This window comes from Rathayibacter sp. PhB1, assembly GCF_004362935.1.
Lineage (GTDB): Bacteria > Actinomycetota > Actinomycetes > Actinomycetales > Microbacteriaceae > Rathayibacter > Rathayibacter festucae.
The window spans coordinates 338,355-395,735 of record NZ_SNYD01000004.1 but is presented as its reverse complement, the minus strand read 5'-3'; the positions used below and the strand labels follow the sequence as shown (position 1 = coordinate 395,735).

Genomic DNA, 57,381 nt, shown 5'->3' with positions numbered 1-57,381 from the left:
ACGAGTGCGGGGGCCGGGACCGGGGCCGCGGTGCGTGCCGGGCCGGCGAGGGTCGTCCGGGCGAGCTCGTCGAGGACGACGCGCTCGACGACCTCCTGGGCGACGCCCCAGCCGTGCCGGACGCCGGTGGCGACCTCGCGGCCGGGCCGGGCGGCGACGACCGCCCGGCCGAGCGCCTCCGCGATGCCCGCCGGAGTCGGGCGGGCCCAGCTCGCGCCGGGGTGCGGCAGGTCCGCGCGGGCGTCGACGGCGTCGTTCACCACCGCGACGGCGCCGCAGGCGAGCAGCTCCTCCGCCACCAGCGAGATGTTGGTGAAGGAGAGGGCGATGCCGGCCGAGCAGCGGTTGTAGAGGGCGGCGAGCTCGCTCGGCGCGAGGGTGCCGTGCTCGATCACCGGCACGTCCCACGCTCCGGGCGCCGTGCCGTAGACGTGGATCGGCACCTCGGGGTGCTCGGCGTGGAAGAGCGCGAGCGCCCGCCTGCCGAGCAGGTAGCCGCGCCGGTCGGCGGCGGGCTTGGCGTAGAACACCACGCCGGAGCGCTCGCCGTCGGGGTTGTCCAGCGTGTAGGTGGTGGTGTCGCAGCCGAACGGCGCGAGGTCGCTCCCGACGCCGAGCGCGTCGAGGTGCGAGCGCACCATCTCGCCGAGGGCGATGGTGCGGAAGCCGAACCGGTAGCTGTCCTCCGCCAGGGCCGCGAGGGTCCCGCGCGGGTGGAAGAACGGCTCGTAGTCCTGCACGAAGTACAGCCGGGCCATCGGCGCCGTTCCTCGGGTGGCGAGCACGTGCGCGGTCTCCCAGGAGGTCGCGACGGCCGCGTCGACTCCCGTGACGCCGTCGTCGGCGCTGCGGATGTCCACGTCGAGCCACGGCCAGCCGGCCCGGATGATCGCGGCGCGGGTCTCGAAGTCGGCCCCGTGCCGGTCGTAGAGGAAGAGGGTGCAGCGGTGGCCGCGCTCGACCAGGCCCTGCACCATCCGGAACAGGGTGGTGTGGCCGCCGGAGCCGCGGTCGGGCGGGGTGCAGATCCAGCCGATCGACGCGGGGCCCTCGGCGCGGGCCGGGGCGCCGGGCAGGTGGAGGAGACCGGAGTCGGCGATGTCGCCGGGGAGCAGCGGCATGTCGAGCTCGCGGACGCCGACCCGGTCGCCGAGCGAGCGGACGGCGCGCTGCAGCAGATCGCGGCCGCCGGTGCTCCGCAGGCGCCGGACGAGCTCGCGGGGGACGCGGGAGGCGCGCATCAGAAGCTCCCCTCGCGGTGCCAGCGGCGCCAGGACCGGTCGGTGCGCAGGCGCCGCAGCACCCGCTCCAGCAGGAAGCGCGGGGAGAAGCGGTCGCTCGGCGCGCTCAGCAGCCGCGACTGCAGGCGCTCCCACTCGGGCAGCCGGGCCGCGTCGCCGTAGACCTGGTGCGCGAAGCCGAGGTGCTCCTCGAGGTCCGCCGCGGTGGCGCCGCCGCTGTCGAAGCGCTGCGCGCCCTTGACGAGGGCGTCGCGGGCGAGGGCCCGCCGGGCGAGGTGCTCGAGCTCGTCGCGCCGCCCGAGCGGTCCACCGGGATCGGCGAAGAAGGTCTCGAAGGCGAGCAGCCGCTCGCGCAGGTCGTGCAGCGGCGTCACGGTGTCCGAGCGGCTGCCCGCGTGCTCGCGGTGCCAGGCCTGGTCGACGCCCTGGATGTAGGCGACGTCGGACGCGGCCGAGAGGCGCAGCCAGAGCTCCATGTCGTAGGTGTGCGGCAGCGGCCGGGGCCAGCCGACGCGGTCGAGGACGGACCGGCGCACGAGCACCTCGGGCGAGGTGATCACGTTGAGCCCGGTGCGGCAGCGCTCGTGCAGCCAGTCGCCGCCGGACCAGAGCAGCCACGACGTCGGAGTCGTCCGCGCGGTCGGCAGCACCGACCCGTCCGGGAAGTGCACGGGGTGGCCGTAGACCAGCCCGACCGACGGGTGCGCGCGGGCGACGGCGACCGCGCGGGCCAGGGCGCCCGGGGCGATCACGTCGTCGGCGTCGAGGTACCAGGAGAACTCGCCGGTCGCCACGGCCAGCGCGGCGAGCACACTGCCGACGGGGCCGAGGTTCCGCGGGTTCGCCAGCACCAGGACGCGGTCGTCGCCGGCCGCGATCGAGCGGGCCACTGCGAGCGAGTCGTCGGTGGAGCGGTCGTCGACGATCACCAGCTGCACGCGGACGCCCGTCTGGCCGAGGGCGCTCGCCGCGGCGGCGGGCAGGAACTGCGCGTAGTCGTGCAGCGGGATGAGGACCGAGACGGTGGCGTCGGAGGTGTCGACGTCCTCGACCGGCACCGTGCGACCGCGCCGGGTCCCCGCAGCGACGGCGGTCGTCACGACAGCACCCCCGCCGGGCTCGGGGCCGCGGAGGTCGTGCTCCGCAGCGCGGCGATCAGCGACTCCGCCACGTACTCCTGCTGCGCCGCGGTGATGCCGGGGAACAGCGGCAGCGTCAGCAGCTGCCCGGCGAACGCCTCGGCGCGCGGCAGCGAGCGCGGGCGGCCGGTGGCGGGGAGGAACGGGGCCAGCAGGTGCACCGGGGTCGGGTAGTGCACGCCGGTCGCGACGCCCGCGTCCGCGAGCGCGGCGCGCAGGCGCTCCCGCTCCGGGGTGCGCACGACGTAGAGGTGGTGCACGTGCTCGTTGCCCGGCGCGGTGCGGGGGAGGACCAGCCCGTCGACGCCGTCCAGGAGCTCGGCGTAGCGCGCGGCGGCGTCGCGGCGCTGCTGGTTCCACTCGTCCAGGTGCGCGAGCTTCGCGCTCAGCACGACCGCCTGCAGCGAGTCGAGCCGGGAGTTCGTGCCGACGACGTCGTGCCGGTAGGCGCTGAGGCCGCCGTGGTTGCCGAGCCGGCGGACGGCCGCGGCGAGCTCGTCGTCGTCGGTCATCACTCCGCCCGCGTCGCCGTAGGCGCCCAGGTTCTTGCCCGGGTAGAAGCTGGTGCCGGCGATGGCGCCGAGCGAGCCCGCGCGGGCGCCGAAGCGCCGGGCGCCCTGGGCCTGCGCCGCGTCCTCGACGATCCGCACCTCCTCGCCGAGCGCGGCGGAGAGCCGCTCCACCGGGGCGCACTGCCCGTAGAGGTGCACGGCCATCACCGCGCGGGTGCGGGGAGTGACGGCCTCCGCGGCCGAGTCGACGTCGATCAGGTAGTCGTCGTCGCAGTCGACGAACACCGGCCGGGCGCCGGCGCGGACGACGGCCTCGGCGGTCGCCACGAAGGTGTTCGCGGGGACGAGCACTTCGTCGCCGGGTGCGAGGTCGAGCGCCAGGAGGGCGAGCTCGAGCGCGTCGGTCCCGTTGCCGACCCCGATGGTGTGCCGCACGTCGCAGTACGCGGCGAACTCCTCCTCGAAGCGGGACACGTCCGGACCGCGGACGAACGACGAGTCCGCGAGCACGCGGTCGAAGCCCTCCCGGATCACGTCGGCGACGACGAGGTGCTGGAGGTGCAGATCGGCGAGCGGGACGATCGGCTCGGTGGTCATGACGGGTTCCTTCGGTCGGAGGTGAGCTCGCGGACCCGGCGCAGCAGCCAGGTCCGCAGGAGGAGGAGGTAGAGGACGCCGCCGATCGCGCCGCCCCCGAGGAGGGCGAGCCAGTCGGCGTCGAGCCCGACGGCGGCGAGGCCGATCGGGACGAGCAGCGCGGCACCGGCCGCGGCCGCCGCGGCGAGCGCTGGCGGCAGCAGGGAGCGGCCGACGGCGCGCAGGTCGACGTCGATCGAGCGCAGCAGCCAGGCGAAGACGGGACCGACCACGAGCGCGGCCACCCCGATCTGCGCCCAGGCCGCGCCGACGAAGCCGCCGCCCAGCACCGCCGGGACGAGCGCGAGCGTGAGCGCCGCGAACCAGACGCCCTGCACGATCGCGACGCGACCGGAGCCGCCCTTCGCGAGCGCCGCCGAGCTGAAGAGGTCGGCGACCACCCGCAGCGCGCCGACGACGCCGAGGAGCCCCAGCGCCGCCGCGGCGGGAGCCCAGCGCTCGCCGTAGACGACGTGCACGAGCGGGGCGGCCAGGGCGGCGAGCAGCGCGCCGAGCGGAGCGGCGAGCGCCCAGGTCAGCCCGGTCGCCGCGGCGACGGGCAGGGGGCGGCCGTCCTCGTGCGCCCGGGAGAACGCGGGCAGAGCGACGGAGCGGACCACCTGGCCCACCGCGGTCATCGGCCAGGTCGAGATGTTGAAGGCGAGGACGTAGTAGCCCAGCGCCACCGGATCGATCAGCCCGGCGATCACCACCTTGTCGGTGCCGAGCACGCCCCAGGAGATCAGGTTGGCGATCGCCACCGGCAGGCCGAAGCGCAGCGCGGAGGGGGCGATCGAGCGGTCCCAGCCCAGGCGCGGCCGCTCGCGGGCGGCGACGAAGAGCAGCACCATCGTGCAGGTCTGCGCCACGACGCGGGCGACGGCGAGCGCCAGCACCCCGGTCCCGGCGGCGAGCAGCGCGAGGGTGATCGCGGTGGAGACGACGAAGTCGACGGCTGCGATCAGGAAGAGCGGCCGCTGGGCGAAGCGGCGCTGCAGCGCGGCGTAGGGGACCACTCCGGCCCCGGCCAGCGGCAGGGTGATCGCGAGGACCGCCAGCACGCCGGCCGTCTCGGGCGAGCCCGTCGCCGCGGCGATCATCGGCGCCGAGGCCGCCATCGCCGCGCCGAGAGTCCCGCCGAGGACCAGGCCGAGCACGGCCACGGTCGGTGCGCGCCGCTCGGGCTCGCTCGAGCGGATCAGATCGGTGCTGAGTCCGAAGTCGGACAGCGCCATCAGCACGGACTGCACGGTGAGCGCGAGCGCGTAGACGCCGAAGGCCTCGGGAGCGAGCAGCCGGGCCAGCACGACGCCCAGGGCCAGGCTGCCGAGCCGGAGCGCGATCGTGCTGAGCGCGCTCCAGCCCAGCGCCGACGCGATGCGGTTCCGGCCCGCGGAGACCGGAGCGGACTCGACGGCGGTCACGAGAGCGGCCTCCGAGCGCGCTCGCCGGCGCGGACGAAGCGCCGCCACTCGGCCGTGTCCACGACCGCCGGCCAGCACTCGGCGGCGATCGAGGCGAAGCGGGCGCCCTCGGCCTGATCCTCGGGGCGCGCCGAGGCACGGCTGCGCAGCGCCCGCCCCATCGCCTCGTGGGCGAGGGCGCGGCCGGCGTTCGCGCGGCGGTCCCCGCCCTGCGCCCGGCGGCCGGACGAGTCGTGCCCGGCGCTGGTGAAGAAGTGCTCGATCGTGCCCCGGCGCTCGCGCAGCTCCGCCAGTGGGTCGGTGCTCGGCTGCGGGTGGCAGCGGGTCTGGACGACGCCGCTGATCCGGCCGATCCCGCCGAGCGCCGCGAGTCGCAGCCCGTAGTCGAGGTCGGCGGTGCGGGGGAGGTCCTCGGCGTAGCCGCCGAGAGCGTCGGCGATCGAGCGGCGGACCAGCACGGCGTGGTCGACCAGGAGGTCGGAGCCGTGGCGGCTCGTGCGCTCGATCCAGTCGGCCCCGCTCCACAGCGTCCACTCCACGCGCCCGGTGGCCGCGGTCGCGGGCCGGACCGAGATCTCGGCGTCGCCGTGCACGGCGCCCACCCACGGGTGCGCGGCCAGCAGGGCCGCCGCCCGCTCGAGCGCCCCGGCGGTGAGCGCGTCGGTGCTCGGCAGCACCAGCACGGACTCGCCGCGGACGAGCGCGAGGCCGGCGTTGCGGGCGGCGATCGTGCCGAGGCCGGCGGGCACCTCGAGCACGCGCACGCGCTCGTCGTCGACGACCGGATCCGCGTCCGTCACGACGACGACGTCCAGCCGGACGCCGCGCTGCGCGAGGACGCTCGCCAGCGCGGCGGTCGGCGACGCGCCGTCGACGGCCGCGATCACGACCGAGACGAGCGGCGCCGGGCCGGAGAGGGGGAGCACCGGCGACCGGTGCCCGCGGACGGCGCTCATGCGGACGCTCCTTCGAGAGTGCTGTCCGCACGCCGGACGGCGTCGGGCTCGATCCGCGGAGCCGCGGGCACGCCGAGCCAGGTCTCGCCGGCCGGCTGATCGCGCAGCAGCACCGCGCCCATGCCGAGCGTCGCCCGGCGGCCGATGCGCGAGCGCTCGCGGACGGAGGCGCCCATGCCCAGGTACGCCTCCTCGCCCACCCGCACCCCGCCGCCGAGGGTGACGCCGGCGCAGAGGGTGGCGAACGAGCCGATGCGGTCGCCGTGGGTGAGGGTCACGTTCGGCATGGCCACGACGTGCCGGCCGATCGCCACATCGGCGGTCAGCACGACGCCGGCGAGCAGGATGCTCCCCGCGCCGATCCGGCAGTCGTCGGGCACGTGGATGGCCGGGTGCACGATCCGCGCGTAGCGGTGGTCGTGCACGCCGAGCGCGCGGAGGCGGTCGACGATGCGCGCTCGGCCGCTGCCGTGGCCGACGCAGACGGCGATCTCGGCGCGGGGGTGCTCGGCGATCGCGTCGAGGCCGCCGATCACGGGGACTCCCGAGATCTCGGTGCCCCAGCGCGCGGCGCCGTCGTCGACCACGCCGATGACGCGGTGGCTGCCGCTCACGGAGAGGAGGGCGAGGGTCTCCCGCGCCAGTCCGCTCGCGCCGACCAGGATCAGCTCACGCACGGAGGACCGCCGTCTCGTGCTCGCGGGCCAGGCGCGACGGGGCCAGAACGGCCTCGATCACCCGGTCCTGGTCCTGCTCGGTGAGGGCGTGGAAGAGCGGCAGGATCAGCGTCCGGTCGGTCAGTCGCTCGGTGACGGGCAGCCGGTCCGCGTTCGGGTGCGCGCGGTACGGCGGCTGGCGGTGGGCCGCCATGATGCCGCGGCGGGCGGAGACGTCGCGGGAGGCGAGCTCGGCCATCAGGCCGTCGCGCTCGAGCGGGTAGTCGTCGCCGACCTCGATCCAGAACGACTGGAAGTTGCCCGTGCCGTGCTCCGGGTCGGTCACCGTGCGCAGGCCCGGGACGTCGGCGAAGGCCGCCGCGTAGCGGGCCGCGAGCGCCCGGCGGCGCTCGATCAGCGCCGGCAGCCGGCCGAGCTGCACGAGGCCGAGGGCGGCCTGCAGATCGGTCATCCGGAAGTTGAAGCCGACCTCGTCGTAGTGCTCCGGTGCGGCGAGCACGCTGCCGTGCCGGTCCGCCGCGGAGACGGACATCGAGTGCTCGCGCAGGCGGCGGGCGCGGGCCGCGAGGTCCGCGTCGTCCGTCGTGAGCATCCCGCCCTCACCGGTGGTGAGCAGCTTGCGCGGGTGGAACGACCAGGCGGTCAGGGCCGCGCCGGCGCCGACGGAGCGGCCGCGGTACCGCGAGCCCGCGCCGCAGGCGGCGTCCTCGAGGACGAGGATCCCGAGCGGGTCGCAGAGCGCGCGGATCGGCTCGAGGTCGACGGGCACGCCGCCCTGGTCGACCGCGATCACCGCGCGGGTGGCCGGGGTCAGCGCCGCGGCGATCGTCTCCGCGGTGACGTTGCCCGTGACCGGGTCGACGTCGGCGAAGACCGGCCGGCCGCCGGCGTGCACGACCGCGTTGGCGGTCGCGATGAAGGAGAAGGAGGGGACCACGACGTCGTCCCCGGCGCTCACGCCGCCGACCACCAGCCCGAGGTGCAGGGCCGTGGTGCAGCTGGACAGCGCGACCGCTTGGCCGACGCCCATCGCCTCGGCGAAGGCCGCCTCGAAGCGCGCGACCCGGGGGCCCTGCGCGATCCAGCCGGAGGCGATCACCTCGGCGAGCGCGTCGCTCTCCTCGGTGCCCAGCCAGGGGCGCATCACGTCGATGCGCCCGGTGCTCGCCGCGCCGGTGCTCACCGCGCTCATCGGGTCGCTCCGCTCAGGACGGCGGCGTCGAGCCGCTCGGCGCGCCACCACTCGACCAGCGAGCGCAGACCGCTCTCCAGGTCGTACGCGGTGACGAAGCCGAGCTCGTCGCGCGCCGCCCGGGTGTCGGCCAGGCGGCGGGTGACGCCGTTGACCGAGCGCGCCGGGGCGAAGACGACGTCGAGGTCGGACTCCATGACGTGCAGCAGCGTGCGGGCGAGCTCCAGCAGGCTGGTCTCGACCCCCGTGCCGATGTTGAACGCGCCGTCGCGGCCCGCCGTCGCCGCGACCACGTTGGCCCGCGCGACGTCGTCCACGTGCACGAAGTCCATCGTCTGCGCGCCGTCGCCCATGATCAGCGGCGGGACGCCCGCCTCGATCCGCTCCATCCAGCGCACGAGCACCTCGGTGTAGAGGCCGTGCACGTCCATCCGCGGTCCGTAGACGTTGAAGTAGCGCAGCGCCGTCGAGCGCAGGCCGTTCATCGCGCCGAAGCTGGTGAGCATGCCCTCCGAGAAGGCCTTCGCCGCGCCGTAGATCGTGTCGTTGGCGTAGGGGTTGTTGCTCTCCGGAGTGGGGAACTGCGTCGCGAGTCCGTAGACGGAGGCGCTGGACGCGGCCACGACCCGGCCGACGCCGTGCGCCGCCGCCGCCTCGAAGACGGTGAAGGAGCCCTGGGCGAGGACGTCGAAGGCCAGGCGCGGGTCCTCCGCGCACTGGGTGATCCGGATCGCCGCCTGGTGGAAGACGACGTCCTTGCCGCGGACGACCGAGTCGACCGTCGCGCGGTCGCGGATGTCGCCCTCGATCAGCCGGACCCGGCCGTCCGCGAGCGCGTGCTCGAGGTTCTGCCGGCGTCCGCGGACGAGGTTGTCGAGGACGTCGACCCGGCTGACGCCGGTGTCGAGGAGGCGGTCGACGATCGTCGAGCCGATGGTGCCGGCACCGCCGGTCACCAGGACCTCGGCGCCCTCGAGCGAGACGGGGGAGGGGGTCAGCTCAGCCACGACGCCTCCTCCAGGCGGACCGCCGGAGCGGTGGTGCGGCTGACCTGGCCGGCGTCGAGCAGCCGGTCGCTGACCTGCTCCAGGACACTGAGGACGCGCAGGGCGGCGCGGCCGTCGGTGCGGGGCGCGCGGCGCTCCGAGATCGAGGTCGCGAACTCCGTGACCATGTCGGCGAGCGGCTCGCGCTCGGGCAGGGCGGGCGACCAGGTGTCGCCGAGGCGGTAGGAGATCGCCGCGTCGTGGCGGGAGGTCCCGCCGCGGAGCGAAGTGCCGAGGTCGACGCCGCGGTCGAAGACGCTGAGGCGCTGCTGCGGGTTCACGTCGTCCCAGACCAGCGTGCGCTTCGAGCCGCCGATCACCATCCGGCGGATCTTGGTCGGGCTGAGCCAATTGACGTGCACGTTGGCGATGGCGCCCTGGCCGAGCGGGACGGTCAGGTAGCCGACGCAGGCGCGGCCGGAGCCGAGCGGGTCGGAGCCCTGGGCGGCGACGTTCCCGGGGCGCAGGCCCCCGGGGATGATGAAGTCGAGGATCGACAGGTCGTGCGGGGCGAGGTCCCAGAACACGTCGACGTCGGGCTGGATCAGACCGAGGTTGATCCGCACTGCGTCGACGAAGAGCACGTCGCCGAGCGAGCCGGCGGCGATCAGCTCCTTCATCTTCAGCACGGCGGGCGTGTAGCAGTAGGTGTGGTCGGCCATCAGCACCACGCCGGCGCGCTCGGCGGCGTTCACCATGTCGATCCCGAGCACGCTCGAGTCGGCGAGCGGCTTCTCCACCAGCACGTGCAGCCCCGCGGCGATCGCCGCCATGGCGATCGCGTGGTGGGTGCGCGCCGGCGTGGCGATGGCGATCGCGTCGAGCCCGGGCAGGTCGAGGACGTCCGAGAGCGAGCGCAGCACCGGCACGGAGCCGTTGGCGCGGGAGACGGCCTCCGCACGGACCGGGTCGAGGTCGCAGATCGCGACCAGGTCCCAGTCGGCGCTGGCGGAGAAGTTCCGGGCGAGGTTCGGGCCCCAGTAGCCGGCGCCGACGAGCGCGACGCGGAGCCTCCGGGAGGGGATGGTGGTGGTCATGGTGGGTTCCTTCGGGTGAGGAGGGCGGCATGCGGGCACGCCGAGGGGACCGGGCGCTCCCACCAGGGAGAAGGAGCGCGCGGACGAGGGGGACGGCGCGTCAGGGCGCGCCCGGGGACGGGACGGCGGGGAGAGCGCCGGAGGAGGAGAGAGAGGAGAGGGGAGGAGCAGCCGTGCGTCAGTACGCGCCGACCGGGCGCAGCATCACGCGCAGGGTCCGCCAGAGGATGAGCAGGTCGCCGGCCAGCGACCAGTTCTCGACGTAGTAGAGGTCGAGTCGGATCCCGTCCTCCCAGTCGAGCTCGGAGCGGCCGCCGGTCTGCCAGAGCCCGGTGATGCCGGGCTTGATGTAGAGGCGGCGGTTCACGACGTCGTCGTAGCGCTCCACCTCGCTGAGCAGCGGCGGGCGCGGGCCGACCAGGCTCATGCTGCCGCGCAGCACGTTCCAGAACTGGGGCAGCTCGTCGAGCGAGTACCGCCGCAGCACGCGGCCGAGCGGGGTCACCCGCGGATCGTCGCGCAGTTTGAACAGCAGGCCGGAGCCCTCGTTCGCCGCACTCAGCTCCGCAAGCCGCGACTCCGCGTCGATGCTCATCGAGCGGAACTTCAGCATGGTGAAGAGGTGCCCGGCGCGGCCGACCCGCTGCTGCCGGAAGAGCGCGGGCCCGGTGCTGTCGCGCCGGATCATGACCGCGAGCACGGCCAGCAGCGGCGAGAGCACCAGCAGCGCGAGGGCCGAGACGCTCACGTCGAGCACCCGCTTGAGCGCGTGGCGCGGACCGGAGTAGCGCGGCGGCTCGACCCGCATCAGCGGGAGTCCGTCCACCGGGCGCCAGTGGATGCGCGGTCCGGCGACACTGCTGAGTCCCGGTGCGAGCACCAGCTCGACCGCGAACGGCTCGAGCGCCCAGCAGAGCCGGCGGAGGTAGGCGTCGCCGCCGTCCACCTGACCGGCCACGACGACCGCGTCGGCGCGCTGCTCGACGACCGCCTGGGCGATCGTGTCGATCGCTCCGACGACCGGGATCGAGCGGCCCCGCACGGTGATCGAGCGCCGCGGGTCGGCGAGGAGCGTGCGCTCACCGCCGGTCGAGAGCGCGACGCCGACGACGTCGTACTCGACGCGGCCGCGCCGGCGGTCGATCTGCGTGACGATGTGCGTCACGTCACCGGCGCTGCCGACGACGATCACCCGGGACAGGGCGCGACCGGCCCGTCGCTCCCGGGCCAGGTGACCGCGGCTGAGGGCGTGCGCCGCCAGCATGCCGCCGAGCCCGACGGGCAGGGCGATGAGCACATGCACGCGCGGCAGGTCGACGTGGGTGAGGACCGAGGCGACGGAGGCGAGGCCGAACGTCGCGACCGTCGCCGAGAGCAGACGGCGGAACTCGTCCGCTCCCGCTCCGATGCGGTGCGCGAGGCGCCGCTGGGCGAGGAGGACGGAGCAGACCCAGAGGGCGCCGAGGACGCCGGCGACCACGAGGTCGGCCGAGCGCGCCTCGGCGGATCGCGCCTCGGCGGTCGAGCGCAGGCCGGCGGCCAGCGACACGGCCCCGAGCACGACCAAGACGTCCGCGGCCAGGACCCTCCGCGAGAAACGGCGTCGCCAGCTCGAGGCCTCCGCCGGCGGTGCCGGAACGAGGACGAGGGCGCGCGGATCGCGCTGAGGAGTCGGGGCCGCGGTGGAGACGGCGGTCACCGCGGTCTCCTGCTCTCACCGCCGCTCGTATGCCGGGTCGCCGGGGGGAGGCGACGGGGTCTCGAGGAGGGAGGGAGCCGTGTGGGCGCGCTGGAGGCGCGCACCAGTGGTGCATACAAAGGATCAACCTGCATTTCGGGTTTACAGGGAAGGGGGGTACTGCAGGGCGGGCTCGGAGGACGTCGCGGTTTCGGGGCCGCGATGCATCGTCGCCACGTCGGCACCGCTGTGACCGTCGTGCTCCCAGGATGAGCAGATCGGTCGAGGCGGGGCCTCGCGTCGGGGCGGCGCGGCACGACAGGGTTCGTGCGCTCCGGTCCCGGTGGTCGGGTGGTTCTCAGCCGAACATAGCGCTCCTGGCAACCCGGTGCGTGGCCCCAGTAAGGGGGTCGTAGAAGGAGTGACATCCTCGACCGTCTCCCGGGCGTTCCTCAGCGATCCTCCTAGAATCGTCCCGGTGCCGGGAGCGCGATCGGGTCGCGCCCCGGTGCCAGGGGAGCACTGCCGCCCCCGATCGCCAGGAATCGAGACGGGGCGCGGGAATCCCTGCGCGGCCCGGGAGGTCACCTCCCGGGCCGCGTCGCCGCGTCGAGCCGGCCGCGCCGGAGACTAAAGTCGAGGGGTCCCCCAGCCCCAGAGGAGCACCCGCGCGTGTCGAACGCATCGTCGAACGTCCCCGAATCGTCCCGTCCCACCGCCGACGCCGCCGTCGTCACCGAGGCCGGCACGGGGTTCACGCACTTCACCGACCGGGCGGTCGTCGCGATCCGCGTCAACGGCGAGCTGAAGGACCTGGCCGCCGACGTCGTCCCCGGCGACAGCATCGAGCCCGTCCTGATCTCCTCGCCCGACGGCCTGAGCATCCTCCGCCACTCCGCCGCGCACGTGCTCGCGCAGGCCGTGCAGCAGAGCAACCCGGAGGCGAAGCTCGGCATCGGCCCGCCCGTCACCGACGGCTTCTACTACGACTTCGACGTCACCGAGCCCTTCACGCCCGAGGCGATGAAGGCGCTCGAGAAGGCGATGGACCGCATCATCCGCCAGGGCCAGCGCTTCGTGCGCCGCGTCGTCACCGAGGACGAGGCGCGCGCCGAGCTGTCCGCCGAGCCGTACAAGCTCGAGCTGATCGGCCTCAAGGGCGCGGGCGCCGACGGCGAGTCGGTCGAGGTCGGCGGCGCCGAGCTCACCATCTACGACAACGTCGACCCCCGCACCGGCGAGACGGTGTGGAAGGACCTCTGCCGCGGCCCGCACCTGCCCAACACCCGGATGATCGGCAACGGCTACGCGCTGACCCGCAACGCCGCGGCCTACTGGCGAGGTTCGGAGAAGAACCCGCAGCTGCAGCGCGTCTACGGCACCGCGTGGCCCACGAAGGACGAGCTGCGCGCGCACCAGGCCCGCCTCGAGGAGGCCGCCCGCCGCGACCACCGCAAGCTCGGCCACGAGCTCGACCTCTTCTCCTTCCCGGACGAGATCGGCTCCGGTCTCGCGGTCTTCCACCCCAAGGGCGGCATCATCCGCTACGAGATCGAGCAGTACATGCGCGAGCAGCTGCTCGCCCACGACTACGAGCTCGTCTACACGCCGCACATCACCAAGGGCGACCTCTTCATGACCAGCGGCCACCTGCAGTGGTACGCCGAGGGCATGTTCCCCCCGATGCACCTCGACGAGCTGCAGGACGAGGACGGCACCGTCACCCGCCAGGGTCAGGACTACTACCTGAAGCCCATGAACTGCCCGTTCCACAACCTGATCTTCCGCTCGCGCGGGCGCAGCTACCGCGAGCTGCCGCTGCGCCTGGCCGAGTTCGGCACCGTCTACCGCTACGAGAAGAGCGGCACCCTGCAGGGCCTCACCCGCGTCCGCGGTCTCACCCAGGACGACGCGCACATCTACGTCACCCAGGAGGACGTGTCGGCGGAGCTGACCCGCAACCTCGAGTTCGTGCTCCAGGTGCTGCGCGACTACGGCCTCGACGACTTCTACCTCGAGCTCTCCACCAACGAGGAGGGGAACCCGAAGTTCGTCGGCGACCCCGAGCAGTGGGAGTCGGCGATCGAGTCGCTGCGCGCCGTCGCCGTCGAGTCCGGCCTCGAGCTGGTCCCCGACCCGGGCGGAGCCGCGTTCTACGGCCCGAAGATCTCGGTCCAGGCGCGCGACGCGATCGGCCGCACCTGGCAGATGTCGACGATCCAGCTCGACTTCAACCAGCCCGAGCGCTTCGAGCTCGAGTACACCGCCTCCGACGGCTCGAAGAAGCGCCCGGTGATGATCCACCGCGCCCTCTTCGGCTCGATCGAGCGCTTCTTCGCCATCCTCACCGAGCACTACGCCGGGGCGTTCCCGGTCTGGCTCTCGCCGGTGCAGGTCGTCGGCATCCCGATCGCCGACGAGTACCTGCCCTACCTCGAGGACGTCGTCGGTCAGCTGAAGAAGGCGGGCGTCCGCGCCGACATCGACTACTCCAGCGACCGGATGCAGAAGAAGATCCGCAACGCGACGCTGCAGAAGGTCCCGTTCCAGCTGATCGTCGGCGAGAAGGACCGCGACGCGGGGGCGGTCAGCTTCCGCTTCCGCGACGGCACCCAGGAGAACGGCATCCCCGTCGCCGACGCCGTCGCCCGCATCCGCGAGGCCATCGCGACCAAGGCCCAGGTCTAGCGGTGGGGGAGCCGTTCGACGACGCCGTCCCCGAGGGCGCCGAGTCCTCCGCGCACCTCGCCGGCGTCCCCGACGAGTTCCAGCGCCTCTGGACTCCGCACCGGATGGTGTACATCCAGAAGGGCCAGCCCGGCGACGACGACTGCCCGTTCTGCGTCGCGCCGACGCTGAGCGACGAGGAGGCGCTGATCGTCGCCCGCGGCGAGCACGCCTTCGTCCTGCTGAACCTGTTCCCGTACAACTCCGGCCACCTGCTGGTCTGCCCGTACCGGCACATCCCGCTCTACGACGAGGCCACTCCCGAGGAAGTGGCCGAGATCGGCGCGCTCACCCAGACGGCGATGCGCGTCCTCCGCGAGGTCTCGAACAACGACGGCTTCAACCTCGGCATGAACCAGGGCGCCGTCGCCGGCGCCGGCATCGCCGCCCACCTGCACCAGCACGTGGTGCCGCGCTGGGCGACCGACGCCAACTTCTTCCCGATCATCGCCCGCACCAAGGCCCTGCCCCAGCTCCTCGGCGAGGTCCGCGCGAGCCTCGCGGCCGCCTGGCCCCGGCCCTAGCCCGCTGCCTCTCGAGTAGTCGCGCAGCGCCCACCGATGTTGGTCGAGTAGCCCCGCAGGGGCGTATCGAGACCCACTGTCGTCAGCAGGCCGAGTCTGCAGACCCGCCGTCCGGCGCCGGTGGATCTCGATACGCCCGCTCCGCGGGCTACTCGATCAGCATGGTCCGCCCCTGCTGGTCTTGCGGCTGTGCAGCGGCGCCCCATCCTGGTCGAGCACCTCCACTGCCGCGTCTCGAGACCCGCCCCGCCCGCCTTGTCCAGCGCCGATGTCGAGCAGCCCCGTCTCGTAGACTGGACGCTGCCGTCGGCGGAAGTCGCCGCACAGAACAGGACTCGCGAACATGACCGACACCACCCCCACGTCCTCCTCCGCCTCGGAGCAGTTCGGCTCGAGCCGCGTCAAGCGCGGGCTCGCCGAGATGCTCAAGGGCGGCGTCATCATGGACGTCGTCAACGCCGAGCAGGCGCGCATCGCCGAGGACGCCGGAGCCGTCGCCGTGATGGCGCTCGAGCGCGTCCCCGCCGACATCCGCTCGCAGGGCGGCGTCGCGCGGATGAGCGACCCCGACCTCATCGACGGGATCGTCGCCGCCGTCTCCATCCCCGTGATGGCCAAGGCCCGCATCGGCCACTTCGTCGAGGCGCAGATCCTCCAGGAGCTCGGCGTCGACTACATCGACGAGTCCGAGGTCCTCTCGCCCGCCGACTACGTGAATCACATCGACAAGTGGAAGTTCACCGTCCCCTTCGTCTGCGGCGCCACCAACCTCGGCGAGGCCCTGCGCCGCATCACCGAGGGCGCCGCGATGATCCGCTCGAAGGGCGAGGCCGGAACCGGCGACGTCTCCGAGGCCACCAAGCACATCCGCACCATCTCCGCCGAGGTGAACCGCCTCAAGTCGCTGACCAAGGACGAGCTCTACGTCGCCGCGAAGGAGCTGCAGGCTCCCTACGAGCTGGTCGCCGAGATCGCGCAGACCGGCAAGCTCCCCGTCGTGCTCTTCACCGCCGGCGGCGTCGCCACCCCGGCCGATGCCGCGCTGATGATGCAGCTCGGCGCCGACGGCGTCTTCGTCGGCTCGGGCGTCTTCAAGTCGGGCGAGCCCGCGAAGCGCGCCGCCGCGATCGTCAAGGCGACGACGTTCTTCGACGACGCGAAGGTCGTCGCCGAGGCGTCCCGCGGACTCGGCGAGGCGATGGTCGGCATCAACGTGGCCGACGTGCCCGCGCCGCACCGCCTCTCCGAGCGTGGCTGGTAGCGAGAGCGCGCCCGTCGCGGGCGAGGGCGAGACGCGGGAGTCCCTGGAGGGGCTCCGGGTCGGCGTCCTCGCCCTGCAGGGCGACTTCCGCGAGCACGCGCACGTGCTGCGGGAGCTCGGCGCCGAGGTGGTGCTGGTGCGCCGCCCGGCTGAGCTCTCGTCCGTCGCGGGTCTCGTGATCCCCGGGGGCGAGTCCACGGTGATGGACAAGCTCTCGCGCCTGTTCGGCCTCGCCGAGCCGGTGAAGGAGGCGATCGCCGCGGGTCTGCCGGTCTACGGCACCTGCGCCGGGCTGATCATGCTCGCCGATCGCGTGCTCGACCGCATCGACGGCCAGAGCAGCTTCGGCGGCCTGGACGTGACCGTCCGCCGGAACGCCTTCGGCAACCAGCTCGACTCCTTCGAGACCGATCTCGACATCGACGGCATCGGCGATCCGCCGATGCACGCGGTCTTCATCCGCGCCCCCGTCGTCGAGGAGCTGGGGGAGCGGGCGCACGCCCTCGCCGCCCTCGCCGACGGCCGGGTCGTCGCCGTCGAGCAGGGCGCCCTGCTGGGCACCTCGTTCCACCCCGAGATCACCGGCGACTACCGCTTCCACGAGCTGTTCCTGCGCAAGGTCGCGGCGACCCGTTTCGGCGTCGACGTCTAGACGGCACCGGTCTCCTCGGCTGCGGACCCGCTCGCAGGGAGAGCGGGTCCGCAGGGACTGCTCAGACCTCGACGCTCGCGTCCGTCGCTGCGAGGCCGAATCCCCTGGTGTCCCCGACGTCTCCGGAGGAGTGTCCCCGCGTCGCTGACCGGGCCGAGCGGCGGCCCGACGAAGCGCCCGACAGCGGGGTGGTCGGGGCGGACGCGGGGGCGCCGGGTGCGGCGGCGGTGGCGATCCCCGGGGTCGTCGAGGCGGCCGCCGACGCGGAGCGCCGCGCGACCCGGGGCGAAGCCCTGCGGTCGACGCCGCCCTCGCAGCCGTCCGGATCGGACGTCCCTCGGCAGATGTGGTCGGGGTGGTCGTGGTGGCGGCCGATCATCGCGGTGCTCCTCGTCGTGTGTCGTCGTCATGGGTCGTCTTCGGCGCGGTGCGGGCGCTCCGGGCCACCGAGAGCCTGACGGCGGAGCGGCTGCGACGACGAATCCGTGGCGTGGACGACGCGCTCTGGCGGGTTCCGACACATCGATGTGGGCCGTGCTCCTCTGCTGCACCGATCCGGGGCTCCTCCGGCGGGTCGCGGCCGTCTCTCAGCCATGGACGACCGTGCTCGAGGTCGGAGCTGCGAACCCCGGAGCGCTGTGCCCCTGATCGGCGTGCCGGGGAACTGTCGCCGTCACGCGGTAGGCGCCGCTCGGTGTCGGAGCCGGCTTCGTGAGGGAGCGGTTCCAGGGCGACAGCTCCACGAGCCCACCGTCGAGCACGCCTGTGTTCCCGTCCGGAGAGGCCCCGGAGGCTGCCGGTGCGGGCGCAGAGGCGACGCATCGGTGTCGTGATCCGTGCCGCATGGCGCCGATCGTGCCGAGTGCGCCCGCTCGCCCTCGGGACAGTGGCCGCCGATCGCCTCGGCACGGCACAGTAGGGGGATGCCCGAACTCCCCGAAGTGCACGCGCTCGCCCGCGACCTCGACGAGCGCCTCGGCGGCCGCGTGCTGGAGCGCCTCGACGTGTTCGCGATCTCCGCGCTGAAGACCGTCGCGATCCCGCCGTCCTCGCTCGCGGGGGAGACGGTGCACGGGGTGAGCCGGCACGGCAAGTTCCTCGATCTCGCGATCGGCGACGTGCACGTGCTGCTGCACCTGGCCCGCGCGGGCTGGGTGCGCTGGCGCCCCGAGCGGCCGACCGCGCCGGTGAAGCCGGGCCGCGGGCCCCTCGCCGCGCGCCTGATCCTCGACGACGGCTCCGGCTTCGACATCACCGAGGCCGGCACGAAGAAGAGCCTCGCGATCTCGATCGTGGCGGATCCGCGGGACGTGCCGGGCGTCGAGCGGCTCGGGCCGGACCCGCTCGACCCGGAGTTCACCCGCGAGATCCTCGGCGCGATCCTGGCCACCGCGGGCCGCGCCCAGCTCAAGGGCGTGCTGCGCGATCAGTCCCGGATCGCGGGCATCGGCAACGCCTACTCCGACGAGATCCTGCACGTCGCGAAGATGTCGCCGTTCAAGCCGGCGACGCTCACGCCGGACGAGCTCGATCGCCTGTACACCGCGCTGCACTACACGCTGGAGGAGGCGCTCGGCCGGGCCGAGGGCCTGCACGCAGCCGATCTCAAGCGCGAGAAGAAGCTCGGGATGCGGGTGCACGGCCGCACGGGCGAGGCCTGCCCGGTCTGCGGCGACACGATCCGCCAGGTGATCTACTCCGACTCGACGCTGCAGTACTGCCCCACCTGCCAGACCGGCGGCAAGCCGCTGGCCGACCGCGTCCTCTCCCGCCTGCTCAAGTAGCGCGCCGTCAGTTCGGCACTGTCGTCGTCGCGGATGTCGCTCCGAACTGCTGGGCGGCGCCGGGGTCGGGCCCGAGGTAGACGGGACCGCGGGTCACGGTGGCTGTCACCGTGAATCTGCCTTTCGGCTCTGCGCTGAGCTGCGACGTGAACGTCTCGTAGAAGGAGACCGAGACGGTCTGGCCGCCGATCCTGTAGGTCCGGTCCACGATGTAGGGACCGACGGGAACGACCAGGCGCGCGGCCCGGGGGCCGATCGTGATGAATCTGCTGTTCCAGTGCGAGACGTCGTGGTCGGTCACGATGTCCACCCACGTCTCCTCCTTCAGCTGAACGGTCGACCCGGTGATCCCGGTCATGTTGATGTAGGCGGTGACGCCGAAGCTGCCGACGGCGTACGTATCGACGCTGACCCCGACGAAGGTGGAGGTGACCACCGGGGCGGGGGACGCCGAGGCGCCGGGGGCCGCGACCGCGGCGGCGACCACCGGGGTCGTCCACGCGGCCGTGACCGCGGTCCGCCGTGCGACGCCCGGCGGAAGGGGCGATCGGAGCTCGTCGTCGTGCGGGCGGCGCTCATCGGGTGTCATCGGTGTCCTCGGTTCTCGTTCGCGTCGACTGGACTCAGGGGCTGCTTCGCCGACGACACTCTGTCGACCAGGAGTCGCGAGTGCCGAATGCCTGGCGTGAACGGTGCCGGATGGCTCGATTCGGCGCGGCCCGTCCGCCCGCCGAGCCGGCGGCAGTCCTCTCTGGGGCGGACTCCAGTCAGAACTCCAGGACGGTGACCGCGGTCGGGCGGCCGTAGATGCCGGTCCCGTACGGGTCGGGACCCCGGTAGGTGGGCCCGCGAGTCACCTTCGCCTCCACCTCGTAGCGTCCCCTCGGCTCGGCGGCGAGCTCGCACACCGTGCCCGGCCCCGGATACGGGGCGGTGACCACCACGCTCCTGGTGCGGACGGTGTAGCTCGCGACCGTGGGATAGACCCCCGCGGGGATCGAGATCGTGCCGGCCCGCGGACTCTCGGGAAGGACACCGACCGGCCAGACCGCGATGTCGTGGTTGGAGCAGGTGACGCGCACCACCGCGTCCTGGGGGAGGACGACCGGTGTGCCCGGGGTCCCGGTCCCGTTGAGGTACACCTCGACGCGGAAGTCGCGCGGGGACGCCAGGCCGTCGGACACGAGCCAGACGCCGAGGAAGGTGCCGTTCTCCTTCGGCGGCGTGGAGGCGGAGGCCGCGGGGGCCGCCACGGCGCCTGCGATCACCGGGACCGTCCAGGCGACCGCGAGCGCCGACCGGCGCCCGATTCCCGGCGGACGAGCCCCGTCCTGTCCGGTCGTGTCGTCCCTCTGCGGGTCGTTCGTCATCGCGGTCCTCGTTCCCGTCTCGGCTGCACGGTCCTGCGCATGCATCACCTTCTCGGCATGAGGGGGCGAGGGGCGAATCTGTGGCATCGATCGTGCCGCCTGGCGGGATCGCCGCGGAGCGCGGTCTCGGCGGCGCCTCCGGCCGTCCGCCCACAGCCCCTTCGCGGAGGACCGGATCTCTTCCGATCGACGCCGCAGGACTGCCCGCTCCGCCCGACCTGCCGGACCGGCGAGAAGCCCGCCGCCGACCGCGTCCCTCCCGCCTGCTGCGCTGACCACCGGCGATCGTCAGAACGTGATCATGATGGTCTGCGACGGAAGCCCATTTCCCTGCGTGACGGACGGGTCGGAACCGGGGTAGACCGGTCCGCTCGCCACCGCAACGGTCACGGGGAACGAGCCGGTCGGGGAAGAAGTGAAGTTGGAGAGCTGCTGGCCGAGCGGGTTCGCGAGCGAGATGGGTCTTCCCGCGATCTCATAGTTGTTGATGACCGAGTACGAGTCCGCTGGGACGAGGAGGCGGCCCGCTCGGGGACCGTCGGCGGCGATCCCGAATCCCCAGGAGTCGACGTCGTGCCCCGCCGTGATCCTGATCTCCGCATCGCGCTCGAGCACGATCGACGACGCGGACGTCTGAGGCGCATTGAGGAGGACCGCCGTCACGAAGACGCCGGAGCCGAAGTCTCGGACGGTCACTCCCAGGAACGCTCCGTTTCCCACCGGCGCGGGGGACGCCGAGGCCCCGGGCGCGGCGACCGCGGCGGCGACCACCGGGGTGGTCCATGCTGCCGTGACCGCGGTCCGCCGCGCGACGCCCGGCGGAGGGGGTGATCGGAGCTCGTCGTCGTGCGGGTGGCGCTCATCGGCTGTCATCGGTGTCCTCGTTCTCGTTCGCATCGATCGGATGGCAGTGGACTGCCCGGCTCGCCGGCCACTCTGTCGACGAGGAGCGGCCGGCGCCGAATCACTGGCGGAGATCGTGCCGGTGGCTCGATCGGACGATCCCGAGCGCACGGACCTCGCCCGTCAGATCGTCACGGTTCCTCGGGAGGACGGGCTCCCGTAGAAGGCCTTCACGATCGGGTCGGATCCGAGGTACAGGGGCCCGCGAGTGACGGCGGCCGAGACGGTGAAGGCGCCGATCGGGGAAGCGGTGAGTCGGCAGAAGAACGCGCTCCTGGCGACCGCGGCGAGTCTCCCCTCGGTCTCGTAGGTGGTGGTGACCGGGTGCGAGCCCGCCGGGATCGAGACGTGCCCGGCGCGCGGACCGTCGGCCACGACCCCCTCACCCCAGGAGGCGACGTCGTGGTCGGCGGTGATGTCCACGCGGACGTCCTCGCCGAAGACCACGTCCGTCGTCGTCGTCGTGGTCGTCGCCGTCGTCGAGAGGAGGACGAGGACGACGAACCGGCCGTCACCGCCACCGGCGCCGATCGACACTCCGGCGAACACGGAGGCCGCGACCGGGGAGGCGGAGGCGCCGGGCGCGGCGACCGCGGCGGCGATCACCGGGGTGGACCAGGCGGCCGCCAGCGCTGCGCGACGTGCGACCCCCGGCGGCTGGATGGACGGGCCGGGGTCGTCCTGCGGGTGCCGGCGGGCCGTCACACTCTGACCGTGCTCGTCACGGACGACTGACCGAAGGAGCCGAGCAGTGCGGCCGATCCGGTGTCGATCGGTCCGCGGGTCACCTTCGCCGACACCGGGAAGGTGCCGGTCGGCTGATCGACATCGGAGAGCAGGGGCGGCTTGCCCGGTCCGCTGGTCCGGAAGCGCGTCACAGAGAGATTGACCGCCACCTCCCGCGGGTTGTAGGAGCCGACGAGCAGGCCGAGGACGACTCTCTCGTCGGCGACGGGACTCGGGGTCGACGCGGCGGCGCCCGGTGCCGCGACGGCAGCGGCGACCAGGGGGGTGGTCCACGCGACCTCGAGCAGCGCGCTCCCTCCGACGCCGGCCACGGTGGCCGCGGGACCGGGCCCCTGGGTGCGGTTCTGAGCTGTCATCGTCTCTCCTCGGGTCGTCGACCACCGTGAGGCCGCAGCGGGCCCGCGGCGGCCGCGGGGTCGTCCCGGTGAGCGTTCCGGGTGCCGGCCGGATCCGGCGAGTCCGTGGCACGGATCGCCCGATCTGTCCGATTCGCACCCGTTGTGCGCAGTCGCAGCGGCGCTCCTCCCTCGGGCGCGGCTCGGGCCGCCCCGCCCGGCGCTCGATTACACTGGACCAGCCATCAGCGGCGCCCGCGGGAGTCGCACGAACGAGATTTCCGAGGGAGCACCGTGTCCGGGCATTCCAAGTGGGCCACGACCAAGCACCAGAAGGCGATCAAGGACTCGCGCCGCGCGAAGTCCTTCGCCAAGCTGATCAAGAACATCGAGGTCGCCGCCAAGATCGGCGGCGCCGACATGTCCGGCAATCCGACGCTCGTCGACGCCGTGCAGAAGGCGAAGAAGACCTCGGTGCCGAACGACAACATCGACCGCGCGATCAAGCGCGGCGCGGGCCTCACCGGCGAGGTCATCGACTACACGACGATCATGTACGAGGCCTACGGCCCGAACGGCATCGCTCTGCTCGTCGAGTGTCTGACCGACAACAAGAACCGCGCCGCGGCGGACGTCCGCACCGCGATGACCCGCAACGGCGGCACGATGGCCGACCCGGGCAGCGTCGCCTACAACTTCGCGCGCAAGGGCGTCATCACCGTCCCGCACGGCGACGGCGTGACCGAGGACGACGTGCTCGGCGCAGTCCTCGACTTCGGCGTCGACGACGTCATCGACCACGGCGAGTCCTTCGAGGTCCGCACCGAGGCCGCCGAGCTCGTCCCGGCGCGCACGGCGCTCCAGGAGGCCGGCATCGACTACGACGCCGCCGACGTCGAGTTCGTCGCCTCGCTGCAGGTCGAGGCCGACGCCGAGACGGCGCGCAAGGTCTTCCGCCTGATCGACGCGCTCGAGGACTCGGACGACGTGCAGAACGTCTACACGAACCTCGACATCACGCCCGAGGTCCGGGCCGAGCTCGAGAACGACGAGGAGTGACCCGGTGACCCCGGCTCGTCCCGGGCGGGCGCGCTGATGCGCGTCCTCGGGATCGACCCGGGGCTCACCCGGTGCGGCGTCGGCATCGTCGACGTCGGCCGCGACCGGCGCGCGACGCTCGTGCACGTGAGCGTCCTCCGGACCCCCGCCGACGCTCCGCTCGAGCGCCGGTTGCTCGCCCTCGGCGACGGGATCGAGGCGCTGCTTGACGAGCACCGGCCCGAGGCCGTGGCGATCGAGCGCGTCTTCGCGCAGAACAACGTCAGCACCGTGATGGGCATCGCCCAGATCAGCGGCGTGGCCCTGGTCGCAGCCGCCCGCCGCGATCTCGTCGTCGGCATGCACACGCCCAGCGAGGTCAAGGCCGCGGTCACCGGCTACGGATCGGCCGACAAGCGCCAGGTCACCACGATGATCCAGCGCATCCTCCGGCTCGACGCCCCGCCGAAGCCGGCCGATGCGGCCGACGCCCTCGCCCTCGCCGTCTGCCACGCCTGGCGCGGTCCCCTCGCCGCGGGCCCCGCCGCCGCCGAGGGGGAGACCGCGGCGCAGCTGGCCTGGCGCGCCGCGGAGGCCGCCACTCGAACGCCTGTTCGAGCCTCTAGACTGACGCGGTGATCTCCTCCCTCCGCGGCACCGTCCTCTCCGCTCGCGGGAGCCTCGCCGTCGTCGACGTCCACGGCGTCGGCTACGCGGTCAACGTGACGCCGCAGCACGCGCTCGAGCTGCGGGTCGGCGACGAGACCGTGCTGACGACGACGCTGATCGTCCGCGAGGACTCGCTGACCCTCTACGGCTTCCCGGACGAGGAGCAGCTCGAGATCTTCGAGCTGCTGATCGGCGTCACCGGCGTCGGTCCCAAGTCCGCGCTCGGCGTGCTCGGGTCGGTCGAGCCCGAGCGCATCGCCCAGGCCGTCGCCGACGAGGACGACGCCGTCTTCCGCAAGGTCTCCGGCATCGGCCCCAAGACCGCGAAGCTCATCATCCTGTCGCTCGCGGGCAAGCTCGCCGTCCGCCCGCGCGCCGCCCGCGGCTCCGGGCCGGGTGCGACGGCCGCGCAGAGCGTGCTCTCGGCACTGGTCGGTCTCGGCTGGCCCGAGCGCGTCGCCGCCGAGGTCGTCGACGAGATCCTGCTCGACGCCCAGGCGTCCGACGCCGCGAGCGTGCAGTCCCTGCTCCGCCTCGCCCTCGCCCGGCTCGGTCCGGCGGCGCGCTCGTGAGCGGCGACGACGTGATGGGCCCGGAGGTCGCCTCCGAGGCCGAGATCGCCTTCGAGGGCGCGCTCCGCCCGAAGAACCTCGGCGAGTTCGTCGGCCAGCGCAAGGTCCGCGGCCAGCTCGAGCTGCTGCTCAAGGCGGCGGCGATGCAGGGCCGCACGCCCGACCACATCCTGCTGGCCGGCCCGCCCGGCCTCGGCAAGACCACCCTCGCGATGATCGTGGCGGAGGAGAGCTCCTCGCCGCTGCGGATGTCCAGCGGCCCCGCGATCCAGCACGCCGGCGACCTGGCCGCCGTGCTCTCCTCGCTGCTGCCCGGCGAGATCCTCTTCATCGACGAGATCCACCGGATGGCGCGCTCCGCGGAGGAGATGCTCTACCTCGCGATGGAGGACTTCCGGATCGACATCATGGTCGGCAAGGGCGCCGGCGCGACCTCCGTCCCCCTGGATCTCGCGCCGTTCACCCTCGTCGGCGCGACCACGCGCTCGGGCCTCCTGCCGAATCCGCTGCGCGACCGCTTCGGCTTCACCGCCCACCTCGAGTTCTACGCCGAGGACGAGCTGCGCCAGGTGCTCACCCGCGCCGCGCGGCTGCTCGACCTCGACATCGACGGCGAGGCGGTCGCCGAGATCGCGGGCCGCTGCCGGGGCACCCCGCGCATCGCGAACCGCCTGCTGCGCCGGGTCCGCGACTTCGCGCTCGTGCACGGCGGCCGCGCCGACGTCACCGCGGTCCGCGCCGCACTCGACCTCTACGACGTCGACGAGCTCGGCCTCGACCGCCTCGACCGCGCCGTGATGGACATCGTGCTCACCCGCTTCGACGGCGGACCGGTCGGCCTCAACACGCTCGCGGTCTCCGTCGGCGAGGAGGCGGAGACGGTCGAGGCGGTCGTCGAGCCGTTCCTCGTCCGGATCGGGCTGCTCACCCGCACGCCGCGCGGCCGCGTCGCGACCCCGGCCGCGTACCGGCACTTCGGCGTGGATCCGCGCGGGGGAGCCGCCTCGGCCTCCCAGCGGCCCCTGTTCGGAGATGACCTATAATCTTCAAGGCCCGACGGGCCGCTCGATCCGCATGCGCCACCCCTTGTGCGCGCGGCGGATCACCCTCAACTCCGGAAGGCTCACCCATGGATCCGACGATCATCCTGCTCGTCCTGCTTCTCGCCGTGATGATCATCTTCATGTTCCGCAACAACAAGAAGCGGCAGCGCGACGCGGAGAAGATGAAGTCCGGGCTGGTCCCCGGTGTCGAGCTGATGACCGGCTCCGGCCTGTTCGGCACCGTCGTCTCGATCGACGACGACGAGAACAAGATCGTCATCGAGTCGACCCCCGGGACGCTCCTGACGATCCACCGTCAGGCCATCGCCCGCCTCATCGACCCGACCGAGAACGCGGTCGTCGCCGACGAGGACGAGGCCGAGTCCGTGGCGGCCGTCGAGTCGCCCGCGTTCGGCGAGCGCGACGCCGCGCACACGTCCGACCCGCTGGTCGACCCGATCGAGCGCGACCGCAGGCCCGACGCGCAGTAGTCTCCAGGGCGGGCAGGGTGCATCGGCACCCCGCCCGCCCTTCCACGTCCGGGGTGCGCCCCGGACCAAGACCGTCGATCGGACGACAGGCGCGGCCCCCGGGGTCGGCGCCTGCGCGAGGATCGACGTCGACCGCAGAGCCAGCGTCGGCCGGAGAGCCGGCGCCGACCGAAGAAGAAGGTGAGCCCTGGGTGGCCGCATCAACCCCCGTCCGGAAGGCTCGGCGCTCGCTGAGCTGGCTCGGCGTCCTGATCCTCGCGCTCGTCGGCCTCAACGCCGCCGCCGTCGCCTTCGGCGGCGGCTCCTGGACGCCGAAGCTCGCGCTCGACCTCGAGGGCGGCACCCAGATCGTGCTCCAGCCCCAGCTCGCGGGCGGCGAGACCGTCTCGTCCGAGCAGCTGACGCAGGCCGTCTCGATCATCCGCCAGCGGATCAACGCGTCGGGAGTCTCCGAGGCCGAGATCACGACCCAGGGCTCGAGCAACATCGTCGTCTCGATCCCGGGCACGCCGGACGATGAGACGCTGCAGCGCATCGAGGCCTCGGCGAAGCTCGACTTCCGTCCGGTGCTCGTCGCCAGCCAGGCGACCAACAGCTCGGTCGGCGGCGATTCGACCGCGTCGCCCACGCCGACCCCGGTCGACCCGTCGCTCGCCACCGAGCCGACGGCCGCGCCGACCAGCGCGAGCGACCTCGCCTACATCACGCCGGCGCTCGAGGCGCAGTACACCTCCTTCGACTGCGCGTTCCTCAATGCCCAGGACCCGAATCTCGCGCCGGCCGATCAGCCCCTGATCACCTGCGACGACAACGACACGGCGAAGTACATCCTCGGACCCGTCGAGATCACCGGCGAGGACATCGCCGACGCCTCGAACGGCCTGATGACGACGTCCTCCGGCGCCAGCACCGGCACCTGGGCCGTCAACCTCTCCTTCGACGACCAGGGCACCCAGGCCTTCGGCGACGTCACCTCGCGCCTCGTCGGCCTGCAGGGCGCGCAGAACCAGTTCGCCATCGTCCTCGACGGCCGCGTCATCTCGGCGCCGTCCACCAACGCGGCGATCACCGACGGCAACGCTCAGATCTCCGGCTCCTTCACCCAGGAGACGTCGAAGACCCTCGCCGACCAGCTGAAGTACGGCGCCCTGCCGATCGGCTTCCAGGTGCAGAGCTCGGACAGCATCTCCGCGACGCTCGGCTCGACCCAGCTCGCCAGCGGCCTGCTCGCGGGCCTGATCGGCCTCATCCTCGTCGTCGTCTACTCGATCGCCCAGTACCGCGTGCTCGGCGCGGTGACCATCGCGTCGCTGATGGTGGCGGCGATCGTCACCTATCTCGTGGTCACCCTGCTCTCCTGGCGGGAGGGACTCCGCCTCTCGCTCGCGGGCGTCGCGGGTCTGATCGTGGCCATCGGCATCACGGCGGACTCGTTCATCGTCTACTTCGAGCGGATCCGCGACGAGCTGCGCGACGGTCGTGGACTCGAGTCCTCGGTCGAGGCCGGCTGGCGGCGTGCGCTGCGCACGATCTTCGCCTCCGACATGGTGAACCTGCTCGCCGCCGTCGTGCTCTTCGCCCTCGCGGTCGGCAGCGTCCGCGGCTTCGCGCTCACGCTCGGCATCACGACGCTGATCGACCTCGTGGTGGTGATCCTCTTCACCCACCCGATGCTGCAGCTGCTCGCGACGACCAAGTTCTTCTCCGAGGGGCACAAGGCCTCCGGACTGGATCCGCGCGCACTCGGCGCGGTCTACCGCGGCCGAGCGGCGTTCCGTCCGCAGGACGCCGTGCTCGCCGGCAAGGGCGCCTCGGGCAAGGGCTCCTCCGCCGCCCGCGAGGCCGCCCGCCGCCAGACCATCGCCGAGCGCAAGGCCGCCGAGGCGGCCGCCGCGCGCAGCTCCTCGAACGACTCGAACGGGAAGGACGCGTGATGGCCAGCTTCTCGCAGTTCGGAAACGACCTCTACACCGGCAAGCGCTCGGTCGACTTCGTCGGCCGCCGGCGCACCTGGTACCTCATCTCGATCGCGATCATCCTGCTCACCGTGCTCGGCACGGCGGCGCGCGGTGGCTTCAACTTCAGCATCGAGTTCACCGGCGGCTCGGAGTTCACGGTCACCTCACCGGAGAACCTGGACCAGACCGCCGCGACGGACGCCGTCACCTCGGTCTCGCCCGACGCCGTCCCGCGCGTCTCGATCGTCGGCGACGACTCGATCCGCGTGCAGACCAGCCAGCTGTCGACCGACGAGTCGACCCAGGTCCGCAACGCGCTGTCCGAGGCGTACTCCGTCCCGACGGAGCAGGTCGCGTCGTCCTTCATCGGCGCCGCCTGGGGCTCGGACGTCACGCAGCAGGCCGTCCGCGGCCTGATCATCTTCGTGATCCTCGCCGCCCTGGCGATGTGGGCCTACTTCCGGACCTGGAAGATGTCCCTCGCCGCGATCGTCGCGCTCCTGCACGACCTCGTGATCGTGGCCGGCGTCTACGGCATCACCGGGACCGAGGTGTCGCCGGCGGCGGTCATCGGACTGCTCACGATCCTCGGATACTCGCTCTACGACACCGTCGTGGTCTTCGACAAGATCCGCGAGAACACCGCGGAGGCGCTCGGCAGCACCACCAAGACCTTCTCCGAGACGGTCAACCTCGCCGAGAACCAGACGCTGGTGCGCTCGATCAACACCTCGATCGTCGCGGCCCTGCCGGTCGCCGCGATCCTCGTGATCGGCGCCTTCGTCCTCGGCGCCGGCACCCTCCGCGACATCTCGCTCGCCCTGCTGATCGGCATCATCGTCGGCACCTACTCGACGATCTTCGTCGCCGCCCCGCTCTACGCGCAGCTGCGCAGCGGCGAGGCCGAGATCGGCAAGCACGACAAGCGGGTCGTCTCGGCCCGGGAGCGCGCCGCGACCCCCGTCGTCCAGGGCTGATCGTGGCCGACTACGCACAGGTCACCGCCGCTGACGCGATCGGCCTCGTCGAGCGTGACGAGGTCTGGCTGCTCGACGTGCGCGAGCCGCACGAGTGGGCGCTCGGTCACGCGCCGGCGGCGCACCACATCCCGATGGGCAGCATCGGCGAGCGGCAGGACGAGCTCCCGCGCGACGCGGCGATCCTCGTCGTCTGCCACTCCGGCGTCCGCTCGGCCATGGTCGTCCAGGCACTCGACGGTGCCGGCTACGAGACGGCGAACATCGAGGCCGGGATGACCGCCTGGGCGGCCGCCGGCGGCGAGGTCGTCGACGATGAGGGACGTCCGGGCCGGATCGACTGACCGCGGGCCTGTCCGCTCCCGGCGGACCGGTCACGAGGCGCCCCGCGACGGGCGATAATGAGGCGATGGAGATCTCCGCGTGAGCGACACCACGACCACGTCCTCGACCGCCGCCCTGCGCCGGCTGGTCCCTCGGATCTTCTCGCGCGCACAGCCGTCCGGGGCGGTCGACACGCTCGTCCGGACGGTGCGCACGCACCACCCCAAGAGCGACATCGCGCTGATCGAGCGGGCCTACTCGGTCGCCGAGCGCGCGCATGCGAACCAGAAGCGCCGCAGCGGCGAGCCGTACATCACGCATCCGCTGGCCGTCGCGCAGATCCTCGCCGACCTCGGCATCGGCTCGAAGACCATCGCCGCCGCGCTGCTGCACGACACCGTCGAGGACACCGACTACAAGCTCGACGAGCTGCGCGCCGACTTCGGCGACGAGGTCGCGATGCTGGTGGACGGCGTCACCAAGCTCGACAAGGTCAAGTACGGCGACAGCGCGCAGGCCGAGACCGTCCGCAAGATGATCGTGGCGATGTCGAAGGACATCCGCGTTCTGATCATCAAGCTGGCCGACCGTCTGCACAACGCGCGCACCTGGGGCTTCGTCCCCGCCGAGTCCGCGGCCCGCAAGGCGACCGAGACCCTCGAGATCTACGCGCCGCTGGCGAACCGCCTCGGCATCCAGGCGATCAAGTGGGAGCTCGAGGACCTGTCCTTCGCGGTGCTCTACCCGAAGATCTACAACGAGATCGAGAGCCTCGTGAAGGTGCGGACCCCGCAGCGCGAGGAGTTCGTCCAGAGCATCATCGACCTCATCGGCGAGGACCTGCGGGCGGGCAAGATCCGCGGCCGCGTCGTGGGCCGGCCGAAGCAGTACTACTCGATCTACCAGAAGATGGTGGTCCGTGGCCGCGACTTCGACGAGATCTACGACCTGGTCGGCATCCGCGTCCTCGTCAACTCGGTGCGCGACTGCTACGCCGTGCTCGGCTCGATCCACGCGCGCTGGAGCCCGATGCCCGGCCGCTTCAAGGACTACATCGCGACGCCGAAGTTCAACCTGTACCAGTCGCTGCACACCACGGTGATCGGGCCGAAGGGCCGCGCGGTCGAGATCCAGATCCGCACCAACGAGATGCACCAGCACGCCGAGTTCGGCATAGCGGCGCACTGGAAGTACAAGGAGCAGATGGCGACGGGCAAGGTCGCCTCCGGCTCGAACGACACCGACCTCGCCTGGCTCGCGCACCTCTCTGACTGGCAGTCCGAGACGACCGACCCGAACGAGTTCCTCGACTCCCTCCGCTTCGAGATCGGTGCGAAGGAGGTCTACGTCTTCACGCCCAAGGGGCGCGTCATCGGCCTGCCGACCGGCGCGACCCCGGTCGACTTCGCCTACGCCGTGCACACCGAGGTCGGCCACCGCACCATGGGCGCCAAGGTCAACGGGCGCCTCGTGCCGCTCGAGTCCTCGCTGACCACCGGGGACGTCGTCGAGGTCTTCACCTCGAAGAACCCGGATTCCGGCCCGAGCCAGGACTGGCTGAACTTCGTCCAGAGCCCGCGGGCCCGCAACAAGATCCGCCAGTGGTTCACCAAGGAGCGCCGCGACGAGGCGATCGAGCAGGGCAAGGACTCCATCGCGCGGGCCATGCGCAAGCAGAACCTGCCGCTGCAGAAGCTGATGAGCCAGGACACCTTCACCGAGGTGGCCAGCCAGCTGCGCTACAACGACGTCGAGGCGCTCTACGCCGCCGTCGGCGAGGGGCACGTCTCCACCCAGTCGGTGCTGGAGAAGGTCGTCGCGACCATCCAGGGCGACCCGGAGTCGGACGAGCACGAGGTCACCCTCCCGCGCTCCCCGCGTCCGCGCAGCCGCAGCAGCGAGTCCGGGGTCCTGGTCAAGGGCGCGCCGGACATCCTGGTCAAGCTCGCGAAGTGCTGCACCCCGGTTCCGGGCGATCAGATCGTCGGCTTCGTCACCCGTGGCGCCGGCGTCTCGGTGCACCAGGCCAACTGCCACAACGTGCAGGAGCTGCTCAAGGAGCCGGAGCGGATCGTCGACGTCGAGTGGGCGCCGTCCTCGAAGAGCATCTTCCTGGTGCAGATCCAGGTCGAGGCTCTCGACCGGTCCGGCCTGCTCAGCGACGTCACGCGCGTGCTCTCCGAGCACCACGTGAACATCCTGTCGGCCACGGTCTCCACCTCCAGCGACCGGCTGGCGATCAGCCGGTTCGTGTTCGAGATGGGCGACACGACGCACCTCGACCGGGTGCTCAACGCCGTCCGCAGGATCGACGCGGTCTACGACGTCTACCGGGTGAACGCGGGCTGATCGCCCGGCGCAGGCGGCGCAGTACCCGGGCTCAGGGCCGGGTCAGCCGAGCGCCGCGGTCAGGCGGAGCAGGGCGATCCGGCGGCTCGAGACGGGAGGGCCGCTGTCCAATCGCTCGAGCACCCGCTCGAGCGAGACACCGGTGACGGCCGCCAGACTGCGCAGGAGATCGTCGTCGCAGGTGCTGCGGGTGCGCGCCAGATCGATCAGGGTGCGCTCGGGGGTCGTGACGGAGCAGCCGCCGAGGAGCACGACGTCCTCGTCGGTGAGCCGGACCTCGTGGAAGCGCACCCGCGCGAGCATCGGCGGGTGGAGCCGGTTCCGTCGGTCGATGGAGGCGCTGTGCACCGGGGGAGCGGCGGACATCGCGCCGTGCACCCACGCCGCCGACAGCCGGTCCGCCACCGCCTTCGACGGGACGACCGCCCGCAGCGCCGCCCCGCGCTCGGCCGGGCCGACCGGCAGATCGGCGAGGAGGAAGCCCTCGTCGAGCGCGACGACCTCGCCGTCGAGACGGGCGGCGCAGAGCTCCGCGAGCGGCAGCTGCCCCGGGAGCAGCACGGAGGGGAGGAGGCGCTTCATCCGCCCATGCTGGCCGAGCCGCCGTCCCCGCGGGACAGCCGCAGCACATCTGTGGACGGATCCGCCCGAGCCGGCGTCGTGCGGTTCCCGCCGGCGAGCGGTGGGTCTCGATACGCCGCCTCCGGCGGCTACTCGACCAGCATGCGGGTCACGGACGCTCGTTCATGCTGATCGAGCAGCCCGCGCAGCGGGCGTACCGAGATCCACATCCTCCGAGGGGTGGGCCTCGATACGCCGCCTGCGGCGGCTACTCGACCAGCATGCCGGTCACGGACGCGTGCTCATGCTGATCGAGCAGCCCGCGCAGCGGGCGTATCGAGATCCGCCGTCCGAACCCGCGGGATCAGCCGAGGGCGTCCAGCCACACCTTGCGGGCGTCGAGGGCCTCCTGCGCCTGGGCGATGGCCGCGCGGTCGCCGCGGGCCTTCGCCTCGTCGAGCTCGTCCTGCAGCTTCTGGATGGCGGCGGTCAGCTGCGAGGCCAGGCCCTCCGAGCGCGCCTTGCGCTCGGGGTTGCTGCGGTTCCAGTGCTCCTCGTCGAGCTTGCGCACGTGCGCCTCGACCTTGCGGAGGCGGTCCTCGACGGTGCGCACCTGCTCGCGCGGCACGCGGCCGACGGCGTCCCAGCGCTCCTGGACGGAGAGCAGCACGCGCTTGGCCTTCTCGCGGTCCTGCTCCTGCAGGAGCGGCTCCGCCTCCTCGAGGAGGGCGAGCTTGAGGTCGAGGTTCTCGGTGTACTCGACGCTCTCCTGCGCGACGACCTCGGCCTTCGCGCCGTAGATCGCGTCGCCGGCGGCCTTGAAGCGCGCCCAGAGGGCGTCGTCGAACCGCTTGCCGGCGCGACCGGCGACCCGCCAGCGCTCGAGGAGGGCCCGGTACTCCGGGATCGCCTCGGCACCGCGCGAGACCAGGGCGTCGGCCTGATCGATCAGCGACTGCTTGGCCTGCTTGGCCTCGCGGTGCGCCGAGTCGAGGTCGGCGAAGAACGCCTTGCGGTTCTGCTCGATCGTCGTGCGCGCTCCGCGGAAGCGGCGCCACAGCTCGTTGGCGTCGTTCTTGGGGAGACGCGGACCCTGCTGCTGGTGGCTCTGCCAGCGGGCGAAGAGGTCGTCGATCGCGGCGCTGGCCTGCTTCCACTGCGTCTTCGCCGGGTCGACGGCGGCCAGCGCCTCGGCCTCGGCGACGATCGCCTCACGGTGCGCGATGGCGTCGCTGAGGGCTGCCTTCGTCTCGGCGGCCTGCTGCTCGGTCAGATCCTCGACGGATCCGCTGAGCGCGCTGACGCGGGCCTGCAGGGCGTTGAGGTCGCCGACGGCGTGCGCCTGCGAGATGGCCGCGGTGAGCGTCTGCACTCCACGCGACACGTCGTTCGCCGGAGCGCCGCGCTTGGCCCGCTGCTCGAGCAGGGAGACCTGCCCGGCGAGCTCGGTGTACTTGCGCTCGTAGTAGGCGAGGGCCTCCTCGGGAGTCGCGTCGGGGTACTGGCCCACCTCGCGCTCCTCGTCGCCGACGCGGACGTAGACCGTGCCGTCGTCGCCCACGCGGCCCCACGGCTGCCGGGCGCCCGCCTGCGGGCGGGGAGCCGTCGGGACGACGGGAGGCGCCGCGTCCTCGGGAGTCGTCGCCTCGTCGGAGGTCGCTGCCTCATCGGAGGTCGCCGTCTCGCCGCCGGAGGTCGCCGTCTCGTCCGAGGCCGCTGCCTCCTCGGGGGCCGCCACCTCGTCGGGCGTCGCCGTCTCGGATCCGGACGTCGCCGTCTCGGGGGAGTCCTCTCCCGTCTCGGGAGCGTCCGTCTCGGCCGGGGCGTCGGCGCCCTCGGGGGCGCCGGTGCTCTCGGGAGCGTCCGTCGTCTCGGAGGACGCGCTGTCGTCGGGTGACACGGTGCCGGGGGTGGACACGGTGTCGATGTCGCCGTCTGGAGTCAGCATCGGGTGCCGCCTTTCGCTGTCGTCCCGCCCCTCGGCCTCGGTGCTCGACAGCCGGAGGCCGACGACCGCGCTCAGCCGCGAACGGGCAGTGACGACAAGCCTATTGCACTCCCCGCGCCCCCGTTCGTCCGCGGTCCCGCGGGTCGCGCGCGCCGCTCGTCGGCGGCGCGCACGAGGGCTACTGCAGCGAGATGCCGCCGATCGTGACCGGCTCAGCGGGAGCGCCGTCGCCGGAGCCGTCCGCCGTGCCCTTCGCGACCACGTCGGCGACCAGCGCATCGAGACCCGAGGTGACCTGCCCGACAACCGTGTAGCCGCCCGCCGCGTCCTCGGGGAGCTGGGTGTCCTGGTAGACGACGAAGAACTGGCTGCCCTGGCTGTAGCCGTTGCCGCCCTGGCGGGCCATCGCGATCGTGCCGGCCGGGTAGACGCCGTCCGCGGGCGCGTTCTCGACGGGTCCGTAGCTGTAGCCGGGGCCGCCGGTGCCGTCGCCGTTCGGGTCGCCGCACTGCAGGACGTAGAGGCCCTCGGTGGTGAGCCGGTGGCAGGAGACGCCGTCGTAGAAGCCGGACTGCGACAGGGAGAGGAAGGAGGAGACGGCCTGCGGTGCTGCGGCCCCGGCCAGGGTGATGCCCAGCTCGTCGCTGTTGATCGACATCGTGCCGGTCCAGTCGCGGCCCTCGGCGAGGTCGGCGGAGGGGACGTCCCCGGTGTTCTGGCCGGTCGCCTCGGGTGTCGGCGTGGGCGTCGCGCTCTCGGAGGACGTCGGCTCGGCGACCGGGGTGCCCGGGCCGCCGGAGAAGTAGAGGAGCTGCGCGACGACCGCGAGGGCGATCACGACGACGCCCGCGACGGCCGCGATCACGTTGTCGCGGACCCGGCGCTTGGCGCGCGTGCGGTGCAGGGTCTGCCGCGCCTGGTAGGCCCTCAGTCGGGTGCGCGCCTCGCGATCGTTCGTCCTGCCCTGGGCCACGTGTTCCTCCGCCGTCGTGCGTCGCGCCTGCGTCCGGCGCGGCCCCGCGCGAGCGCGGAGCGCGTCGAGCCTACGAGAATCGCCGCGCCCTCGCCGGACGCCGCGGCGCCGGGTGCCGGGTGGGCGCCGGGGCCGACTGTCGGAGGCCGTCGTTACGCTGGTGCGATGACCATGCAGCAGGCCGGACTCCGCTCCGGGGCGACCCCGCTCGCCGTGCGCATGCGTCCCCGCAGCCTCGAGGAGGTCGCGGGACAGCGGCACCTGCTGACGCCCGGTTCGCCGCTGGTGGCCCTCGCGGCCGACACCACGGGGGAGCGCGGCGCCGTCTCCGTCATCCTCTGGGGCCCGCCGGGCACCGGCAAGACGACGCTCGCCCAGGCCGTCGCGCACTCCAGCGGCCGCCGCTTCGTCGAGCTCTCCGCCGTCACGGCCGGCGTGAAGGACGTCCGCCAGGTGATGGAGGAGGCGCTCTCCACCCGCGATCTCTACGGCACGTCGACCGTCCTCTTCCTCGACGAGATCCACCGCTTCACCAAGGCGCAGCAGGACGCGCTGCTGCCCGGCGTCGAGAACGGCTGGGTGATCCTCATCGCGGCGACGACCGAGAACCCGTCGTTCTCGGTGATCGCCCCGCTGCTCTCGCGCTCCCTGCTGCTCACGCTGAACACCCTCGACGACGAGGACCTCGGGCTGCTCGTCGACCGCGCGCTGCACGACGAGCGCGGGCTCCGCGACTCGGTGCGGCTCGACGACGAGGCCCGCGCGAGCATCGTCCGGCTGGCCTCCGGGGACGCCCGACGCGCGCTCACGGCGCTCGAGGCCGCGGCCACCTCCGCGAGATCGGAGGCGCGGGAGGCGGACCGCATCGCGCGGGCGACCGCAGGCGAGAGCGACGAGGAGGACGAGGAGGACGACGACGAGGGCGACCCCGCCGAGTCCGCCGTCGTCGAGGAGCCCGAGCTCCCGCTGATCACGGTCGAGGTGGTCGCCCGCGCCGTCGACCGCGCGCTGCTGCGCTACGACCGCAACGGCGACGAGCACTACGACGTCATCAGCGCGTTCATCAAGTCGATCCGCGGCTCGGACGTCGACGCGGCGCTGCACTACCTGGCCCGGATGATCGAGGCGGGGGAGGACCCGCGCTTCATCGCCCGCCGGATCATCGTCTCGGCCTCCGAGGACATCGGGATGGCCGACCCGCAGGCGCTCGTCGTCGCGATCGCCGCGGCCGACGCCGTCCAGTTCATCGGCATGCCGGAGGGGCGCATCCCGCTCGCGCAGGCCGTCGTCCACCTGGCCACCGCGCCCAAGTCGAACGCCTCCTACACGGCCATCGACAGGGCGATCGCCGACGTCCGTGCGGGCAAGGCGGGCCGGGTGCCGCCGCACCTGCGCGACGCGCACTACCCCGGTGCCAAGCGGCTCGGCCACGGCAAGGGCTACCGCTACCCGCACGACGCCGAGCTCGGCGTCCTCGAGCAGCAGTACCTGCCGGACGAGCTCCGCGGCGCGCGCTACTACGCGCCGACCGAGCACGGCAACGAGCGCGACGTGTCGGCCCGGCTGGCGAAGCTGCTCCGGATCATCCGCGGCCGCGGCTGACGGTCAGGGACGGCGGACCCGGAACCGTGCGTGACGCCGGCTCCCGCGCCTGGTAGTCTTGCGAGGTTGCCCACCGCTCTGTAGCCGAGCGGAGCAGCGCATCCCTCTGAATCGCGCAGTCCGCCACCGCGGTCACCCTGCCTCCCGCACCCGCGGGGGGACACGACCTCGGCGCCCGCCCTCCTCCCGGAGCCGGCGGACGAGGACTGCGACCGAACCTCTCAGACCCTGGAAGGACCACAGTGTCGACCACCTCACGTACCCGTTCGAAGACGCGCCTCTCGCGCGCCCTCGGCATCCCCCTGACCCCGAAGGCCGCCCGCTACCTCGAGAAGCGTCCCTACGCTCCCGGTGAGCACGGCCGCTCGAAGCGCAAGGCCGACTCCGACTACGCGGTCCGCCTGCGGGAGAAGCAGCGTCTGCGAGCCCAGTACGGCATCCGCGAGAAGCAGCTGCGCATCGCCTTCCAGGAGGCGCGCCGCACCCAGGGCCTGACCGGTGAGAACCTGGTCGAGCTCCTCGAGATGCGCCTCGACGCCCTCGTCCTGCGCTCGGGCTTCGCCCGCACCACGGCGCAGGCCCGCCAGTTCGTCACCCACCGCCACATCATGGTGGACGGCCAGACGGTCGACCGTCCCTCCTTCCGCGTGAAGCCGGGCCAGGTCATCCACGTCAAGACCCGCTCCGAGGGCACCGAGCCCTTCCAGGTCGCGGCCGCCGGCGGACACGTCGACGTCCTCCCCAAGACCCCGGGCTACCTCGAGGTCGAGATCGACAAGCTCCAGGCGACGCTCCTGCGCCGCCCGAAGCGCGCCGAGGTGCCCGTGACCTGCGAAGTCCAGCTCGTCGTCGAGTACTACGCGGCCCGCTAGTCAGCGCACCCCCGTTGGAAAGGCCCCGGCTCCTGCCGGGGCCTTTCCTCGTTCCCGGACCCGTTCGGCGCATGGCCGCCGCCGTGCGGCCGCGCCGGTCCGGCTCGCGATCCGAGCTCCGGCTCGCGGCATCCGCGTCCTCCGGCGTGCCGGGGGTGTTTCCGCGTGCCGGAGGTTCGCTGGACGCAGGTTCGGCTCGCGATTCGAGCTCCGGCTCGTGGGATCCGCGTCCTCCGGCGTGCCGGAGGAGTTTCCGCGTGCCGGAGGTCCGCCGGACTCGGGTTCGGCTCGTGATTCGTGCTCGGGCTCGTGGGATCCGCGTTTTTCGGCGTGCCGGGGATGGTTCAGCGTGCCCGAGGTGCGCTCGAGCCGGCCGTCGCCGGGGGAGCCGGGGCCGCCGTGCGCCGTCGGTAGGCTGGGGTGCCGCATCCGGCGGCGCCGAAACGGAGGTCATCGTGTCCGGTGGAGACATCGCAGGGCTCATCGCCGCGGGGGTGTTCGCGATCCTGGTCGCGGTCGCCGCGATCCCGCTCTGGAAGCTCGGTCGGGTCTTCGACAGCACGAGCGAGGCCATCAAGCAGGCCAGCGACGGCCTGACCCCGATCCTCGACGAGTCGGCGTCGACGCTGCGCGAGGCGAACCAGCAGCTGGCCCGCGTCGACACCATCACGAAGGACGTGGCCGAGGTCACCGGCAACGTGAACGCGCTCGTTGCCCTCACGGCCGCGACCATCGGCGGACCGCTGATCAAGCTCGCCGGCTTCACCGCCGGAGTCCGCGCCGTCCTCGTCGCCGGCCGCACCGCCGACAAGGCGGGTGCCGCGGTCGGACGCGGCGCCGCGCGCCGCTCTCGGCGCACCCGCAGGTCGTCCTCCAGGTAGGCCCCTGCCTGCGCCCTACAATCGAGGGGGTCGTCGCGCCCTCGGGCCGGCTGCCGTGAGCAGGAAAAGCTGTGGGAGGAATCGCTGTGAAGAACATCGTGCTGATCGTCATCGGGATCGGTCTCGGATTCGCGGTCGCGCACCAGGTCGCGCGCACCGAGGCGGGCGCCCGTCTCTTCGAGGACCTCAACCGCACGGCGAAGGAGCTCGGCGACGCCGTCTCCGAGGGCTACCACCAGCGCGAGGCCGAGCTCAAGGCCGCCATCGGCGAGGGCTGAGGCCCTTCCCGTCCCGGCGCACCCGACAGACCCGAACGACCCCCTGGAACCGCACCACCCGACAGACACCCGCGTCGACCCGGTCGACCGAAACGTAACGGAACCCATGCAGACCGCAGACATCCGCAACCGCTGGCTCGACTTCTTCGGAAGCCGCGGGCACACCGTGGTCCCCTCCGCCTCCCTCGTCAGCGACGACCCGAGCCTCCTCTTCACCGTCGCCGGCATGGTGCCCTTCGTGCCCTACCTCACCGGGGTCGTCCCCGCGCCGTTCGACCGCGCGACGAGCGTGCAGAAGTGCATCCGCACGAACGACATCGAGGAGGTCGGCAAGACCCCCCGCCACGGGACGTTCTTCCAGATGAACGGCAACTTCTCCTTCGGCGACTACTTCAAGGAGGGGGCGATCGGCTACGCCTGGGAGCTCCTCACCGGCAGCGAGAGCGACGGCAACCTCGGCTTCGACGAGAAGGACCTCTGGGTCACCGTCTACAAGGACGACGACGAGGCCATCGCGCTCTGGAAGAAGATCGCCGGACTGCCCGACGAGCGGATCCAGCGCCTCGACAAGGACACCAACTACTGGTCCACCGGCCAGCCCGGCCCCGCCGGCCCCTGCTCCGAGATCTTCTTCGACCGAGGGCCCGCCTACGGCGTCGACGGCGGTCCGGCCACCGACGACGACCGCTACGTCGAGATCTGGAACCTCGTCTTCATGCAGTACCTGCGCGGGCAGGGCACGAGCAAGGTCGACTTCGACATCCTCGGCGAGCTGCCGAGCAAGAACATCGACACCGGCATGGGACTCGAGCGCGTCGCGTTCCTCAAGCAGGGCGTCGAGAACATGTACGAGATCGACCAGGTGCGCCCGGTCCTCGACCGCGCCGCCGAGCTCTCGGGCCGCCGCTACGGCGCCGTGCACGAGGACGACGTGCGGATGCGCGTCATCGCCGACCACGTCCGCTCCTCGCTGATGCTGCTCTCCGACGGCGTGACGCCGTCCAACGAGGGCCGCGGCTACATCCTGCGCCGCCTGATGCGCCGCACCGTGCGGGCGATGCGCCTGCTCGGCGTCGACACCGCGACGTTCCCCGAGCTGTTCACCGCCTCGCGCGACGCGATGGCCTCGGCCTACCCCGAGGTCTCCACCGAGTTCGAGCGCCTTTCGACCAGCGCGTACGGCGAGGAGGAGGCGTTCCTGCGCACGCTCGCGGCCGGCACCGAGATCCTCGACCTCGCGGTGCTGAAGACCAAGAAGGCCGAGGCGGCGACCCTGCCAGGCGACACCGCCTTCCTCCTGCACGACACGTTCGGCTTCCCGATCGACCTCACCCTCGAGATCGCCGAGGAGTCGGGGCTCAGCGTCGACCGCGAGGCGTTCGACTCGCTGATGACGGCGCAGCGCACCCGCGCGAAGGCCGACGCGAAGTCGAAGAAGAACGCCCTGGCCGACCTCTCGGTCTACGCCGACTTCCGCGCCAAGGGCGAGACGCTCTTCACGGGCTACGACGTCCTCGACACGGAGTCCCGGATCCTCGGCCTCATCGTCGGCGGCCATGCGGTCCAGAAGGCGGTCGCCGGCGACATCGCCGAGGTGATCCTCGAGGCGACCTCGCTGTACGCGGAGTCGGGCGGCCAGGAGGCCGACGCCGGCCGCATCGTCGGCAACGGCTTCGACCTCGAGGTCCTCGACGTGCAGAAGCCCGTCAAGGGCCTGATCAGCCACAAGGTCCAGGTCGCCAGCGGCGAGGTCGGGGTCGGCGACGCCGCCACCTCCGTCGTCGACCGCGACTGGCGCCGTGGCGCGCGCCAGGCGCACTCCGGCACCCACCTCATCCACGCGGCGCTCCGCCAGGTCCTCGGCCCGCAGGCGCACCAGTCCGGCTCGTTCAACAAGGCCGGCTACCTGCGCCTCGACTTCTCCTGGAACCAGGCGCTCTCGCTCGAGACCCGCAGCGAGATCGAGGACATCGCCAACGGCGCCATCCGCGACAACCTCGAGGTCGTCACCCGCGAGCTCCCGCTCGACGAGGCCAAGGCGCTCGGCGCGATGGCGCTCTTCGGCGAGAAGTACGGCGAGGTCGTCCGCGTCGTCGACATCGGCGGCCCCTGGTCGCGCGAGCTGTGCGCCGGCACCCACGTCGGCACCTCCGCGGAGATCGGGCTGATCAGCCTGATCAGCGAGTCCTCGGTCGGCTCGACCAACCGCCGCGTCGAGTCGCTGGTCGGCCGCGAGGCGCTGAGCGAGCTCGTCGCCGAGCGCGCCCTGGTCAGCACCATCTCGTCCTCGCTCAAGACCCCGCGCGAGCAGCTGCCCGACCGGATCGCCGAGCTCGTCGCGAGCCTCAAGGCCGCCGAGAAGCGGATCGCGACCTTCGAGGCCCGCGCCCTCGCCGAGCGGGTCCCCGCGATCGCCGCCACGAAGCGCTCGATCAACGGCGTGACGATCGTCGCCGAGAACGTCGGCACGGCCGGCTCGGGCGACGAGCTCCGCTCGCTCGTCATCTCGGTGCGCGAGCGCCTCGGCCAGGACGCGGCGGTCGTCGCCCTCGCGGCCGACGTCGCCGGCAAGCCCGCCGTGATCGTGGCGACCACCCCCGCTGCCCGCGAGCTCGGCCGGAAGGCGGGCGTGCTCGCCCGTCGCGCGGCCGGTGTCCTCGGCGGCGGCGGAGGCGGCAAGGACGACCTCGCCCAGGGCGGCGGCTCGGACGTGTCCGCCATCGGCGCGGCGCTCGACGCCGTCGTCGAGGAGGCGACGCGCTAGATGGAGAGGTTCGGCGTCCGGCTCGGCATCGATGTGGGCCGCTCCCGCATCGGTGTCGCGCGCTGCGACGCCGACGGCCTCCTCGCCGTGCCGGTGGAGACCGTCGCGCGCGTCGCGGAGGCGCCGGACGGCGCCGACGTCGCCCGGATCGCGGCCCTCGCCGCAGAGTTCGGCGCGTCGGCGATCGTCGTCGGCCTCCCGTTGTCGCTGTCGGGCGCAGAGACGGCCTCGACGGACGACGCCCGCGCCTTCGCGGCGCGCCTCGCCTCCGCCGTCCCGACCGCCCCGGTGCGGCTCGTGGACGAGCGGCTCTCGACGGTGAGCGCCCAGAGCGCGCTGCACCGCTCGGGACGCAGCACCCGCGGCTCCCGCGCCGTGATCGACCAGGTCGCCGCCGTGGTGATCCTGCAGCACGCCATCGATTCCGAGCGCTCGTCCGGTACCCCCGCCGGATCCGCGCTCGAACCGAACGAAGGACGACCCAGCCGTGACCGACGTCCCCCCGAGCCGCCGCGCCGCCCGCGCCGCGGAGGCCGATCAGCAGAGTCAGCTCCCGCACGACCCGGAGCAGCACCTCGCCTCTGAGACGGAGCCGACGGCGCCCGACTCGATCGACCACCTGTTCGCCGGCCCCGAGGTCGGCGCCCCGCGCGACCGCGGAGAAGCCGTCGCCGCCGCACACCCCGACGCCGCCCCCTCCACCCGCCGCCGCCGCGCGAAGCGCGAGAACAGGCCCCGGCGCAGCCGTCGCGGGCTGATCGGCGGGCTCCTCGCCTTCGGCGTCTTCGTGGCCCTGGTCGCGATCGCGGTGACGATCTTCGTCGAGCCCGTCCGCGCGCTGTTCGCGGAGCCGGAGCCGACCGACTTCACCGGCACCGGCACCAGCGAGGTGGTCTTCACCATCCACCAGGGCGACGGCGGCAGCACCATCGCCGAGAACCTCGTCGCGGACGGCGTCATCAAGTCCTACACGCCGTTCTACGAGCTGCTCCTCGCGGAGAACCCCGAGCCCGTCTTCCAGCCCGGTGCCTACTCGCTGAAGGCGGAGATGAGCGCGAAGGCGGCACTGTCGGCGCTGCTCGACTCCGACTCGACCCGGCTCGCGAACACCTTCGTCATCCCGGAGGGCACCTCGCTCAAGGGCGCGCTGCCGCTGATCGCGGACGGCTCGGGCGTCGCCCTCGCCGACCTCGAGGCCGCGGCCGCGGACTGGGGCTCCTACGGGCTCCCCGCCGAGGCGACCAGCCTCGAGGGCTTCCTGTTCCCGGCGACCTACGACATCGACCCGGGCACGTCGGCGCACGACATCCTGCAGACGCTCGTGAACCGGATGTACCAGTCGCTCGACGCGGCGGGCGTGCCGGTCGAGAACCGCTACCGGACCGTCGTCTTCGCCTCGCTCGTGCAGCGCGAGGCACGCGTCGCGGACGACTTCCCGAAGGTCGCACGGGTGTTCCAGAACCGCCTCGACCAGGGCTGGCGCCTGCAGTCGGACGCGACCGTCGCCTACGGCACCGGGGCGACCGACCGGGTGACCACGACCGACGCGGAGCGCAACGACGCGAACAACATCTACAACACGTACCAGCGCGACGGCCTGCCGCCCGCGCCGATCTCGAACCCGGGCGACGTCGCCATCCAGGCGGTGCTGCAGCCCGCGGACGGCACCTGGCTCTACTTCGTCACGGTGAACCTCGAGACCGGCGAGACGGTGTACTCGACCACCGATGCGGAGCACAACGCCGCGGTGGCGCAGTGGCAGGCGTGGATGCGGGACCACCCGGAGTACCAGTGACCGCGGAGCCGGCGCCGGGCGGGCGCCGGCTGGCGGTGCTCGGCTCGCCGATCGCGCACTCGCGCTCGCCCGAGCTGCACGCGGCGGCCTACCGGGTGCTCGGGCTCGACTGGAGCTACACGGCGGTCGAGGCGACGGAGGCGACGCTCGCCGCCGTCGTCGCCGATCCGGTCGCGCTCTGGCACGGCCTGTCGCTGACGATGCCGCTCAAGCACGCGGTGCGGCCGTTGCTCGACGAGGAGGACCTGGTCGCGCGGGCGACCGGCGCCGTCAACACCCTGCTGATCGACCGCTCCAATGGCGCACCCCGCCTGCGCGGCTTCAACACCGACGTGGCCGGGATCGTCCGGGCGCTCGGCGAGGCGGGCGTGCACTCGGCCGAGCGCGTCGAGATCCTCGGGGGAGGGGCGACCGCCGCCTCCGCCCTCGCCGCGGCGGCCGAGCTGGGCGCGGGGCGGGTGACGGTCACGCTCCGCTCGCCGGAGAAGGCCGCCCCGTTGGCCGCGATCGCCGCCGCCGTCGGCGTCGCCCTCGACGTCCGCCCGTTCTCGGACTGGGACGGCGCGGACGCGGCGCCGCTGCTCGTCTCGACGCTGCCGGGCGGCGCGTCGGCCGAGCTGGCCGTGCCGGATGCGGTGGTCGCGGCCTCGACGCTCTTCGACGTGGCCTACTCGCCCTGGCCGAGCCCGCTCGCGCTGCGCTGGGGCGCGGCCGGCTCGCCCGTCGTGTCGGGGCTGGGGATGCTCCTGCACCAGGCGCTGCTGCAGGTGCGGGTGTTCGCCGGCGGCGACCCGGCCGTGCCGCTGCCGAACGAGGACGCGGTGCTCGCGGCGATGCGCGCGACGCTGCCGGCCGACTCCACCGCCTGAGCCCGCGGGGCGCGAGTCCGGTGGGGCGCGTGTGCGAGAATCGGAGGATGCTCCGTTGGCTCACGGCCGGGGAATCCCACGGCCCCGAACTCGTCGCCGTCCTCGAAGGACTGCCGGCGGGTGTCCCCGTCTCCCTCGACGACGTCCGCGCCGACCTCGCCCGGCGCAAGCTCGGCTACGGTCGCGGCGCCCGGATGAAGTTCGAGCAGGACGAGCTGAACGTCTCGTCCGGCATCCGCCACGGCGGCACGACGGGCGGCCCGATCGCGCTGCGCATCGGCAACACCGAGTGGGCGCGCTGGGTCGACGTGATGGCGGCCGAGCCGCGCGATCCCGAGACGCTGCCCAAGGGCCGCGGCGCCGCGCTCACCCGCCCGCGCCCGGGTCACGCCGACCTGGTCGGCATGCAGAAGTACGGCTTCGAGGAGTCGCGCAACGTCCTCGAGCGCGCCTCGGCCCGCGAGACGGCCGCCCGCGTCGCGCTCGGCGCCGTCGCCCGCCGCTTCCTCGGCGAGCTCGGCATCACCCTCGTCAGCCACACCCTCGCCATCGGCCCGGTCCGCGTGCCGGAGGGCTCGGCCCTGCCGACCCCCGCCGATGTCGACGCGCTCGACGCCGATCCGCTGCGCTGCCACGACGCGGCGACCAGCGCCCTGATGGTGGCCGAGGTCGACCGCGCGCACGACGACGGCGACACCCTCGGCGGCGTCGTCGAGGTCCTCGCCTACGACCTCCCGCCGGGACTCGGCTCCTACGTGCACTGGGACCGCCGGCTCGACGCGCAGCTGGCCGCCGCGCTGATGGGCATCCAGGCGATCAAGGGCGTCGAGGTCGGCGACGGCTTCCTGACCACCACCCGCCGCGGCTCCGAGGCGCACGACGAGCTCTTCGTCGCCGAGGGCGGCATCGGCCGCTCGAGCGATCGCGCCGGCGGCACCGAGGGCGGCATGAGCACGGGCACGGTCCTGCGGGTCCGGGCCGGCATGAAGCCGATCGCCACCGTCCCGCACGCGCTGCGCACGGTCGACGTCGCCACCGGCGAGGCCGCGGGCGCGCACCACCAGCGCTCCGACGTCTGCGCGGTGCCCGCCTCGGGCGTCGTCGCGGAGGCGATGGTCGCGCTGGTGCTCGCGAACGCCGTGCTGGAGAAGTTCGGCGGCGACAGCGTCACCGAGACCCGCCGCAATCTGCAGGGCTACCTCGACGCGATCCCGGAGGAGCTGCGCACCCTCGCCGCCAGCGATCCGGCGCTCGGTCTCGTCTGATGCCCGAGCACCTACCTGGGCGGACCCGCTGATGGCGGGTCACGATACCGGCGCGGCCCGCGCCCGCGTCGTCCTGATCGGCCCGATGGGGGCCGGCAAGACGACGATCGGCAAGCGGGTCGCGAAGGCCCTCGCGGCCGATTTTGTCGACTCCGACGCCGAGTTCGTGCGCCGGCACGGACCGATCGCCGCGTACTTCGACCTGCACGGCGAGGCGTCCTTCCGAGTGGAGGAGCGCCGCGTCGTCGAGCAGGCCGTCCGCCGCGCCGTCGTGCTGAGCCTGGGCGGGGGAGCGGTGCTCGACGAGGGCACGCGCGCCGACCTGGCCGGCGTCCCCGTCGTGCTGCTGACCACGACCGCCGAGGCCGTGCGCGACCGGCTCGGCTCCGGCCGCCCGCTGGTGCGCGGCGGCGTCGCGGACTGGACGCGCATCTACGAGTCGCGACGCGCGGTCTACGAGTCGCTCGCCGACACCGTCGTCGACTCCTCGCGCCGCCCGATCACGACCCTGGCCGCCGAGGTGACCGCCTGGGTGCGCGAGCGCGAGGCGGCGTCCGGTGAGCCCGCTGCCGGCACCACCGAGTCCACCGGCACGACCGAATCCACCAGCACCACAGAACCGGCGGCCCCCACCGGCCGCCCGACCGGAAGAAGAGCATGAACGACGGCGCCACCGCCCTCACCGTCACCGGAGAGAACGGCTACGACATCACGGTCGGCCGCGGCCTCCTCGACGGCCTCGCCGACGCGATCGGCCCGCGAGCGGCCAAGGTGCTGATCGTGCACCCGCCGACCCTCGCGGTCCTCGCCGCCGAGATCCGGGAGAGCCTGCTCGACCGCTACGAGGTGCTGCTCGCCGAGGTTCCCGACGCCGAGGCCGCCAAGCGCGTCGAGGTCGCCGCCTTCTGCTGGCAGGTGATGGGTCAGTCCGACTTCACTCGGACCGACGCGGTCGTCGGCTTCGGCGGCGGTGCGATCACCGACCTGGCCGGCTTCGTCGCCGCGACCTGGCTCCGCGGGGTCGACCTCGTGCAGGTGCCGACCACGGTGCTCGGCATGGTCGACGCGGCCGTCGGCGGCAAGACCGGCATCAACACGGCCGAGGGCAAGAACCTCGTCGGCGCCTTCCACGCACCCCGCGCCGTCGTCGCCGACCTCGACGTCCTGACGAGCCTGCCGCGCAACGAGATCCTGGCCGGCTTCGGCGAGATCGTGAAGTACGGCATGATCGCCGAGCCGCGCATCCTCGACATCATCGAGTCGGACGTGGACCTCGCGACCGACCCGACGTCGGAGGAGTTCCGCAGCCTGGTCGAGCTGTCGATCGGCATCAAGGCGCGCGTGGTGAGCGAGGACTTCACCGAGAAGGGCCTGCGCGAGATCCTGAACTACGGGCACACCCTCGGCCACGCGGTCGAGCACGCCGAGCGCTACCAGTGGCGGCACGGCGCGGCGGTCTCGGTCGGCATGATGTTCGCGGCGGAGCTGTCCCGGCTCACCGGCTCGCTCAGCGATGCCGTCGTCGATCGCCAGCGCAGCGTCCTCGAGTCGCTGACGCTGCCGACGAGCTACCCGCTCGGCCGCTGGGAGACGCTGCTCGCCGCGATGCAGCGCGACAAGAAGTCGCGCGCGGGCATGCTCCGCTTCGTGGTGCTCGACGACCTCGCGCGGCCGAGCATCCTGCAGGGACCGGAGACGTCGCTGCTGTTCGCGGCGTACCAGGAGATCGGCGCGTAGCGGCACCTGGCGGGGTCAGCCCCGCCGGTCGTCCGGCCCGCGGTCGCCGGTGAGCGCGGCCTCGCGGGCACGGGCGTGCTCCTCCGCGCTGACTGTTCCGGCCGCGCGCAGCCGGTCGAGCTCGGCCAGGCGATCGGTGAGCGAGGAGCCCGCCGGGCCGATGCCGTGGCGGAGGTAGCGGGCGGCCATGTCCGTCTGCATCGTGGTCGGGTCCATGCCGAGCTGCTTCGCCCGGCGGGTGTTGCGGACGATCAGCACGATGATCAGGACGATCACCGCGACGATGACGATCGGCACGATCGCGAAGACGACCGCGAACCACGGCGGAACGATGTTCTGGCCCGGGAGCGTCGGTGCGAAGAAGTCCGAGCGGGCCGCCGCGGAGACGATCCCGGAGTGAGCGGTGCTGAGGGTCATGCGACCTCCTCGGTCGTGGGCGTCCCTCCAGTCTGCTCCGGGTGCCTCCGTGCCCGCATCGTCCGGCCGGGGGAGGCGGCCCGGCCGCTCGCGGGCCGGACCGACTACACTCGATGGGTTGGCCGGATCGGCCGATCAGCAGACTTCCACGAAACGGATCCCCCTTCGCATGGCCTCTACCACCGACATCAAGAACGGCACCGTCCTCAGCATCGACGGTCAGCTCTGGAACGTCATCGACTTCCAGCACGTGAAGCCGGGCAAGGGCGGCGCGTTCGTGCGCACCAAGATGAAGAACGTGCTGACGGGCAAGGTCGTCGACAAGACCTTCAACGCCGGCGCCAAGATCGACACGGCCAACGTCGACCGTCGCGACTTCCAGTACCTCTACCGCGACGGCGCGGACTTCGTCTTCATGGACACCTCGGACTACGACCAGATCACGGTCCCCGAGGCCGTCGTCGGCGACGCCGCGAACTTCATGCTCGAGAACCAGAACCTCACCCTCGCGCTGCACGACGGCGATCCGCTCTACGTCGAGCTCCCCGCCTCCGTCGTGCTGGAGATCACCTACACCGAGCCGGGCCTGCAGGGCGACCGCTCGACCGGCGGCACCAAGCCCGCGACCGTCGAGACCGGCTACCAGATCCAGGTCCCGCTCTTCCTCGAGCAGGGCACCAAGGTCAAGGTCGACACCCGCACGGGCGACTACCTCGGCCGCGTCAGCTGAGCCGGGTCTTCTGTGAGCGCTCGGACGAAGGCGCGCAAGCGCGCCCTCGACATCATCTACAACGCCGACGTGCGGCAGATCTCCTTCTCGGAGTCGCTGCGCTCCGAGGCGGAGCGCGCGGCCAACGAGCCGGCGCGTGAGGCCTCCTGGCTGTACGCCCGCGAGATCGTCGACGGCGTCATCGACAACGCCGACGAGATCGACGCGCTGATCGCGCAGCTCGCGAAGGGCTGGACGCTCTCGCGCATGCCGCTGGTCGACCGCGCGATCCTCCGCATCGGCGTCTGGGAGATCCTGCACAACGACGCTGTCCCGGACGGCGTCGCCATCTCCGAGGCCGTCGAGGCGGCGACCCTGCTCTCGACCGACGACTCGGCCGGCTTCATCAACGGCCTGCTCGCCTCCGTCGCCGAGTCGCACGCGACGGCCTGACGCCCGCGGGTCTCGATACGCCGTCCTGCGGACGGCTACTCGACCAGCAAGGAAGCCGTCCTGCGGACGGCTACTCGACCAGCAAGGAAGCCGTCCTGCGGACGGCTACTCGACCAGCAAGGAAGCCGTCCTGCGGACGGCTACTCGATTAGCGAGGGAGCCGCCGCCATGGCGGCTCCCTTTCATGCTGATCGAGTAGCCCGCGGAGCGGGCGTATCGAGATCCACCACCGTCGGAAGGTGCGGCTGCAGACCGGCGTTCCGACAAAGGTGGGTCTCGATACGCCGTCCTGCGGACGGCTACTCGACCAGCATGCTTCGCAGCATGCGGAGTCGGCCGCTTGCGGTGCGTCCTCTTCGCATGCTGATCGAGTGGCCCGCGGAGCGGGCGTATCGAGATCCGCCGTCGCCGGGCGGGAGCAGACGGACCCCTATACTCGGGGAGGCATTTCCTTTAAGGCCGTCCAGAGAGACGGGGAAGGAGGTCGGTGTGACGGCACGAATCGTGCTCAGCAGCGCTGACATCACGCGCGCTCTCACGCGCATCGCTCACGAGATCCTCGAGTCGAATCGCGGCGCGGAGTCGCTGGTGATCCTCGGGATCCCGACCCGCGGAGTCGCGCTCGCGCGGCGGATCGCCGACACGATCGCCAGGATCGAGCCCGGAGCCGACCCGGTGTTCTCCGGCTCGCTCGACGTGACGATGTACCGCGACGACCTCGCCCACCACCCGACGCGGACGCCCGCACGCACCGCCGTCCCGGCGAGCATCGATGGCCGCACCGTCGTCCTGGTCGACGACGTGCTCTTCTCCGGCCGCACCATCCGCGCGGCTCTCGACGCCCTCAGCGACATCGGCCGCCCGCGCGCCGTGCGGCTCGCCGCACTGGTCGACCGCGGCCACCGCGAGCTGCCGATCCGCGCGGACTTCGTCGGCAAGAACCTCCCCAGCAGCCTCAGCGAGCGGATCAACGTCCGCCTGGTCGAGACCGACGGCGAGGACCTCGTCGCGATCGAGTCCGCACCGGACGGAGGCACCCGATGAGGCACCTGCTCTCCACCCGCGACCTCGACCGCGCCACCGCGATCGGCCTCCTCGACATCGCCGAGGACATGTCGGACGTGCAGAACCGCGAGGTCAGGAAGCTGCCGACCCTGCGCGGCAAGACCGTGGTCAACCTCTTCTTCGAGGACTCCACCCGCACCCGCATCTCGTTCGAGGCCGCGGCGAAGCGGCTCTCGGCCGACGTGATCAACTTCAGCGCCAAGGGCTCGAGCGTCTCGAAGGGCGAGAGCCTCAAGGACACCGCGCAGACCCTCGCGGCGATGGGCGCGGACGGCGTCGTCATCCGCCACCACGCGTCCGGCGCCCCGGCGGTGCTCGCGGCCAGCGGCTGGATCGACGCCGCCATCCTCAACGCCGGCGACGGCACGCACGAGCACCCCACCCAGGCGCTGCTCGACGCCTTCACCATCCGCCGCCGGCTGCACGGCGCCGCCGCCTCCCGCGGCAAGAGCCTCGACGGCGTCGCCGTCACGATCGTCGGCGACATCCTGCACTCGCGGGTCGCCCGCTCGAACGTCTGGCTGCTGACCGCGCTCGGCGCGGAGGTCACCCTCGTCGCCCCGCCCACGCTCGTCCCCGTCGACACCCTCGACTGGCCTGCCACGATCCGCTTCGACCTCGACGACGCGATCGACTCCGGGCTGCCCGACGTGGTGATGCTGCTGCGCATCCAGCTCGAGCGGATGTCGAGCGGGTTCTTCCCCAACGGCCGCGAGTACGCGCGGATCTGGGGCCTGGACGACGAGCGGCTCGCCCGCCTCGGCCCGGATACCATCGTGATGCACCCCGGACCCATGAACAGGGGCGTCGAGATCTCCTCGGCCGCCGCCGATTCGAGCCGCTCCACGGTGCTCGAGCAGGTCGCGAACGGGGTGTCCGTGCGGATGGCGGCGCTGTACCTGCTGCTGTCCGGTGAAAGGGAGGTCCTGTGATGACCGGTACGAGGATCCTCCTCTCGGGAGCGACGCTCGCCGACGAGACGACGGCCGACGTCCTGATCGACGGCGGGACGATCGTCGAGATCGGCACCGACGTCGACTCGAGCGGCGCGCGCGTGATCGACGCCGACGGGCTCCTGGCACTGCCGGGTCTCGTCGACCTGCACACCCACCTCCGCGAGCCCGGTTTCGAGCAGAGCGAGACCGTGCTGACCGGCACGCGCGCCGCGGCGGCGGGCGGCTTCACCGCGGTCTTCGCGATGGCGAACACCTCGCCGGTGCAGGACACGGCCGGCGTCGTCGAGCAGGTCCAGAGCCTGGGCGAGGACGCGGGCTACGCCACCGTCCGCCCGATCGGCGCCGTCACCGTCGGCCTCGCGGGGGAGTCGCTCGCCGAGCTCGGCGCGATGGCCCGCAGCCGTGCCGCGGTGCGCGTCTTCTCGGACGACGGCAAGTGCGTCTCGGACGCGCTGCTGATGCGCCGCGCGCTCGAGTACGTGAAGGCCTTCGACGGCGTCGTCGCCCAGCACGCGCAGGAGCCGCGGCTCACCGTCGGCGCGCAGATGAACGAGGGCGCCGTCTCCAGCGCCCTCGGGCTGCAGGGCTGGCCGGCCGTGGCGGAGGAGGCGATCATCGCCCGCGACGTCCTGCTGGCCGAGCACGTCGGCTCGCGGCTGCACGTCTGCCACGTCTCGACCGCCGGCTCCGTCGACGTGATCCGCTGGGCCAAGGCCCGCGGCATCGACGTCACGGCCGAGGTCACCCCGCACCACCTGCTCCTCACCGAGCAGCTCATCGCCGGGGTCGACGGCGCGGCCGGCTACGACGCCCGCTACAAGGTCAACCCGCCGCTGCGCCGCGACGAGGACGTGCTCGCCCTCCGCGAGGCCCTCGCCGACGGCACCATCGACATCGTCGCCACCGACCACGCCCCGCACCCGGTCGAGGCGAAGGACTGCGAGTGGGACGCCGCCGCGTTCGGCATGGTCGGCCTCGAGAGCGCCCTGAGCGTCGTGCACGCCGCGGTCGTCGAGGACGGCCGGCTGAGCTGGGCCGACGTCAGCCGCGTGCTCTCCTCCGCCCCCGCGCGGATCGGCCGGCTCGACGGCTACCAGCACGGCCTCGCCGTCGGCGCCGCGGCCAACGTCGTCCTCTACGACCCCGAGGTCCGCCGCCGCTTCTCCACCGGCGACCTGCGCGGGCGCAGCACCAACTCGCCGTACCTCGGCAGGGAGCTGCCGGGCCGCGTCGTCGCGACGCTGCACCGCGGCGTACCGACCGTCCTCGACGGCGAGCTCGTCGACGCGGCGACGGTCGCCGCGGCAGCGAGGGGCGCCCGTGGATAGGACCGCCATCGCGATCGTCATCGCCGCGGCCGTCGCCCTCGTCTTCATCGGCATGGCGCTGTCCTGGCGCGCGCGCCGGCGCCGGTCCGCCGCGCTCGCCCCCGAGGCCATCCCCGCCGCGTCGCTGGGCGCCGAGCGCGAGGCGGTCGAGCTGCCCTACGTCGCGACCACCCGCTTCGAGCAGCCGCTCGAGCGCGTGGTGCTGCCGGGCCTGGGCTTCCGCGGCCGGGCGACGCTGCGGCTGCACGAGCGCGGCGTCGTGATCGCCCCGGTCGGCGAGCGCGAGACCGTGATCCCTGCGGCGCTCCTCCGCGGTACCGGCGAGGGCTCCTACGCCATCGACCGCGCCGTCGAGGAGGGCGGGCTGCTCGTGCTCTCCTGGTCGCCGCGCGGCGAGGAGGTCGTGGACAGCTACCTCCGCGTCGCCGACCCCGCGCTCCGACGACGACTGGTCGACGAGCTCCGCCGGCTCGCCGGCCCCGATTCCTCCCCCTCCCACCCCGGGACCGCCGACGGCGGCTCCGACTCGACCCAGAAGGGCTCCTAGTCCGTGCCAACCACACGCCTCAGCACCGAACCCACCGCCGTCCTCGTCCTCGAGGACGGGCGACGATTCTCGGGTCAGGCCTACGGCGCACGCGGCCGCACGCTCGGTGAGATCGTCTTCGCGACCGGCATGACCGGCTACCAGGAGACGCTGACCGACCCGTCCTACGCCGGCCAGATCGTCGTGCAGACCGCCCCGCACATCGGCAACACCGGGATGAACGACGAGGACGAGGAGTCGCGCCGCATCTGGGTCGCCGGCTACGTCGTCCGCGACCCCTCGCGCGTGGTCTCGAACTTCCGCTCGCAGCGCTCGCTCGACGACGACCTGGAGAAGGACGGCATCGTCGGCATCTCCGGGGTCGACACCCGCGCGATCACCCGGCACATCCGCTCGCTCGGCTCGATGCGCTCCGGCGTCTTCTCCGGCGAGGACCTCGCCCTCCCCGAGGAGGAGCAGCTCGCGCTGGTGCTCGGCGGCGCGCGGATGGCGGGCCTGAACCTCTCGTCCTCCGTCTCCACCGAGGAGCGCTACACCGTGCCCGCGCAGGGCGAGCGCGTCGGCTCGGTCGCCGTGATCGACCTGGGCGTCAAGACCTCGACGGTCAACTACCTCTCCGAGCGCGGCTTCGACGTGCACGTGCTGCCCGAGTCGACGACCGCCGAGCAGGTGCTCGCGCTCGACCCCTCGGCGCTGTTCTTCTCGAACGGGCCCGGCGACCCCGAGGCCTCCGACCGCCACGTCGACCTGCTGCGCACCACGCTCCGCGCCGACCTGCCGTTCTTCGGCATCTGCTTCGGCAACCAGCTGCTCGGCCGCGCGCTCGGCTTCGGCACCTACAAGCTGCCGTTCGGCCACCGCGGGATCAACCAGCCGGTGCTCGACAAGCTGACCGGCCGGGTCGAGATCACCTCGCAGAACCACGGCTTCGCGGTCGACGCGCCGATCGACGGCGAGCTCGACTCGCCCGAGGGCTTCGGCCGGGTCGAGGTCAGCCACTACAGCCTCAACGACTCGGTCGTCGAGGGGCTGCGCTGCCTCGACATCCCCGCGTTCTCGGTCCAGTACCACCCGGAGGCGGCGGCCGGACCGCACGACTCCAACCACCTCTTCGACCGCTTCCGCGCCATGGTCGTGCAGCGCACGGCCGAGCAGGGCGGCGCCGAGCCCGCCACCGCGGACTCCACCACCTCGACCACCACCACCGCCTCGACCACCGGAGAGCAGAAGTAATGCCCCGCAGGGAAGACATCAGAAGCGTCCTCGTCATCGGCTCCGGCCCGATCGTGATCGGCCAGGCGGTCGAGTTCGACTACTCGGGCACCCAGGCCTGCCGCGTGCTGCGCGAGGAGGGCGTCCGCGTCATCCTCGTCAACTCGAACCCGGCGACGATCATGACTGACCCGGACTTCGCCGACGCGACCTACGTCGAGCCGATCACCCCGAAGGCGATCGAGGCGATCATCGCCAAGGAGCGCCCCGACGCGATCCTGCCGACCCTCGGCGGCCAGACCGCGCTCAACGCCGCGATCCAGCTGCACGACCTCGGGATCCTGGAGAAGTACGACGTCGAGCTGATCGGCGCGAGCTTCGAGGCGATCAACCGCGGCGAGGACCGCCAGATCTTCAAGCAGCTCGTGCTGGACGCGGGTGCCTACGTCGCCAAGTCGTACATCGCGCACACCGTGGAGGAGGCGATCGGCTTCGCCGAGGACCTCGGCTACCCGCTGGTCATCCGCCCCTCCTTCACCATGGGCGGCCTCGGCTCCGGCTTCGCGCACTCCGTCGACGAGCTCGTGCGGATGGTCGGCGACGGCCTGCACCAGAGCCCGACCACCGAGGTGCTCCTCGAGGAGTCGATCCTCGGCTGGAAGGAGTACGAGCTCGAGCTGATGCGCGACACGGCCGACAACACGGTCGTCGTCTGCTCGATCGAGAACGTCGACCCCGTCGGCGTGCACACCGGCGACTCGATCACGGTCGCCCCGGCGCTGACCCTGACCGACCGCGAGTACCAGAAGCTGCGCGACATCGGCATCCGGATCATCCGCGACGTAGGCGTGGACACCGGCGGCTGCAACATCCAGTTCGCGATCGACCCCGCCGACGGCCGGATCATCGTGATCGAGATGAACCCGCGCGTCTCGCGCTCCTCGGCGCTGGCCTCGAAGGCGACCGGCTTCCCGATCGCCAAGATCGCCGCGAAGCTCGCGATCGGCTACCGCCTCGACGAGATCCCGAACGACATCACCAAGGTGACGCCGGCGAGCTTCGAGCCGACCCTCGACTACGTCGTGGTCAAGGTGCCGCGCTTCGCCTTCGAGAAGTTCCCCGCCGCCGACAAGACGCTGACCACGACCATGAAGTCGGTCGGCGAGGCGATGGCGATCGGCCGCAACTACGCGCAGGCGCTGCAGAAGGCGCTCCGCTCGCTGGAGAAGCGCGGCTCGTCCTTCCACTGGGGCGACCAGTCGCGCTCGGTCGAGGAGCTGCTCGAGATCGCGAAGACGCCGACCGACGGCCGCATCGTCACCGTGCAGCAGGCGCTGCGCCTCGGCGCGAGCGTCGAGCAGGCCTTCGAGGCGACCAAGATCGACCCGTGGTTCCTCGACCAGATCGTGCTGATCAACGAGATCGCCGAGCTGGTGCGCGAGCACGACGGCCTCGACGCCGGCGTGCTGCGCCTGGCGAAGGACCACGGCTTCTCCGACGTGCAGATCGCCCAGTTGCGCGGTCTCGACGAGGCCGAGGTGCGCCGCACCCGCTACGACCTCGCCGTCCGCCCGGTCTACAAGACGGTCGACACCTGCGCCGGCGAGTTCCCGGCGCTGACGCCGTACCACTACTCCTCCTACGACGAGGAGACCGAGGTCGTCGCGGCCGACCGCCGGAAGGTCGTCATCCTCGGCTCCGGCCCGAACCGCATCGGCCAGGGCGTCGAGTTCGACTACTCCTGCGTGCACGCGTCGTTCGCGCTGTCGGCCGCCGGGTTCGAGACGATCATGATCAACTGCAACCCGGAGACGGTCTCGACCGACTACGACACCTCCGACCGCCTCTACTTCGAGCCGCTGACGCTCGAGGACGTGCTCGAGGTCATCCACGCGGAGTCGCAGTCGGGCGAGCTGGTCGGCGTCGTCGTGCAGCTGGGCGGCCAGACCGCGCTCGGCCTCGCCGCCGGCCTCGAGGCCGAGGGCGTGCCGATCCTGGGCACCACCCCCGCCAACATCGACCTCGCGGAGGAGCGCGGCGCGTTCTCCAGGATCCTCGACGAGGCCGGCCTGCTCGCCCCGCGCAACGGCACGGCGACCGACCTCGAGGGCGCCCTCGAGGTCGCGGTCGAGATCGGCTACCCCGTCCTCGTCCGCCCGTCGTTCGTCCTCGGCGGCCGCGGCATGGAGATCGTCTACGGCTCCCCGCAGCTCGAGGACTACTTCGCCCGGATGGCCGACGAGGGGATCATCGACGCGACGCACCCGCTGCTGGTCGACCGCTTCCTCGACGACGCGATCGAGATCGACGTCGACGCGCTCTACGACGGCGAGCAGCTCTACATCGGCGGCGTGATGGAGCACATCGAGGAGGCCGGCATCCACTCCGGCGACTCGGCCTGCACGCTGCCGCCGGTCACTCTGGGCCGCCAGCAGATCGACAAGGTCCGCGAGGCGACCCTCGCCATCGCCGAGGGCGTCGGCGTCCGCGGCCTGCTCAACGTGCAGTTCGCGATCGGCCAGGGCGTGCTCTACGTCCTCGAGGCGAACCCGCGTGCCTCGCGCACCGTGCCGTTCGTCTCGAAGGCGCTGGGCATCCCGCTCGCGAAGGCCGCCTCGCGGCTGATGGTCGGCGAGACGATCGCCGAGCTCAAGGCCGAGGGCCTGCTGCCCGAGCGCGACGGCTCCGACGTGCCGATGGACTCGCCGATCGCGGTGAAGGAGGCGGTGCTGCCGTTCAAGCGCTTCCGCACCAAGGAGGGCAAGATCGTCGACTCGCTGCTCGGCCCCGAGATGCGCTCGACCGGCGAGGTCATGGGCATCGACCGCGACTTCCCCCGGGCGTTCGCGAAGAGCCAGGAGGCGGCCTACGGCGGCATGCCCGCGAGCGGCACCGTGTTCATCTCGGTGGCCGACCGCGACAAGCGCTCGATCGTGCTGCCGGCCCTGCGCCTGCGCCAGCTCGGCTTCGAGATCCTCGCCACCGAGGGCACGGCCGAGGTGCTCAACCGCAACGGCATCCAGGCCCGGGTCGTCCGCAAGTACAGCGAGGAGGCCGTCGACGACGCGCCCTCGATCGTGGAGCTGGTCAACCGCGACCAGGTCGACGTGGTGATCAACACGCCGAGCGGCGGCGCCTCCCGCGCCGACGGCTACGAGATCCGCGCCGCCGCGGTCGCCGCGGACAAGCCGCTGTTCACCACCATCGCCCAGCTCGCCGCGGCCGTCGCCTCGCTCGACGCCGCCGCCGAGCCGTTCGAGGTGACGAGCCTGCAGGACTACGCGATCCGCCGGGCGGAGCGCACCGCGTGACGGACGCCGTCGCGCCGCCGGGCGCCGAGTCCTTCGGCGCCCGGCTCGAGGCCGCGTTCGACGCGTTCGGGCAGCTCTGCGTCGGGATCGATCCGCACGCGTTCCTGCTCGACGCGTGGGGCCTGGACGACAGCGCGTCGGGCCTGGAGTCCTTCGGCCGGCGGGTCGTCGAGGCCTCGGCCGGCCGGGTCGGCCTGGTCAAGCCGCAGGTCGCGTTCTTCGAGCGGCACGGCTCGGCGGGCTACGCGGCGCTCGAGCGCGTCCTCGCCGACGCGCGCGCCGCGGGCCTGCTGGTCATCGCGGACGCGAAGCGCGGCGACATCGGCACGAGCGTCACGGCCTACGCCGAGGCGTGGCTCCGGCCGGGCTCGCCGCTCGAGGCCGACGCGATGACCGCCGCCGCCTACCAGGGCGTCGGCTCGCTCGAGGGCATGCTCGCGCTGGCCGAGGAGGCGGGCAAGGGCGTCTTCGTCCTCGCCGCGACCTCCAACGCCGAGGCGCGGCCGGTGCAGCGGGCGCTGCTGCAGGACGGGCCGGCCGCCGGCTCGACCGTGGCGCACGCGGTGCTGGCCGACG

The 57,381-nt window shown here is 72.6% G+C and carries 52 protein-coding genes and 1 pseudogene (2 of these 53 running past the window's edge); 34 read left to right on the top strand and 19 right to left on the bottom strand.

Going from position 1 to position 57,381, the window contains the following annotated elements; translation table 11 throughout:
* The 10 genes from EDF17_RS12250 to EDF17_RS12210 all read right to left on the bottom strand — a co-directional run.
* On the bottom strand, window positions 1-1,241 hold the 5' portion of the coding sequence (locus tag EDF17_RS12250; RefSeq protein WP_185019970.1) for a glycosyltransferase family 1 protein. The gene continues 34 nt to the left of window position 1, outside the view; the window shows 1,241 of its 1,275 coding nt (coding positions 1-1,241); the start codon lies at window positions 1,239-1,241; its stop codon lies off the left edge, out of view.
* The gene (locus EDF17_RS12245; RefSeq protein ID WP_123446175.1) at window positions 1,241-2,341 is read right to left on the bottom strand and encodes a glycosyltransferase family 2 protein; all 1,101 of its coding nucleotides are present in this window, start codon (window positions 2,339-2,341) and stop codon (window positions 1,241-1,243) included. Before EDF17_RS12245 ends, EDF17_RS12250 begins: the two co-directional genes overlap by 1 nt.
* Window positions 2,338-3,489 (bottom strand): DegT/DnrJ/EryC1/StrS family aminotransferase, encoded by a 1,152-nt coding sequence (locus EDF17_RS12240; RefSeq protein ID WP_123446176.1) that lies wholly within the window; start codon window positions 3,487-3,489, stop codon window positions 2,338-2,340. The genes EDF17_RS12245 and EDF17_RS12240 overlap by 4 nt, the downstream gene beginning before the upstream one ends.
* The gene (locus EDF17_RS12235) at window positions 3,486-4,952 is read right to left on the bottom strand and encodes an oligosaccharide flippase family protein (RefSeq protein WP_166649665.1); all 1,467 of its coding nucleotides are present in this window, start codon (window positions 4,950-4,952) and stop codon (window positions 3,486-3,488) included. Before EDF17_RS12235 ends, EDF17_RS12240 begins: the two co-directional genes overlap by 4 nt.
* Complete coding sequence (locus EDF17_RS19875) at window positions 4,949-5,908, bottom strand: glycosyltransferase (RefSeq protein ID WP_166649664.1); 960 nt, start codon at window positions 5,906-5,908, stop codon at window positions 4,949-4,951. The genes EDF17_RS12235 and EDF17_RS19875 overlap by 4 nt, the downstream gene beginning before the upstream one ends.
* Entirely contained in the window at window positions 5,905-6,585 is a 681-nt protein-coding gene (locus EDF17_RS12230) for a NeuD/PglB/VioB family sugar acetyltransferase (protein WP_123446179.1), read from the bottom strand. Before EDF17_RS12230 ends, EDF17_RS19875 begins: the two co-directional genes overlap by 4 nt.
* Window positions 6,578-7,777, bottom strand: a complete 1,200-nt coding sequence (locus EDF17_RS12225; RefSeq protein ID WP_123446180.1) for a DegT/DnrJ/EryC1/StrS family aminotransferase — start codon at window positions 7,775-7,777, stop codon at window positions 6,578-6,580. Before EDF17_RS12225 ends, EDF17_RS12230 begins: the two co-directional genes overlap by 8 nt.
* Window positions 7,774-8,784, bottom strand: a complete 1,011-nt coding sequence (locus tag EDF17_RS12220) for an NAD-dependent epimerase/dehydratase family protein (protein WP_243587121.1) — start codon at window positions 8,782-8,784, stop codon at window positions 7,774-7,776. Before EDF17_RS12220 ends, EDF17_RS12225 begins: the two co-directional genes overlap by 4 nt.
* Window positions 8,772-9,860 (bottom strand): Gfo/Idh/MocA family oxidoreductase, encoded by a 1,089-nt coding sequence (locus EDF17_RS12215; RefSeq protein ID WP_123446181.1) that lies wholly within the window; start codon window positions 9,858-9,860, stop codon window positions 8,772-8,774. Before EDF17_RS12215 ends, EDF17_RS12220 begins: the two co-directional genes overlap by 13 nt.
* A gap of 178 nt (window positions 9,861-10,038) precedes the next feature.
* On the bottom strand, window positions 10,039-11,559 hold the full coding sequence (locus tag EDF17_RS12210) for a sugar transferase (RefSeq protein WP_123446182.1): 1,521 nt from the start codon (window positions 11,557-11,559) through the stop codon (window positions 10,039-10,041).
* Between the two features lie 765 nt (window positions 11,560-12,324).
* On the opposite strand from EDF17_RS12210, the gene thrS reads away from it, so the two are divergent.
* The 5 genes from thrS to EDF17_RS12185 all read left to right on the top strand — a co-directional run bounded on the left by thrS (window position 12,325) and on the right by EDF17_RS12185 (window position 18,486).
* Entirely contained in the window at window positions 12,325-14,226 is a 1,902-nt protein-coding gene (gene thrS / locus EDF17_RS12205; RefSeq protein WP_243732893.1) for a threonine--tRNA ligase, read from the top strand.
* Between the two features lie 2 nt (window positions 14,227-14,228).
* Window positions 14,229-14,789: an HIT domain-containing protein gene (locus tag EDF17_RS12200; RefSeq protein WP_123446184.1), complete on the top strand. Its 561-nt coding sequence runs from the start codon at window positions 14,229-14,231 to the stop codon at window positions 14,787-14,789.
* A 343-nt stretch (window positions 14,790-15,132) separates the two neighbouring features.
* Window positions 15,133-16,050, top strand: a complete 918-nt coding sequence (gene pdxS / locus EDF17_RS12195) for a pyridoxal 5'-phosphate synthase lyase subunit PdxS (protein WP_123446185.1) — start codon at window positions 15,133-15,135, stop codon at window positions 16,048-16,050.
* A 43-nt stretch (window positions 16,051-16,093) separates the two neighbouring features.
* On the top strand, window positions 16,094-16,702 hold the full coding sequence (gene pdxT / locus EDF17_RS12190) for a pyridoxal 5'-phosphate synthase glutaminase subunit PdxT (RefSeq protein ID WP_123446560.1): 609 nt from the start codon (window positions 16,094-16,096) through the stop codon (window positions 16,700-16,702).
* Window positions 16,703-17,625: 923 nt separating this feature from the next.
* Complete coding sequence (locus tag EDF17_RS12185; RefSeq protein WP_123446187.1) at window positions 17,626-18,486, top strand: DNA-formamidopyrimidine glycosylase family protein; 861 nt, start codon at window positions 17,626-17,628, stop codon at window positions 18,484-18,486.
* Window positions 18,487-18,493: 7 nt separating this feature from the next.
* Here EDF17_RS12185 and EDF17_RS19870 read toward each other — a convergent pair whose 3' ends face one another.
* The 5 genes from EDF17_RS19870 to EDF17_RS12155 all read right to left on the bottom strand — a co-directional run bounded on the left by EDF17_RS19870 (window position 18,494) and on the right by EDF17_RS12155 (window position 21,862).
* Window positions 18,494-19,075, bottom strand: coding sequence for a hypothetical protein (locus EDF17_RS19870; protein WP_166649663.1), 582 nt, complete (start codon window positions 19,073-19,075; stop codon window positions 18,494-18,496).
* A 178-nt stretch (window positions 19,076-19,253) separates the two neighbouring features.
* Entirely contained in the window at window positions 19,254-19,856 is a 603-nt protein-coding gene (locus EDF17_RS12170) for a hypothetical protein (RefSeq protein ID WP_123446189.1), read from the bottom strand.
* A 288-nt stretch (window positions 19,857-20,144) separates the two neighbouring features.
* Entirely contained in the window at window positions 20,145-20,729 is a 585-nt protein-coding gene (locus EDF17_RS12165; protein WP_133672042.1) for a hypothetical protein, read from the bottom strand.
* A gap of 153 nt (window positions 20,730-20,882) precedes the next feature.
* Window positions 20,883-21,464, bottom strand: coding sequence for a hypothetical protein (locus EDF17_RS12160; protein ID WP_123446191.1), 582 nt, complete (start codon window positions 21,462-21,464; stop codon window positions 20,883-20,885).
* Window positions 21,461-21,862: a hypothetical protein gene (locus EDF17_RS12155; RefSeq protein WP_123446192.1), complete on the bottom strand. Its 402-nt coding sequence runs from the start codon at window positions 21,860-21,862 to the stop codon at window positions 21,461-21,463. The genes EDF17_RS12160 and EDF17_RS12155 overlap by 4 nt, the downstream gene beginning before the upstream one ends.
* 273 nt (window positions 21,863-22,135) lie before the next feature.
* On the opposite strand from EDF17_RS12155, the gene EDF17_RS12150 reads away from it, so the two are divergent.
* The 9 genes from EDF17_RS12150 to EDF17_RS12110 all read left to right on the top strand — a co-directional run bounded on the left by EDF17_RS12150 (window position 22,136) and on the right by EDF17_RS12110 (window position 31,262).
* The gene (locus tag EDF17_RS12150; protein ID WP_123446193.1) at window positions 22,136-22,900 is read left to right on the top strand and encodes a YebC/PmpR family DNA-binding transcriptional regulator; all 765 of its coding nucleotides are present in this window, start codon (window positions 22,136-22,138) and stop codon (window positions 22,898-22,900) included.
* 36 nt (window positions 22,901-22,936) lie between these two features.
* Entirely contained in the window at window positions 22,937-23,518 is a 582-nt protein-coding gene (ruvC, locus tag EDF17_RS12145; protein ID WP_123446194.1) for a crossover junction endodeoxyribonuclease RuvC, read from the top strand.
* On the top strand, window positions 23,515-24,120 hold the full coding sequence (gene ruvA / locus EDF17_RS12140; RefSeq protein ID WP_123446195.1) for a Holliday junction branch migration protein RuvA: 606 nt from the start codon (window positions 23,515-23,517) through the stop codon (window positions 24,118-24,120). The genes ruvC and ruvA overlap by 4 nt, the downstream gene beginning before the upstream one ends.
* 14 nt (window positions 24,121-24,134) lie before the next feature.
* On the top strand, window positions 24,135-25,163 hold the full coding sequence (gene ruvB, locus EDF17_RS12135) for a Holliday junction branch migration DNA helicase RuvB (RefSeq protein ID WP_123446196.1): 1,029 nt from the start codon (window positions 24,135-24,137) through the stop codon (window positions 25,161-25,163).
* 86 nt (window positions 25,164-25,249) lie between these two features.
* Window positions 25,250-25,654, top strand: coding sequence for a preprotein translocase subunit YajC (yajC, locus tag EDF17_RS12130; protein WP_123446197.1), 405 nt, complete (start codon window positions 25,250-25,252; stop codon window positions 25,652-25,654).
* Window positions 25,655-25,845: 191 nt separating this feature from the next.
* On the top strand, window positions 25,846-27,588 hold the full coding sequence (gene secD, locus EDF17_RS12125; protein WP_123446198.1) for a protein translocase subunit SecD: 1,743 nt from the start codon (window positions 25,846-25,848) through the stop codon (window positions 27,586-27,588).
* Complete coding sequence (secF, locus tag EDF17_RS12120; RefSeq protein ID WP_123446199.1) at window positions 27,588-28,589, top strand: protein translocase subunit SecF; 1,002 nt, start codon at window positions 27,588-27,590, stop codon at window positions 28,587-28,589. Before secD ends, secF begins: the two co-directional genes overlap by 1 nt.
* 2 nt (window positions 28,590-28,591) lie before the next feature.
* Complete coding sequence (locus tag EDF17_RS12115; RefSeq protein WP_123446200.1) at window positions 28,592-28,933, top strand: rhodanese-like domain-containing protein; 342 nt, start codon at window positions 28,592-28,594, stop codon at window positions 28,931-28,933.
* 79 nt (window positions 28,934-29,012) lie between these two features.
* Complete coding sequence (locus EDF17_RS12110) at window positions 29,013-31,262, top strand: bifunctional (p)ppGpp synthetase/guanosine-3',5'-bis(diphosphate) 3'-pyrophosphohydrolase (RefSeq protein ID WP_123446201.1); 2,250 nt, start codon at window positions 29,013-29,015, stop codon at window positions 31,260-31,262.
* A 42-nt stretch (window positions 31,263-31,304) separates the two neighbouring features.
* Here EDF17_RS12110 and EDF17_RS12105 read toward each other — a convergent pair whose 3' ends face one another.
* The 3 genes from EDF17_RS12105 to EDF17_RS12095 all read right to left on the bottom strand — a co-directional run bounded on the left by EDF17_RS12105 (window position 31,305) and on the right by EDF17_RS12095 (window position 34,744).
* Complete coding sequence (locus EDF17_RS12105) at window positions 31,305-31,844, bottom strand: type IV toxin-antitoxin system AbiEi family antitoxin (protein WP_123446202.1); 540 nt, start codon at window positions 31,842-31,844, stop codon at window positions 31,305-31,307.
* Window positions 31,845-32,187: 343 nt separating this feature from the next.
* A complete protein-coding gene (locus EDF17_RS12100; protein WP_123446203.1) occupies window positions 32,188-33,771 on the bottom strand; it encodes a DUF349 domain-containing protein in 1,584 nt (527 codons plus the stop codon).
* Window positions 33,772-33,949: 178 nt separating this feature from the next.
* Window positions 33,950-34,744, bottom strand: coding sequence for a peptidylprolyl isomerase (locus tag EDF17_RS12095; RefSeq protein WP_123446204.1), 795 nt, complete (start codon window positions 34,742-34,744; stop codon window positions 33,950-33,952).
* A gap of 165 nt (window positions 34,745-34,909) precedes the next feature.
* Between EDF17_RS12095 and EDF17_RS12090 the strand changes: the two genes are divergently transcribed.
* The 11 genes and pseudogenes from EDF17_RS12090 (at window position 34,910) to aroB (ending at window position 46,807) form a co-directional block, all read left to right on the top strand.
* Window positions 34,910-36,346 (top strand): replication-associated recombination protein A, encoded by a 1,437-nt coding sequence (locus EDF17_RS12090; protein WP_123446205.1) that lies wholly within the window; start codon window positions 34,910-34,912, stop codon window positions 36,344-36,346.
* Window positions 36,347-36,588: 242 nt separating this feature from the next.
* Complete coding sequence (gene rpsD / locus EDF17_RS12085; protein ID WP_123446206.1) at window positions 36,589-37,218, top strand: 30S ribosomal protein S4; 630 nt, start codon at window positions 36,589-36,591, stop codon at window positions 37,216-37,218.
* 455 nt (window positions 37,219-37,673) lie between these two features.
* On the top strand, window positions 37,674-38,099 hold the full coding sequence (locus EDF17_RS12080) for a DUF948 domain-containing protein (RefSeq protein WP_123446207.1): 426 nt from the start codon (window positions 37,674-37,676) through the stop codon (window positions 38,097-38,099).
* A gap of 86 nt (window positions 38,100-38,185) precedes the next feature.
* Entirely contained in the window at window positions 38,186-38,377 is a 192-nt protein-coding gene (locus EDF17_RS12075; protein WP_123446208.1) for a hypothetical protein, read from the top strand.
* Between the two features lie 106 nt (window positions 38,378-38,483).
* Window positions 38,484-41,141, top strand: a complete 2,658-nt coding sequence (alaS, locus tag EDF17_RS12070) for an alanine--tRNA ligase (protein WP_123446209.1) — start codon at window positions 38,484-38,486, stop codon at window positions 41,139-41,141.
* Window positions 41,142-41,603: pseudogene (ruvX, locus tag EDF17_RS12065) on the top strand (Holliday junction resolvase RuvX); the annotation flags it as partial.
* A gap of 25 nt (window positions 41,604-41,628) precedes the next feature.
* Window positions 41,629-42,936: an endolytic transglycosylase MltG gene (gene mltG, locus EDF17_RS12060; RefSeq protein ID WP_243732873.1), complete on the top strand. Its 1,308-nt coding sequence runs from the start codon at window positions 41,629-41,631 to the stop codon at window positions 42,934-42,936.
* Window positions 42,933-43,805, top strand: coding sequence for a shikimate dehydrogenase (locus EDF17_RS12055; protein ID WP_123446211.1), 873 nt, complete (start codon window positions 42,933-42,935; stop codon window positions 43,803-43,805). Before mltG ends, EDF17_RS12055 begins: the two co-directional genes overlap by 4 nt.
* A 47-nt stretch (window positions 43,806-43,852) precedes the next feature.
* Window positions 43,853-45,070: a chorismate synthase gene (aroC, locus tag EDF17_RS12050; RefSeq protein ID WP_123446212.1), complete on the top strand. Its 1,218-nt coding sequence runs from the start codon at window positions 43,853-43,855 to the stop codon at window positions 45,068-45,070.
* Between the two features lie 31 nt (window positions 45,071-45,101).
* Window positions 45,102-45,731 (top strand): shikimate kinase, encoded by a 630-nt coding sequence (locus tag EDF17_RS12045; protein WP_123446213.1) that lies wholly within the window; start codon window positions 45,102-45,104, stop codon window positions 45,729-45,731.
* A complete protein-coding gene (aroB, locus tag EDF17_RS12040) occupies window positions 45,728-46,807 on the top strand; it encodes a 3-dehydroquinate synthase (protein WP_123446214.1) in 1,080 nt (359 codons plus the stop codon). Before EDF17_RS12045 ends, aroB begins: the two co-directional genes overlap by 4 nt.
* A gap of 15 nt (window positions 46,808-46,822) precedes the next feature.
* Here aroB and EDF17_RS12035 read toward each other — a convergent pair whose 3' ends face one another.
* Window positions 46,823-47,224: a hypothetical protein gene (locus EDF17_RS12035; RefSeq protein ID WP_123446215.1), complete on the bottom strand. Its 402-nt coding sequence runs from the start codon at window positions 47,222-47,224 to the stop codon at window positions 46,823-46,825.
* A 169-nt stretch (window positions 47,225-47,393) separates the two neighbouring features.
* On the opposite strand from EDF17_RS12035, the gene efp reads away from it, so the two are divergent.
* From efp to pyrF, 9 genes are all read left to right on the top strand, one after another.
* Window positions 47,394-47,954: an elongation factor P gene (efp, locus tag EDF17_RS12030; protein WP_123446216.1), complete on the top strand. Its 561-nt coding sequence runs from the start codon at window positions 47,394-47,396 to the stop codon at window positions 47,952-47,954.
* Window positions 47,955-47,966: 12 nt separating this feature from the next.
* The gene (nusB, locus tag EDF17_RS12025) at window positions 47,967-48,386 is read left to right on the top strand and encodes a transcription antitermination factor NusB (RefSeq protein WP_123446217.1); all 420 of its coding nucleotides are present in this window, start codon (window positions 47,967-47,969) and stop codon (window positions 48,384-48,386) included.
* A gap of 489 nt (window positions 48,387-48,875) precedes the next feature.
* Window positions 48,876-49,430, top strand: a complete 555-nt coding sequence (pyrR, locus tag EDF17_RS12020; protein ID WP_123446218.1) for a bifunctional pyr operon transcriptional regulator/uracil phosphoribosyltransferase PyrR — start codon at window positions 48,876-48,878, stop codon at window positions 49,428-49,430.
* On the top strand, window positions 49,427-50,383 hold the full coding sequence (locus EDF17_RS12015; RefSeq protein WP_123446219.1) for an aspartate carbamoyltransferase catalytic subunit: 957 nt from the start codon (window positions 49,427-49,429) through the stop codon (window positions 50,381-50,383). The genes pyrR and EDF17_RS12015 overlap by 4 nt, the downstream gene beginning before the upstream one ends.
* On the top strand, window positions 50,383-51,735 hold the full coding sequence (locus EDF17_RS12010) for a dihydroorotase (RefSeq protein ID WP_123446220.1): 1,353 nt from the start codon (window positions 50,383-50,385) through the stop codon (window positions 51,733-51,735). Before EDF17_RS12015 ends, EDF17_RS12010 begins: the two co-directional genes overlap by 1 nt.
* Entirely contained in the window at window positions 51,728-52,282 is a 555-nt protein-coding gene (locus EDF17_RS12005; RefSeq protein ID WP_123446221.1) for a hypothetical protein, read from the top strand. Before EDF17_RS12010 ends, EDF17_RS12005 begins: the two co-directional genes overlap by 8 nt.
* 3 nt (window positions 52,283-52,285) lie before the next feature.
* Complete coding sequence (gene carA, locus EDF17_RS12000) at window positions 52,286-53,515, top strand: glutamine-hydrolyzing carbamoyl-phosphate synthase small subunit (RefSeq protein WP_123446222.1); 1,230 nt, start codon at window positions 52,286-52,288, stop codon at window positions 53,513-53,515.
* Window positions 53,515-56,805, top strand: a complete 3,291-nt coding sequence (carB, locus tag EDF17_RS11995; RefSeq protein WP_123446223.1) for a carbamoyl-phosphate synthase large subunit — start codon at window positions 53,515-53,517, stop codon at window positions 56,803-56,805. The genes carA and carB overlap by 1 nt, the downstream gene beginning before the upstream one ends.
* Window positions 56,802-57,381, top strand: the 5' portion of a protein-coding gene (gene pyrF, locus EDF17_RS11990; protein ID WP_123446224.1) for an orotidine-5'-phosphate decarboxylase. 308 nt of this gene lie beyond the right edge of the window; the window shows 580 of its 888 coding nt (coding positions 1-580); the start codon lies at window positions 56,802-56,804; the stop codon falls past the right edge of the window. The genes carB and pyrF overlap by 4 nt, the downstream gene beginning before the upstream one ends.

Excerpts from the sequence above, each read along its gene's own strand:
- EDF17_RS12165 (WP_133672042.1), bottom strand. The coding sequence starts at position 20,729 with ATGACAGCCGATGAGCGCCACCCGCACGACGACGAGCTCCGATCACCC.
- EDF17_RS12215 (WP_123446181.1), bottom strand. The coding sequence starts at position 9,860 with ATGACCACCACCATCCCCTCCCGGAGGCTCCGCGTCGCGCTCGTCGGC.
- EDF17_RS12185 (WP_123446187.1), top strand. The coding sequence starts at position 17,626 with ATGCCCGAACTCCCCGAAGTGCACGCGCTCGCCCGCGACCTCGACGAG.
- alaS (WP_123446209.1), top strand. The coding sequence starts at position 38,484 with ATGCAGACCGCAGACATCCGCAACCGCTGGCTCGACTTCTTCGGAAGC.
- ruvB (WP_123446196.1), top strand. The coding sequence starts at position 24,135 with ATGGGCCCGGAGGTCGCCTCCGAGGCCGAGATCGCCTTCGAGGGCGCG.
- yajC (WP_123446197.1), top strand. The coding sequence starts at position 25,250 with ATGGATCCGACGATCATCCTGCTCGTCCTGCTTCTCGCCGTGATGATC.
- EDF17_RS12090 (WP_123446205.1), top strand. The coding sequence starts at position 34,910 with ATGACCATGCAGCAGGCCGGACTCCGCTCCGGGGCGACCCCGCTCGCC.
- EDF17_RS12105 (WP_123446202.1), bottom strand. The coding sequence starts at position 31,844 with ATGAAGCGCCTCCTCCCCTCCGTGCTGCTCCCGGGGCAGCTGCCGCTC.
- EDF17_RS12225 (WP_123446180.1), bottom strand. The coding sequence starts at position 7,777 with ATGAGCGCGGTGAGCACCGGCGCGGCGAGCACCGGGCGCATCGACGTG.
- carB (WP_123446223.1), top strand. The coding sequence starts at position 53,515 with ATGCCCCGCAGGGAAGACATCAGAAGCGTCCTCGTCATCGGCTCCGGC.
- aroC (WP_123446212.1), top strand. The coding sequence starts at position 43,853 with ATGCTCCGTTGGCTCACGGCCGGGGAATCCCACGGCCCCGAACTCGTC.
- EDF17_RS12035 (WP_123446215.1), bottom strand. The coding sequence starts at position 47,224 with ATGACCCTCAGCACCGCTCACTCCGGGATCGTCTCCGCGGCGGCCCGC.
- EDF17_RS12155 (WP_123446192.1), bottom strand. The coding sequence starts at position 21,862 with ATGACAGCTCAGAACCGCACCCAGGGGCCCGGTCCCGCGGCCACCGTG.
- EDF17_RS12015 (WP_123446219.1), top strand. The coding sequence starts at position 49,427 with ATGAGGCACCTGCTCTCCACCCGCGACCTCGACCGCGCCACCGCGATC.
- pdxS (WP_123446185.1), top strand. The coding sequence starts at position 15,133 with ATGACCGACACCACCCCCACGTCCTCCTCCGCCTCGGAGCAGTTCGGC.
- ruvC (WP_123446194.1), top strand. The coding sequence starts at position 22,937 with ATGCGCGTCCTCGGGATCGACCCGGGGCTCACCCGGTGCGGCGTCGGC.
- aroB (WP_123446214.1), top strand. The coding sequence starts at position 45,728 with ATGAACGACGGCGCCACCGCCCTCACCGTCACCGGAGAGAACGGCTAC.
- EDF17_RS19875 (WP_166649664.1), bottom strand. The coding sequence starts at position 5,908 with ATGAGCGCCGTCCGCGGGCACCGGTCGCCGGTGCTCCCCCTCTCCGGC.
- efp (WP_123446216.1), top strand. The coding sequence starts at position 47,394 with ATGGCCTCTACCACCGACATCAAGAACGGCACCGTCCTCAGCATCGAC.
- EDF17_RS12240 (WP_123446176.1), bottom strand. The coding sequence starts at position 3,489 with ATGACCACCGAGCCGATCGTCCCGCTCGCCGATCTGCACCTCCAGCAC.
- EDF17_RS12170 (WP_123446189.1), bottom strand. The coding sequence starts at position 19,856 with ATGACGAACGACCCGCAGAGGGACGACACGACCGGACAGGACGGGGCT.
- EDF17_RS12100 (WP_123446203.1), bottom strand. The coding sequence starts at position 33,771 with ATGCTGACTCCAGACGGCGACATCGACACCGTGTCCACCCCCGGCACC.
- EDF17_RS12045 (WP_123446213.1), top strand. The coding sequence starts at position 45,102 with ATGGCGGGTCACGATACCGGCGCGGCCCGCGCCCGCGTCGTCCTGATC.
- EDF17_RS12010 (WP_123446220.1), top strand. The coding sequence starts at position 50,383 with ATGACCGGTACGAGGATCCTCCTCTCGGGAGCGACGCTCGCCGACGAG.
- secF (WP_123446199.1), top strand. The coding sequence starts at position 27,588 with ATGGCCAGCTTCTCGCAGTTCGGAAACGACCTCTACACCGGCAAGCGC.
- EDF17_RS19870 (WP_166649663.1), bottom strand. The coding sequence starts at position 19,075 with ATGACACCCGATGAGCGCCGCCCGCACGACGACGAGCTCCGATCGCCC.